A 47,095-nucleotide genomic window follows, 5' to 3' on the forward strand; every position below is an offset into this window, starting at 1 on the left:
TCTGTTGGTTGCACGTGTTTTTGCAGTGGACATGATAGTGTGGTCTGAGACTTTGTCTTTTCCTTTTTCAGAACGGGAGCATAATGCATCTGATTCAACACTACGGCCATTAGGCAGTGTTGCCCTTACGCAGTAGTAGGCTTCACGCACTCTTCCCATTTTTGTTCTTTCAATTTCACGATCCACTATTTCGGTATCGACATTGAATGCACGGGAGAGTTTCTGCCATGCTGACTTTTTCTTGAAGTGTCTTTTCACTTTAACGTAGTTTCCGTTTTCATCTTTTTCTTTAACAATTATTTCCTGATAGTCATTGTCATTCAATAATCCTTTGCAGAGTCTCTGATAGGCGTCCCATTGCTCAATTGCAACATCGACATCTGGGACGGTATCGACTTTGACTATTTCTGTTTCCTGTGGATTTTCTATTAGTTCGGCTTTTACCATTCTTTCACCTTTTATAATGTTCCAAAGCTTGAGATTGTTATTCCAAACCATCCGATAGCTATGGCGAATATAATGCTTCCAATCCAAATCACTTTTGGATTCAACTTCATTTCCTTTTTCGGATATAATCTTGCTGGTTTGCTCATCTGTATGACTTCCTTATGATGCGAATTTCACTGATGAAATTCAGGTTGATTATTTGGATTGTTCCGTTTTTCCTGTGGATTGCTATTGTGTTTTCGTTCAGCAAATGGAATTCATCTGATTTTGAAAGCAAAAAATGAATACCTTCATTTGCATAGTGAAAACCGATGCAGTATCCATCTGTAAGCTTTTTCTGCATTTCATGAATTGTACTTTCCATATCAGTCACTCCTTTTTTTCCTGAATCCGACAATGAAAGCCTCTCCTCTTATGAACTTGATGAGTCCGATATCTCCAGCTTTTGCATATTGGATTAATGCCAATAGCTTGGTATGGATTAGTGTCTGGTATGCCTTTTTGCCGCCGTCCACCAATACGATACCGTCATCATCAATGTAGAGGATTTCCTGTTCAACATCACCTTTGGCAACTTTGATTTCACCGTTGTGGGTAAGGATGCCGTGGTAGTTGTCTTCGAACTGATTATGTTCGATTCCGCAATCTGGCAAATAGCTGTCCATTCTATTCACCTTTATTCAAATGTTCATTGAACATTGCCATTATATCGTCCCATATGTCTTTTGGGACTAAGACATGTGTTTTCCCATTTACTTCTTGTTCTAACATGATTTTAGACTCCTGTTATAATTTTTAGTTCATCGTCTGGTGTTAATCCAGTTTCATTATCTTGATTCTGTATGACTGGAAGAATTCCCTTTCATTGCGTATGTTTTCAGTTTCCTGAATTTCTGCAATGCATTCTTCAAGTGCCCTGAAATTATTGAAAATTATTATTTCATTGGGCAGGGGTTTTATTACTTCACACATTTTTTGTATCTCCTATTTTCCCATCTCGTGAATGGATGTAAATGATCAACGGTCTAAAATTCAATAGGAGTCAGAAGTCTTTGAAAAATAAAAAATAGTATGTTGTTAAAATTAGTTTTCAATTCTTTACCGAATATTTAGTACAAGATAAACACTGCTTTTTTTAATTTACAAATGTTTATATATTCCTTAAAATAAACTAGAAACTGGGTTAAGTTTTGAAAAGTATTAATTTTTAACATTGTTTCGCGACGTGTCTAATTATTTTTATTTTTCTTACCTGACCCCTTAGGATTATAATGAAAAATAATATTTATTAGCTCGTTATTCAAATAAAATTATTTTTTTATAATCCTTTTTTAATGATCTTTTTTTCCTGTTATTTTCTTGATATTTTACCTCCAGATATTGATTTTCAGCCCTCACAAAAGAAAAGTTGTACGAGTGTGAAAAATTGTCCTCACTCATAAAAATTGTCCTCACTTCGTAATGGCTAATCATAGTCTGTTATTTTGTGTATATAAACATTTTGCTTTCTATTTTTGGCTTAATCGTTCATTTATTACAATGTTATACTTGAAGATAAGGCATGTATTTTTCCAAAATTCTCTAAACATTGAATCAAAATTTGAAGTCAGAAAATATCAAATGTATAATATCATAGGTGCAATTTATCTTGAAAATTTGATGATGGTTTCATCCAAATGCACAGATTTAAAATTATTTCTCACAATCCCTTTTATATCATAAGCTATTGATAATGTGCTTTATATAATCAAAAATAGTTTTTCACTCTTCAGTTAATAATAAAAATAGCATAATAATGTTTTAATGCTATTTAGAAAAAAATAAGAAAAGATAGTGGAAAGTATAATTTCCACCAAATTCAACAAAGCTATTTTGCTTCCTCCTGGCCCAGACGTTCCATGATGTTAGCTATATTAGCTTCCATTCTTTCAACTTTTTGTTTATATTCATTATTTTCCTTTTCCATCTGCATATATTCCGGAGATTTGATGGACAGTTTTTCGACATCAGTATTTATTGTAATGGCTGGCAGATGCTTGATATATTCATATTTCAAATCTTCAGGATTGATCATGAAGTAAGCCTGGTCGGTCTTGTTTTTGGCCTTGCCCTGCAAATCGTTCACGTTATCCAAACTCATGCCGTCATTGTACAATGCTGAAGCATGGAATTTCCTGAGCATGTGGCTTCTGAATCTGCTGTAATGTCCGACTCTGCCGAGACCAAGTTCATCATTGATTCTCTGGAAATATCCAATAAAGTATGTTTCATACATCCTGAACAGTTGGCTTTCCGGAGTTACATTGTCTGTCCTTGTCAGAATATATGCATTGATGGCTTTAACCGCTTCAGGACTGCAGTAGGTAGTGTAATACTTGTTTGTTTTAATTCTCCTGAGGTTAAAGGTAGGTATCACATTGTCATTGTCATTCAGATAATCAATTATCTGATAGATGTTCATTCTTTTGTTCGGCAGATATTCAGATAAGGCATCGATATAGTCCTGAATTGTCAGGCTCAATGTTTCGGCTCTGGCACAACCGCTTGAGCAGGAAAACAATATTATAGCTTTCATTACGGGTGGGGAAATTGCTAAAGCTTCCCTTATGATTTCCTTATCAGGCAAATCTTTATAATAGATTGGTGTTGGTTTTTTCACAGCTTTCATGTTCAATCTTGGTAGAGGATTGATTTCGATGTCATAAAATCTGTAAAATTTTGAGACGACAGACATGTGTATTCTAACTGTGTTTATAGAATATTTGTCTAAAAGGAATTGTCTGTATTTAAGCAGTTTATGTTTAACACGGCGGTGTTTCCATTTGACATTGTCTGCTTCATCTTTTTCCGCTTCATCAAGCAGTTCCTGAAGGTTCATACCATAGAATTCACAATACTTCTTCATTACTGACCTATTCACTTTTCGTGTTTCGTGCGAATAGTTGTTTGTTATAAATATATTTTCAAGTAGCTCGTTATCCATACTTAACACTTTTATAATTTGATATTATAAAAGGTAGAGTTAGAGAGCATTTGAAAAGTAATTGATATTTCAGATGGTATCATCATAATTATCACTATTTAAAAATTTGTCCTTGGAATTTATACACGTCACAGCTTTCGTCCATCCAGCTGTCTGCGCTGATTCCGGCTTTCATGCATGTGTGGTCTAAAAAGTCTTCTTTTGTAAATGCATTTTCAACTGCAACCTGTGGTAACAGCAATCCTCTTGCATATCCTTTCTGAATTATTAATCCGTCACGACCGATTTCAATTTCATCAAAGTACTGGTCTGGATGTGCCACAACAATCATTTCAGGCTTTGTCAAGACGGTCACTTCAAATTCCAGTTCCTCAAATTCCTTTTCACTGATCTGATTGAATCTTGGGTCGTTAAATGCAGCAGATATTGCAACCTCTATTGTTGCATCAATTACGGGTTTGACCGGTTCTGCATATCCAATGCATCCTCTTAAATTATTATTTTTATTAATTGTTACGAATACTCCTAACGGTTCATCCAATTCAATTGGATAGTCGTCAGGTTTAACTATTGTTTTTCCGGTGTCCAGGAAATATTTGACTGATGCCATGGCGATATCTACCAAATAGTCTCCTGCTCTATCACTTATCATTTATCCCATTCCTCCAACAAGTGCATTTAAAATTCTTGTATGTGGTCCGCCATCCCCTACTGGAGCTGTTTGACCACCTTTTCCACAAAATCCAACACTTAACTTAAAGTCGTTGCCTATTGCGTCAATGTTTTTCAGGGTTTCAAGAATGTTTCCAGACAGTGACACATCTCTTAGTGGTGTTGTGATTTCGCCGTTTTCAATCATATAACCTTCAGCGGCATTAAATTGGAAGATTCCCTTACCGGTATCAACTTGTCCTCCTCTTGAACCTTTAAGATAAATTCCATTGTCTATGCCTTCGAATAGTTCGCTTACTTCCATATCTCCCGGTTGCAGGAATGTGTTGCTCATTCTGACAATTGGCTGGTCTGCAATTATTGATCTTGCATTTCCGGATGATTTCATTCCTAGTTTTGATGAAGTTGACCTTGAATTCAAAAGGGAAATTAGCTTTCCATCCTTGACCAGCTGATTTGGTTTTGTCTTTACTCCTTCAACATCATATGGATAATATCCGAAACCGTCCCTGAGACTTGCATCATCAAAGATATTTACAATGTCTGATGCTATTTGGGTGCCTATTCTGTCTTTTAGGATGGAATCATTTTGTAAAATTAAATCACCTTCAACTGCATGACCTAATGCTTCATGAATCAATACTCCAGTTAGTTCAGGGTCTGCTATTACTGGAAATTGGCCGGAAGGTGCCGGTTTTGCATCAAGTAATCTGACTGCCTTTTCACTGATTTTTCTTCCGAATTCTTCAATGTCTGCATCGGCAATGACTTCAAATCCCTTGACTCCTCCAAGACTTCCATGTCCGAATTGAATTATTTCACCATTGGTTGCAGAGGCATTCAATGCCATTCTGACTCTTGAGGTTTTTACTTGAATTTCACTGCCTTCACTGTTCATGAACAGTTCGTTGACTTCGCTGTCACCGTAGCTTACTGTGGTACTGTTTACCTTATCAATTGTGGCCGCATTATTGGCTTGCTTCATTATGTCGCTTTTTTCTTCAATTGATATGTCTTTAAACGGTATTTTAACATCCACTTCCACTTTATCTTTTATAATATCGCTTTCACTTAATTCAACGTCTCCTTTAAGTGAGTTTGATAATTTTATAGCGGTTTCAGTTATTTCATTGATTTTTGATAAGTCTGTTGTATATGCAAAACCCCATGCTCCATTATTTAACACTCTTATTCTTGCTCCTAAGCTCATTCCAGTGTTAATTTCATCGACGTTTCCGTCTTTCATTAATATGGAAGTATTGTCGCCCATTCCAAATCTGATATCCATGTAATCCACTTTTGGGCTAGTTTTTGCAATAACATTTTCGAATAGATTTATATATTCTTCCATTTTATCACTCAAAAAGATTTATACAATACTAATTTTATATTATCTATTAAATAAAAGTTTATTAATTAGGATGTATAATATAACAATTGTTAATAATTTTTGGTGATTGAATGTTTATAATTGTAGGAACTGGTGCGGGAGGAGCAATTCTAGCCAAGGAGTTAGCGGAAGATAATCTGCCCGTAACCATTTTGGAAAAAGGACCGTATATAAAATCAAAGGATGCATTTGAATATTATGACAAATACAATGACTCAGTAGATTTGTTGACTACTACATGCATTGGCGGTGCAACAATCGTTTCAATGTCAAACATGGTAAGGGCACTTGATGAAGAGCTGTTGGACTTTGATGTGGATTTGACTGAAGCATATGAATATGTTGATGACCTTGTTGGCGTTCACGAGCTGGATGACTCCCATATCGGCAAGGGAACACAGGCATTTTTGGATGCAGGCCGTGAGCTTGGTCTTAAAACCATGAAGATGCCGAAGGCAATCAGGGAAGAAGACTGCATTCAGTGTGGAAAATGTGCATTCGGTTGTCCTGCAGATGCCAAATGGTCCGGAAAGGACTTCGTTGACGATGCGGTTGAAGCCGGCGCTACATTGATAACTGAAGCTGAAGTAACTGAGCTAATCATCGAGGACAATTCCATCAAAGGCGTTAAATACATCAAGGATGATAATGAAGAGGAACTTCTCGGCGATTATGTGGTGCTTTCTGCAGGTGCAATTTCCTCAGCACTGATTTTGAGAAGAGCTGGAATTGATGCTGGCCGTGAAATCTTCTTTGATCCGTTTGTCAGCGTCGGAGGATATCTTAAGGATATCAACTTTAACACAGAAGTCCAGATGGCGGGACTTGTAATCGGTGAAAATTTCGTCCTGTCTCCTCATTTTTCATCATTCATTCGTGCAAACATTCCAGATGATTCAGTAGCCGATAAGGATATACTAAGCATTATGGTTAAAACACCTGATGAGTGCAAAGGATATATCGACGATGACGGTGAGGTCTACAAGACAAATACCATTCAGGACATAAGATATCTGGCTGAAGGTGTTGCAACAGCAGGTTTTATTTTAGAAAAAGCAGGTGTCGACCCGAATACAATCGGTTCAACAGTCTACAGGGGAGCACATCCTGGAGGAACTGCAAAAATTGGTGAAATAGTTGACAGCAATCTTGAGACTGAAATTTCCAATCTCTTTGTATGTGATGCAAGCGTATTGCCTATATCTCCCGGAAAACCTCCAATATTGACAATACTTGCATTGTCCAAAAGATTGGCTGATTATCTAAAAAAGAAATAAGAAGATTATTCGAATTGTTTTTCGATATCTTCTGTTTTTATTAATTTTTCACAGTAATGGCATCTGACCACTGGAGGATACTCTCTAACGACATTGAAGAGAGGTGTTATAGGTTCATTTTCAAAATTTGTAATGCACTTTGGATTGGTACATTTAATTATTGAAGTAATCTTTTTTGGAAGAACGATTTTATCTTTCTTGATTGGTTTGAAATCTCTGATAATGTTTATTGTAGCTTTTGGAGCGATTAAAGCAATTTGATTGAGCTCGCTGTGGTCAAGTTCCCTGTTTTCAATTTTTACAATGTCTTTTCTTCCAATTTCGCCTGATGATACGTTCATAGCTACTGTGACATTAGTTGTTTCATCGTCTGGAAGGTCTAAAATCTTTAGGATGTGCAATGCTTTGTTAGCAGTAATATGATCTATTACAGTACCATTTTCAATAGCTCTAATTTTTAGTTCGGATTTTGTCATATTAACACCTAATACATTTTCAAATCTTTCATTTCAATTATTGCTTCAGTATCCCTAACTAATTTTTCAGGACTTTTGTTTTTAGTTGCAAGTGTAAAGCTCTCAATGACTCTAGCTCCACGTAATGTAACTTTCTCTTCAAGTCTGCTGACATTGGAGTCACCACGGTTGGCATCCATTGTGGCAAACAAAACAACATCCTTTGCCCTAAGGTCACATCTGTCAATAATTGTTAATATTGCTGGGGTAGGATTCCCATTCCAAGTTGGGGTTCCAAAATATACTGTGTCATAGCCTCTTAAATCTACTTTTGCAGGGATAATGTCTGTTTTTGTTTCTCTGAATGCATTGATTGATGCAAATAATCTGTTTTTGAGTCCATTACGATTTTTCAAATCATGAATTCTTGCCAAATCTGCATTCAAATTTTTAGCTAGAGTCTTTGCAACCAAATCGGTTGTTCCTCCGTTCGAATAATACACAATTATTCTTTTCATGTTTTTTTCCCTCTTTGTAAGATTTTAAGGATGAAGCCCTAAGTGTGTAAGACCTAAAGTTTCATCAATTCCTAAAATTATGTTCATATTTTGTATTGCCTGGCCTGATGCACCTTTGACAAGGTTATCGATAGCGGATAACATTACAAGTCTTCCGGTTTCATCAATTTCAAATCCTCCAATATGAACAAAGTTGGATCCTCGAACTGAACTTAAATGAGGTATTTCTCCTTCATCCATGAGTTTAATGAAGAATTCTTCGCCATATTCCTTTTCGTATAATTCTCTGATTTCATCTGGTGTAATGTCTGAATTGTCATCAGTCAAAAAGCTGTGGCTTGTAGTTTGGATTCCACGGTTAACCGGCACCAGATGAGGTGTAAATGAAACTTTGACATCTTCAAATCCATGCAGTTCCTGTTGGATTTCAGACATATGCCTGTGTGAAGAAATTTTATACGGATTTACATTGTCTGCGATATTAGGATAGTGTGTAGTCGCTGACGGGTTAACGCCTGCTCCGCTAACTCCTGTTTTTGAATCGATTATGATTCTGTCGACAAGGTCATTTTTAACCAACGGATAGGATGATAGAATTGCTCCGGTTGGGAAGCATCCTGGGTTTGCAACAAGATTTGTCTTTTTGATTTCATCTCTGTATAACTCAGGAAGTCCAAAGACACCTTTGTTTTCCTTGTCAGTATGTTCCATGCCGTACCATTTTTCATAAACTGCTGTGTCGCGATATCTGTAATCTCCACTCAAATCAACTACTTTTGCACCTGTTTCCAGGATTTCAGGCACAATTTTCATTGATGCACCGTGTGGTGTGGCGGTGAATACGACATCTGCATCTAATTCGGATGGACTTTTGTTTTTGAATACAAGTCCTGAATCTCTAACGTGTGGGTGGATTTTATGTGCAGGAGTTCCCTCATACTGTCTGGAAGTAATATCTGTAATTTCCACTTCAGGATGGTTTGAAAGCATTCTTAAAAGCTCTCCTCCAGTGTATCCACTTGCTCCAATTATTGCTACTTTAAACATTTTATAATCTCCTTAATCTTCACAATGGTCTAAAATTTTTCCTTCGAAATCAGTATTTTCAATTTTTCTAATGATTTTGCAGCTGCTGTCAAGTTCACAATCACGATATTTTTCAATACGCACAGCTTTCGCTTTAAACCCTCGTTTATCAAGGGCCTGTTGCAGTTTTCCAACATCGTGGTTTTGGTCAGCTCCAACGGTAATGATGTCTGGGTCAATTTCCCTTACAATTTTGAAAACATCACCATTCGCATCACCTAAATAAGCGTCAGTTACGGGTTTTAACATTTTAATTAACTCTAAGCGTTGATCTTCTCCAACGATAGGCACTCTTTTTCTTCTTTCAACTGTTGCATCTCTTGCTACAACAACATAAAGTTCAGCATCTTCTCCACCAAGTTTTCTGGACTCTTCCAAGTAAACTCCGTGTCCAGGGTGGAGTATGTCAAATGTTCCGGTCGCCATTACCTTCATTCAATTACCTCTTTTGATATTTTAAAGCTTCAGTCAAATCAATTTTATCAGTATAAAGTGCAGAACCAATTACAACTCCTTCTACACCACTTTTATTCAGTTTTTTAATGTCATCTATTGTTGTTATTCCTCCGGAATAAACAATAGGCAAATCTACAGATTTTTTAAGTTCTTCTACAGGTTCTGTGTAAAATCCGCCTAAAAGCCCTTCAACATCAACGTTTGTAAACAGAATGCTTCCTGCACCATGCTCCTTAAAGTCATTTGCAATTTCACTTGGGCTTTTATCAATTTTTTCCTGCCATCCCTTGATGACTACCTTGTTGTCTTTGCTGTCAAGTGAAATCATTATTCTGTCTGAACCGTATTCGTCTGACAGTTCAGTGATTGTTTCGGGCTGCTGAATTCCCATTGTTCCAATAATTATCCTTTCAATATCCAGATCCAACAGTTGGCGAGCATATTCTGTGCTTCTTATTCCTCCGCCAAGTTGTATTGGAACACTGACTTCCTTTAGGATTTTTTTAATAATGTCAAAGCTGGCTACTCCATTGATTGTTCCATCCAAATCAATGACATGGATATTCTTAGCTCCCAAATCCTCCCAATGTTTTGCAACAAGTTCAGGATTGTCTATTTCAACCATTTCACTTCCAGGTTCGCCTTGGACAAGTTGGACACATTTTCCATTCTTGATGTCAACCGCAGGCATTATTAACATTTCATCTTCATTAAATGACATTTGGATTTTTCCTGTAATATTTTATTATAATATAAATTTTAGTTTTGAAATGTTTTATAATTATTGTTTTTTCATGTTTGCATTTCAATTTGAATACTTTATTAAACATTAGTAATATAACTAATAGTGATGAGTACAATTATTGAATTCAAAAATGTTGATAAAATTTACAAAACCGGAGATCACATTCTAAAGGCCATGGACAATGTAAACTTTACAATTGAGGAGGGGGAATTTGTTGTGATTCTCGGCCCGTCCGGTGCAGGTAAATCAACCCTTCTAAACCTTTTGGGAGGTCTTGACACCGTTACTTCAGGCCAGATTATCGTCAATGGCCATCATGTCGAGGAATTCAATGATAATGAACTCACCAGTTATAGGGCAGGGAATGTAGGGTTCATATTTCAGTTTTATAACCTGATTCCAAACTTGACAGCTATTGAAAATGTTGAGCTGATGAAGGACATTGTTGATGTGGATATTGATGGATTGAAAGTCCTGGATTCAGTTGGACTTAAAAGTCATGCAAATCAGTTTCCAGCACAATTGTCCGGTGGAGAACAACAAAGAGTATCTATTGCAAGGGCAGTGGCCAAACAACCTACAATGCTTTTATGTGATGAGCCAACCGGGGCATTGGACTCTAAAACTGGTGTTCTAATTCTGAACCTGCTTCAGGATATGAGCAATGACAAAGGAACTACAGTAGTTATAGTAACCCACAATGCAATTTTAGCTGAAGCGGCAGATAAGGTAATCAGGATTAAAAACGGTCAAATCGAGAGTATTGTCATTAATGAATCTCCTAAAAAAGTTGCTGATTTGGAATGGTGATGTTTTAGCTGTACGTGCCTGATATGATGATGTGCAGGATATCCAATTAATTTTACTTGAATTGTTTTAATGTTCAAATTTTTCCATCATCACTAAAATTTAAATCTTATTTTTTTCATATAATGTACCATGTCTTTATTTAAAAAAATGCTAAGGGATATAAAAATTAATAGGACACAATTTATTGCAATATTCCTAATGGCATTTATAGGCATTTTTGCATATACTGGAATTTATTCGGAGTATTATGGATTAGTGCAAACTTCCGATGGATTCTATGCCGATACGAATATGGCTGATGCATGGGTTTACAACACGGATTTTGATGATGCCTCAGTCGATAAGGTCAACGAATTTACAACCCAATCGGACAGGCAGGAAGTGATTGAATCACAGGCAAATCTTGAAAACAAGCCTGATGTCACGCTGCACTTTATAGAAGAGGGAACGATTTCTAAATTTTACACAACTGAAGGTGAAGACTTTAATCCTGATGATTCATCGGGTGTTTGGTTGGATGCTCGTTTTGCAGATGCCCGTGACTTAAAAGTTGGAGATAAGATAAGCTTTGAATTTGACAATCAAACAGTCACAAAAGAAATTAGGGGACTTGGCTATTCGCCTGAATATATCTATGAGGTTTCTCCCAATTCATTGACTCCCGATTTTTATGAAATGGGATTTGCATACCTGTCCTCTAAATCATACCCTCAGGATTTGAAATACAATACTCTGCTTGTTAAATACAACTCCTCTGATGCTGATTTTAAGGATAAACTATCTTCAATTGATTATCTCTCGGTCACTAAAAAAGAGGACCAGTTAAGTGTATCCAAATTCTCGGATGAAATGGCGCAGCATAAGATGATTGGGAACGTTTTTCCGATTGTTTTTATTTTAGTCACTTTCCTAACTCTTCTCACCACAATGACAAGAATCGTGACTCATCAACGTACTCAAATCGGAATCCTGAAGGCGGTAGGATTTAAGGATAAGGTAATCATCATGCATTATCTTGCTTATGCTTTCTTTCCGGTTCTTGCAGGCTCGATTCTAGGATTGATTACAGGCCCTATGATAATTCCCCAAATGTTTTATCCGTCAATGATGAGAAGCTACAGCATGCCTAGCTGGCATCCGGGTTTTGACATGAGTTTCATCTACATTGCAGTGCTGATGGTTGCATTATCAGTATTGGTTACCTATTTTTCATGCAGGAGAATCTCAAGGGAAAATCCTGCAAATACATTACGGCCAAAGGCACCCCATACATCTTCAAAAACTTTCATCGAAAAATCAAGGCTCTGGAACCGTTTAAGTTTTAATATCAGATGGAATTTGAGGGATGCAAGTAGAAACAACTTTAGGGCATTGATGGTAATAATTGGAGTGATGGGCTGTGTGGCACTGCTGATTGCGGCATTTGGAATGAATGACAGTATGGATGAGCTGAAATCATGGGAGTATGATGATATCACTCATTATGAGTCAAAATTACTGCTTTCAAAAGAGGCCAATCCTATGGAGCTCTATTATATTTTAAATGAAACAAACGGCAGCTTTATAATGCAGCAGTCAATTGAAATGAAGGCCAATGATGTTGAAGACACGGTATCGCTTTTGGTATCAAATAACACTGATCTGATATCTTATACTGACAGCAATCGAAATTCAATTGAAATAGATGAAGGGGATGTTTCCATTTCCACTAAACTGGCGAAAAAGTTTAATCTGACAATTGGAGATAAAATCAGATGGCATATTGTCGGTGAGGATAAGTGGGTTGCATCAAATATTGGCCAGGTACATGCAGAGCCAATCTCACAAGGGCTGATAATGTCTCCGGACACTTTAGAGGATCAAGGATTGAATTTCACTCCTACAAACATCATAACCGATGAAAAATTTGGTGAAAATTTCGATTCAATAAAATCAACCACCAGCACGGAAAAGATGGAAAAAAGTTGGGATCAAATGACTTCTGCCGTAATGATGATGGTTTCCGTGGTGACATTTGTAGCAGTGGCATTGGCAATTTTAGTTATATATAATCTTGAAATATTATCATTCACTGAAATGGAGAGGGAAATTGCTACATTGAAGGTTTTAGGATTTAAGACAAAGATATTGCGGAAGTTATTGCTGACTCAAAATGTATTTTTCACTGCAATAGGTTTTATTTTGGGAATTCCGTTGGGATTCTACTTCATGACCCTGATGATGAATGCTGCCGGCGATTCCATTTATTATGTTCCTACGTTGACTTGGGGTAACATATTGCTGTCTGCTGTCATAACATTCACAATTTCAATTGGTGTCAATTTGCTGTTTTCTGATAAAATTAATGATTTGAATATGGTTGAAGCACTTAAAGATGTTGAGTAGTGTTAATTATGGTGTATTAATCAGTTTTTAAGAGAATAAATGATTGACCTTATGATTGATATCAAACAGCAGATGCTGATTGCAAATGGATATCCTAAAAATGCAATTACCAAACCGATAATGAAAAGTATGAATGGAACAACTAATGCACTTTTTACAGCTAAAGCTTCTGATAGATATTCTCGGTCGGGATTAATGTCCAGCAAGGATTTTGCCATCCAAAATAATATGATATTGACTATAATGAAATCTGATCCGTATAATACTTCGGCAAGTAAAGAAAAAGGATTATTTGCAACAAATGTGGTTAAATAAGGAAGTAATGAAATAATCAATAGCAAAAGGATATTTTGCCAAATGATTTTTGCGTTGATCCTTTCAACATGATTGTAAATTATATGATGATACTGCCATAGGTTGGTGCAAACTAAAAAACTTATCAAATATGCAAAATATGAGGTTTTAAGTGCTAAAATTGATTGAATTGATGCAGTGGCGGGTTGCGGCAATTCCAAAACCAAAACTGTTACAATAATTGCGATAATTGCATCATAAAAGGCTTCCAATCTGTTTGTTGACATGTAATTTTCATTCATAGCTATCATTTTCCGCATATAATTCAAAATTAAAATCAATTAAATTCTTTCTTGAAATTCCTATTTATTTTTTTTTTAATTTTCTAGGAGCCTATTCGATAGGTTGTATGGTTTGAGAATTGAATAATCAATGTCAAGTCGAAACCCTTTTATTTATTAATAATGATATAATATTTTAGATGGTTTTATGAATGATTCAGTGAACATGTATGATGATTTTTCAAATGTAATTTCAAATGAGGAAAGCATCTCAACAGAATCCGTTTTAGATATCCTAAAGGAATATGCAGGAACCATTTCAGTATTTGATTTGATGGCAGTCAATGCGGAAATGATTGAGGAAAGCAAATATGTGCAGGATAACTATAAACAAAAAAGTCATGGAGTCTATGTCAAATACTTTTTAGGTCGCATCAAGGATGTTCACAGCGACAATAACATGTATGAACATGATATTGACAAAGAGGAGTTTATTGATGCAGTATCAACTTTAAAGTCATATCATATTAACGAATCAGTCACTTCAAAGACCAAATTTCCATTAATCTATGGAATAATTTCAATTTACACTACTTTTATTCTTGAGGAACCCATCCACCCGGTGGGCACTCCATTTCCAGGTTCTCTATATGTTGAAGAGAAGGACGGCAAATTCTATTGCCCTGTCAAGGACGCCAATCTCGAGTCTCCGAATGCGGTTTGCAAGATGTGCCTTGCTGAGCAACTGGAGTTTTAACTTCCGAACCAACATAATTAATTTGCTATTTTTTGTAAAAAATATTCACATTTTTTATATTTAAGGTAACAAATAAATATGCTTTAAATATAAACCTATCATTAACTAAAAGTTAGTGAGTTGGTACTTTTATGTTGGACAAGAAATGGATGGTGCTTGCAATATTTTTCATATCTCTTGTTGCAATATCTGGCGTTAGTGCAGCTGAAGATACTGGAGATGTTGCCGCCATAGAAAATGATACGCAAACAGATGTAATAACAAATGATATAACGACAGACGAAATGCAGGGTGATGCCTTGAAGGCATCTTCAGATGATGAGAGCGATGACGTACTGGCAGTTTCAAATGATGAAGACATTTTATCTGGAGATAACTGTTATGTAAATTGTAGTTATATTGGTGATGATGAACGTGGAACTCCTGATCGTCCATTTAGAATGATATCTGATGCTATAGCTTATTGTAGTGACGGAGATACAATTCATATTGCTGAAGGAGTGTATGCTAGTGACCAAGTTTATATCGTTGATAAGAAGTTAAATTTTGAGAGATGGGGATTTGGTCAAGTGGTATTGAGTTCATATGGCAACAGTATTTTCTATTGCACTGTCGATGAAATTAACATTATCGATTTAACATTCAAAGATGTATTTGTTGAGGAAGGTGATGGAGGAGCAATTTACTTCGCAAATGGTTTGAAAAACAGTTATATTGGCGGTAGTTTCATAAACAACTTTGCCCCTAGGGGCGGTGCGATATTTGTCAATGGAAATATTGAAAAATCATTGATTTCCGCTTATTTTGCAGATAACTCCGCTTTGATAGGCGGTGCAATTTATGCTGGAAGCATTACCTATACTGAAATAGATGGCGATTTCTTCAACAATACTGCAATATTTGAGATGGAATCTCTAGTTGAGGTGGATTTCGGTCTTGGAGGAGCCATATTTTCTGAAGGCGTCATCGAAAATTCATCGATTGAGGGCGAATTCACGTTTAACCAGGCCACCAATTCCGGTGGAGCGATATTTGTCATGGAAGGCATGGACAGGACCAATGTCACCGGTAGCTTCATGCATAACTTTGCCCTGATCGGAGGCGCAGTCTATGCTCCGGGCATAAGAAATTCCAAAATCAGTGCCGTTTTTGTAAACAACACAGCTTTGATAGGCGGGGCAATAAATGCAAATCTCATCAACAATACTGAAATAGACTCCTATTTCATAAACAACACTGCAGATTTAAACCTTATGGATATTGATGATGATACTAAGAATAGAATTGAAGGATATCTTATAGAGCATATTGGCGATGAAAAGATTGCCGAGTATATTTTGAACTTTACCAAGGCACATAATATAGACCTTGGTTTCGGTGGCGGAATAACCGTTGCCGGAATTGTGCTGAATTCCAATATCACCGGCGAGTTCACAAATAACGGAGGCGCTGATGCAGGCGGTGCCATATCTGTTCTTGGAGTTGTGGAAAACGTTCTCATTTCAGGTCATTTTGAGGGCAACCATGCCGGATTGGGTGGGGCACTGTTCCTTCCTGTTGTAAAGGATTCCACCATTGCTGACGGTTTCGCATCTAACTATGCAGTCCAGGGTGGAGCAATCTTTGCGGCTTTCATAAACCACACTGACATTTATGGTAATTTCGCAGCAAATAATGCTCTGAACAATAAGGACAAAATAGGTGCCGACCTTCTTGCATGGGGAGGTGCAATCTGCATCGATGGAGTTCTGGAAAATTCCAATATCGGCGGTACTTTTTACGAAAACAGGGCTACCGAGCTGGGCGGTGCAATAGGAGGTGTTGACTTTGTAATAAATTCCAACATTACAGGCTATTTCATTAAGAATGCCGCTAAACTCGGTGGTGCAATGGACCTTCCATTTTTACAATATTCCGCCATCGACGGTTACTTCGTCAACAACACTGCCGCTATAGGTGGTGCAATCATTGCATGCTATGCCAATACTTCTCAGATAAATGCTCATTTTATAAATAATACTGTAGTAAATTATCAGATGGGAGATGAGGTAATCCCTGACATGATTGAATATAATGACCATGCTTTGCCGGTCGGTTTGGGCGGTGCAATATGCATTGTTGGTGCGGCTGAAAATTCCATTTTCTCCGGTGATTATATACTTAATTCTGCTTTGGCAGGTGGAGCAATATTCGTATATGGAATAGAGATTCCTAGGCTTGGAATAGTCCTGCCTTTCAAAGGCAATAAAATTTATTCCCATTTCGTATATGATGGTGCTTATGAAGGCGGTGCAATTTTAATTAATGCAACATCAATTGAAAATGATATCAACTCTAATTTCATAAGCAATAATGCTATGGATGAGGGAATTGTTTCTTTCTATCGTGAAAGCATCAATGATACAATATCCTATTGTTTATTTATGAACAATCAGGCTAAATCAATCATCTATGTCGAATCCGCAGATGGTACAAATATAACCCGGAATATTCTCTTGAATGCCGTCAGAACTTATGATATCTATCATAGCAGCGGTTCAAAATTAAATGCTAATGAAAATTGGTTTGGTCATAATGCAACTAATTACAAGGAGTTCCCATTAATCAATGGTACTGCCGAATGCAGCACATGGTTGTTCTTAAATGCCACAGCCAACCCTAATCCTGTTCAATATTTGGGAAGTTCTGATGTTGTCTTTGATTTGTTCCGTTATAATGTTGCAGGTTCTATCGGGAAATATAATACCAATATTTTGGAGCCTGTTGGTTTGGGAATAACCTCAACAAATGGTAATGTTGACAAAAACATATCCACATTCGGAGATGTCATCAAGTTCTCCTCAAACGGCAAAAAAGGAATCATAACCGCATCACTTGCCAATGCCAAATATTCTGTTGAAATCAAATGTGTGTCCAGAATATCCTCCAGTGATTTGGAAATGGATTATCTGGGAGCAAATTACAGAATTCAGGTATTTGACGAGGACGGAAATCCTGCTGTGGGCGAAACCGTTAAAATAACCGTGAACGGCATAACATATGTGGAAAAAATAGACAAGGACGGTTATGCGACATTGCCAATCAGGCTGAAGCCGAAGACTTATGCCATTACTTCAACATTTAAGGGAACCACCGTCACAAAGACACTTAAGGTCAAAAACACCCTAAAGGCCAAAAAATCATTTACAGTCAAAAAGACTGCTAAAAAACTGGTCTTAAAGGCAACTCTCAAATGGAGTAACGGAAAAGCAATTGCCGGCAAAAAGGTTTCCTTCAAGTTTAAAAGTAAAATATTCACCGTAAAAACCAACAAGAAGGGTATAGCAAAAATTACCTTGTCTGTTAAGATGGTCAGTAACAAAATAGTGAAACTTACATTTAAGAAGAAAATCGTCAGGCTCACTGTCGACAAAACATACAAGATGGTGGTCCGCTACAAAAATGAGACCGCTAGCTCAAAATTGGTAGTCAAAAAGTAATTGCTTCGCCAATTACTTTCTCTTTTTATTTTCAAAAGCATTCTTTTTTGGGGGATGTTTGATAATGAATTTGATTAATCATGATTGTTGATAATATGGATTTAAAGGAAGCGATATACAAAAGGCAGTCTATCAGAAAGTATGATAAGACTCCATTGGACTCAAAGACATTGGATGGATTAAGGACATTCATTGACAATACTCGGGTCTTGAATCCCAACATCAAATGGAGCTATGATATTGTCGGATTTGAAAACGTCAGGATGCTTCAGAGATTCAAATCTCCTCATTATTTGCTGATATTTTCAGAAAGTAAGGAAAATTATCTGCAGAATATAGGTTTCATCTTTCAACAGGTTGATTTGTACCTTCAAAGCAGAGGAATCGGGTCCTGTTGGATTGGTGCTGGAAGTCCTAAAAACTATGAAAACCCAAACCCTGAACAGGATTTTGTAATTTTAATGATATTCGGCAAGCCGCAGGGTGAAATCTACCGCCAACTCAGTCAGTTTGAAAGGAAAATCATATGTGAGATTTCAGACGAGCGAGACAGCAAGTTAATGCCTGCCAGATATGCTCCTTCAGCTGCAAACACGCAGACATGGTACTTTACACATGATGAGGACGGCAGCTATAATTTATATAGGAATAGGAAAAAGCTCCGTTTGAATAAGAAAATGGATGCCTGGAACCAGATTGACATGGGCATCGCACTGGCACATATGTATGTCGCAAATCCGGACACTTTTGAGTTTATATTGGATAAACCTCATGAAGAGTTGAAGAATAAAGTTTTTGAAGGAAGTTTCACAATATAATATCAAGCATTATGGTATCATTTTGGAGGTGCTGAAATGAACAGGTCGTTGATTGCAATCGTTATTGTGCTTGTGGCAATCTTGGGAATTTTTTCATTGTATGCAATTGATCATTCATCTGATGATTTGAATAAAACAACATTGAATGTGTCTTCCGAAGGACCTTTGAAACTTTCAAATGTAATCGAAGACATCAAAACCCATGACTATTACAAAGGTTATGATAATGAAACTGTTGAATGGATGGAAACATTGGGGGACAAGTATGTTTGGTTTTCATTGGACGAAATTGTAATCATGGACAAATGGGATTCTGATAAAATTCCATCACAATATGTTTGTGATGCATCATTCTATGAGATATTTTCCTGTAATGTCATGGAAAAACATCCTTTAGGCAATACGCTCTATCCTAGGGATGTAGTGCTGGTAAAAAATGTGGAATATATTGGTGAAGATGTAATATCATATGAGGTTTAGGTGATAATATGGAAGACGTTAATGAATGGAAAGGAATTAATGGACAATTGGTATCCTTTAAAAATGAAGTTGGAGATGCTCAAAAAATCACTTTTGTCGGGTCTCCGGGAGTATGCACTCCATTTGCTGAACTTTTGGCATATACTGTAAGAGACCGGGAAACTTATTTCATCCCCTTATTGGATGCTGATGATTGCCATCAATTTGAAGAAAAGCCATATGCAATGGTTTTAAATGATGAAGTATCTGACCCTAAGGATTCTGATTCTGTTGTATTGTTGGGTGGCCTTTCAATGCCTAAATATGATGTCGATACTGAAGATGTAAACGCTTTGGTTGAAGATATTCTAAAGGAAGATGGCCTTTTGATAGGAGTCTGTTTCATGGACATGTTTGCAAAGGCAGGATGGCTTGAAAAAATAGATTTCGATTGTGTTATTGATGGAACATTGACTGGTGTTGTTAAAAAATAACACCTTTATTTTTTTAAATTAACATATCACGATATCATGATATGACAACATTTAAATACATAAACATATCATAATATGTAAATATATAATATATGTGATGGAAATGAAAAAAAATAATCTTGAAAACGAAAACGATGATATGTGTGAGGTATTCAACTCTCACGAGGATGTTGTTGACCGTGTAAGGGAACGTATACCTGACGAAACTGAATTCGCTGACCTATCCGAATTCTTTAAAATATTTGGAAATCCAACAAGATTAAAAATTATTTCCCTGCTTAGTATTGAGGATTTATGTGTTTGTGATATTTGCGAAGCACTTGATTTAAACCAAACAACAGTTTCAAATCAATTGAGAATACTGCGTGCAAATAATATTGTCAAATACCAAAAGGAAGGTAAGATGGCAAGATATTCACTCACAGACCTTCACATAGAAATGATTTACAAAGTGGGTTTGGAACATATATTAGAATAATTTTTAATTGGTGATAAAATGGTTGAAAATAGATGTTATGATGCGGATTGCGCTGATGAAAACTGTCACAATCCGGAACATTTCAATTACATCTGTTTGGATCCGAACTGTGATGAAATTCACTGTGAAAATCCTGATCATTACGATAAACAGTTATTAAGAGACTATCAAGAAAAAACTGATTTAAGTATCCATGATCATAGTGAAAAAATTGATTATGATGAAGATGTTGATATAAGCCTTTGTGGTTGTCCTGATTGTGCAGATGATGAGCATGAGCATCATCATGACCATGACCATCATGAGCATTCTCATGAGCATGAGCATCATCATGACCATGATGATGTTTGTACTGATGACGATTGCGGTTGTCATGATCACGACCATGACCATGATGATGTTGAATTCAGTTTGTGCGGGTGTCCTGATTGTGCAGATGATGATGACCACGGACATGACCATTCCCATGGGGATGAGGAATTATTGGCTGAAGGAAAACCATTGATTGCGAATAGGCCAATACAAATCATCGTTGCAAGCGGAATACTGTTTGTTTTAGGACATGTTTTTGAATGGTTATCATTTGACCCTACAGTTGTAACCATTACTTATATGATTGGTGCAGTTATTGCAGGTTATGAAATAGCAATTATGGCTTATAAGTCATTAGTCAATAGACATACCATTGGTCCTGCAATGTTAATGTGTATTGCCTGTGTAGCATCATTCATTATAGGGCATCCTGAAGAAGGTGCCGCAGTCACTTTCCTTTATTATATTGCAGAATTCTTAGAAGACTATGCTGAACATAGGGCAAAACGTTCAATCAAATCATTGGTTGAAATTGCTCCGGACACTGCAAGAGTCAAAGTCGGGGACAAGGAAGAAATTAGAAATGTGGATGAGGTAAACATTGGAGACATCGTAATTGTAAAACCTGGAGACAAAGTGCCTTTGGATGGTGAAGTGATTTCAGGTTCTTCTTCAATTAATCAGGCTTCCATTACAGGTGAAAGCGTACCTGTTTTAAAGGAAGTTGGAGATAATGTATTCTCTGGAACTGTTAATGAAGACGGATATCTGGAAATTGAGGTAACTTCTGCCGCTAAGGACTCAGTTATTTCAAAAATCGTAACTTTGGTTAAAAGGTCACAGCTCAACAGGTCCGAAACCGAAACCCTGGTTGAAAGGATAGCTAAATACTACACTCCTGTAATGATGATAGGGGCAATTTGCATTGCATTCATTCCTCCGTTATTGTTTGGCCAGCCATTGGTTGATTGGGTTTATAAAGCGCTTTCCCTATTGGTAATTTCATGTCCTTGTGCATTCTTAATCTCAACACCTGTTGGAATGGTGTCTGCTATCACTTCAGCAACCAGAAATGGTGTTATCATTAAGGGAAGTACCTATGTTGAGGAGATGCGTAATGTAAAAGCAGTAATCTTTGACAAGACAGGTACTCTAACAGAAGGTAAATTGGCATTAAGTGGCGTTAAAGTTTTGGATGAAAGCTATTCCGAAGAGGACATCGTTAGAATTGCAGCCTCTCTGGAGGCAGGATCCTCCCATCCAATCGCTCAGGCTATTGTGAATTATGCAAATGAGAACAATATCATTTATGACACAATTGATGAGTTTAAAAATGTTCCGGGTAAGGGAATTGTTGCAAATATTGGAGAAGAACAGTACTATGCCGCTAACGAATCTTTAATAGAAGGAAGTTCCTTTGACATATCCCGGGATGAAATAAACAGATATTCCTCTGAAGGCAAAACAATCGTTTTTGTGGGTAATGCTAGAAATGTAATTGGTTTAATAACAGTATCTGATATAATCAGGCCAAATGCAAGTGAAGTCATTGCCGATTTAAAAGATAACGGTATCGAAACAATAATGCTTACCGGAGATAACAAGATGGCCGCCCATAAGGTAGCTGATGAAATAGGTATTCAGCATGTTTTCTCAAATCTGCTTCCTGAAGACAAGTTGAACATCTTGGATACTATCAGAAATAAATTTGGTGATGTGGCTATGGTCGGTGACGGTATAAACGATGCGCCGGCTTTGGCACGTGCGAATATCGGTATTGCGATGGGTGCGGCAGGTTCTGATGTTGCTATTGAAACAGCGGATGTTGCCCTCATGCAGGATGATATCTCAAAGCTTCCTTATTTATTCAGCTTAAGCCATAAGACAATGGGCATTATCAAACAGAACATCACTTTGGCTATTGCGGTCAAATTGTTATGTGTAGTCCTGGCGGTTTTAGGTATTATCACATTGATGATGTCTGTCGGATTTGGGGATTTAGGTTTGACCTTGTTTGTTATCCTGAACTCATTTAGAATTGGAATGGTGAAAGATCCACTATTCTAATCACTTTTTTTTAATACATTTTATTTTTTTTTCAGCGATATTTCAAATGTAATACTTTTTTCTATTTATTTTCAATTAAGTAATACTAATTTAGGCTCATTTTTGGTTTTATAGAAATTTTTAAATAGTTCTATTCTGAAATTATTAATTGTAATATCTTTTTTTAAATAAGTATTACTAATTAATTAATAATTCAGTAAAAAGTAATACTATGGATATTACTTTGGATTTAATTTTTTTAATGAGGAAAAGAAAATGGAAACAAAATATATTATAGGCGCAATTGTGGCCGTTATTGCAATAATTGGTATAGGTGCATTTGCTTTGGGAGGCGGAAGCACAGAGCATGCTCCGAATGAATTGGTAGCTTGTGTTGCTGCTCACGGAGAAGAGCCTGAATTTGGTTTTGACCCAATGCATGGTTGGGGATACCATGATTCAGGAACAGAACCACTTATACAAAGTACAATCCTTAAAAGGGATAAGGACAATAATTTTGTAAAAGATTTGGCAACAGATTATACTGTATCTGATGACTTTAAAACATACACAGCAACCATTCGTGATGATGTTAAATTTACTGACGGTTCAAAATTAACCGCAAAAGATGTAGCATTCTCATACAACAAAGCAAAAGAATTAGGTGAAGGGGCAGACTTAAGCTCTATGAAAGAAGCTAAAGCTGAAGGTAATAAAGTAGTATTCACTCTCGATAAACAGGATTCAACATTCATCAACAAATTGACCGATGTAGGAATCGTTCCTGAAGCTAACTATAATGAAGATTCATACGGTCAAAATCCAATCGGATCTGGACCTTATAAATTAGCTCAATGGGATAAAGGACAACAATTTATCCTGGAGAAAAACCCTGATTACTATGGTAAAGAACCATACTTTGAAAAGATAACAAACCTTTTCCTTGACCCTGATGCAGCATTTGCAGCAGTTAAAAACGGTGATGTTGACATTGCTGAAGTGCAACTCGCATATGCAAATGAAACCGTTGAAGGATACCACTTAGAATACTTCGACTCTATTGATGTACGTGGAATTTCATTACCAACTCAAATGGACACCGGAAAAGTAAGTGAAGACAATGTCACTATTGGTAACAATGTAACTGGTGATCCTGCTATCAGAGAAGCATTAAACATCGGTATCAACAGACAATCATTATTGGATGGCGCATTCAACGGATACGGTAATGTGTCCTACAATGGTGTGGCAAGTCAATTGCCTTGGGCATTCGAATCCACTTTCAATGACAGTAATGTTGACCAAGCAAAAGAAGTTCTTGCAAATGCTGGATGGAAAGACACTAACGGTGATGGAATTGTAGAGAAAAATGGAACTCCTGCAGCATTTTCAGTATACTATAACTCAAAAGCTACTGAAAGACAAGCAATTGCAGTTGCAGTTTCAGAACAAGCAAAAGAAATCGGTATTGACATCACTCCAGTCGGTGGAAGCTGGGATGACATCGACCCTAACAAATACTCTCAAGGAGTTGTATGGGGATTCGGTTCAGCTGACCCATATGAGATTGAGCATCAATATGATTCAAGAGTTGCCTGTGTAGGTTATGACAACTCTGAAGGTCTCAATGACTCTGCTGTTGATGGATTAATCGATTCTGCTATGGCTCAAGATTCAAACGCATCATACGGCACCTGGTCTCAAGCTGCTCAACAAGCTACATCCAATTATCCATACCTTTGGGTTGGAACAGTAGACTACACTTACTTTGTAAGTGATGACTTGGACATTTCCAACAGCACTCACCTCATTTATCCACACGGTGGAGACATCTGGGGTAACATCTACGATTGGAAACGTGTCAACGAAACTGAAGCATAATTAATTATTAAAATGGTTTATTTATATAAATCATTTTTTTAATTCTTTTTTTTTAAGAAACAAATTATATGAGATGGTTAAAATTAACAATAAAAAATTAGCTAAATTTTTAGGATATAAGGCTATTAGATTACTAATTTTATTAATTGTTATTGCAGCAATCAGTTTTATAATGGTACAATTGTCTCCTATAGACCCGGTTAAAGCTTATTTGGGTCAAAGAATTATCAGTCAGGAACAACTGACTATCATAGGCGAATACTGGGGAACAAATCTGTCTTTAGGTGAACGGGTATTTGGATGGCTTTCAACTTTAGCTTCTGGAAGTATGGGCTTTTCATTAATTTATAGGGTGCCTGTAACTGAAGTGATTGTACAGAAGTTCACAGCATCATTTACTCTTATGGCAGTTTCCTGGATTATATCTGCAATTGTCGGTTTTGGTTTAGGAGTTCTTGCAGGTGCAAAAGAAGGTACCTGGGTAGACAAGGCAATTAAAACTTATTGTTACATATTACAATCCACTCCTACCTTTTGGATAGGATTAGTTCTTTTAATGGTTTTTTCAGTTTATTTGGGATGGTTCCCTATCGGACTTTCAGTTCCTATTGGACAATTATCTGATACTGTAACATTTTGGCAGTGGTTATACAGATTAATTTTGCCTGCTATTACATTAAGTATTGTTGGAATTGCATCTCTGACCATGTATACTAGGGATAAGCTCATTAATGTTAAAAGAAGCGATTATTTCCTGTTTGCACAGGCTAGAGGTGAAAGCTTCTGGGGAATTATTAAAAATCATGGAATAAGAAATATTTTGCTTCCTGCAATCACAATCCAGTTCATGTCATTCAATGAACTGTTTGGCGGAACAATTCTTGTCGAACAGGTATTTGCATATCCGGGCATCGGTCAGGCAACAGTAGCTGCGGGATTGAGGTCTGATGTTCCGTTATTGTTGGGTATTGTTATTGTCAGTACCATTTTTGTATTTGTGGGAAATCTTATTGCGGACATGATTTATGAATACGTGGACCCAAGGTTAAAAGGTGAGGACGATGAGTGATTTACCATGGTATAATAGAGGTTTATTCAGTTCACTGAATTTGAGGCAAAAAACACTTTTGACAATTGCACTTACAGGATTGCTTTTATTGGCAATTTTCATTAGTGGAATGATGATTAATGCTAATTTGCCAACTGATTTCAGCATTAAAATGCAGCCTCCATCCTTTGAACATCTTTTCGGTACTGACTGGATGGGCAGGGACATGTTCATCAGGACAATTAAGGGTCTAAGTTTAAGTATCATGATCGGTATAGGTGCATCCATAATTTCCAGTATCATTGCAACAATACTTGCATTCGTTGCAAGTGTTAACAAGTTCTGTGATTCATTTGTGTCCTGGTTGATTGATTTGTTTGCATCAATACCTCATATCCTATTGATAATGATGATATCCATCGCATTGGGTAAGGGGGCTTTTGGTGTTATAATGGCAGTTGCATTCTCGCATTGGGTTAACCTGACAAGGGTATTGAGAGCGGAAGTATTGCAAATCAACACTTCAGAATATGTTGCATTATCTGCAAGATTTGGTAAAAGCAAATTATGGATAGCAAAAGAGCATATTCTGCCTTTGGTATTGTCTCAAATATTTGTTGGAACCTTGCTTGTTTTCCCGCATGCAATTATGCATGAATCAAGCGTAACTTTCTTGGGATTCGGTTTATCACCACACGAGCCTGCAATTGGTATCATATTGTCTGAATCAATGACTTACCTTGCAATGGGAGCTTGGTGGTTAGCATTCTTCCCAGGTCTGGCATTACTGATAGTTGTACTGTTGTTTGATATTATAGGGGATAATCTGAAACGATTGTTAGACCCTTCACAGGCAAATAACTAGATTGGGTGGTATTATGGAAAAATTATTGGAAGTAAATAATTTATCAATATCTTTTACGCAATACGTTCAGGGATTGAATAGGCACGATACAAAGGTGATATCTGATTTGACAATTGATGTCGGAGAAGGTGAAATCGTTGCGGTTTTAGGTTCCAGTGGTTCAGGTAAAAGTCTTCTGGCTCATTCAATTCTAGGTATTTTGCCATATAACTCTCATGTTACAGGAGAAATCAAATATAAAGGAAATGTTCTCGATCAGGAATTGAAGGAAAAATTAAGGGGTAAGGAAATTTGCCTTATTCCTCAATCTGTGAATTTCCTGGACCCTCTTATGAAGGTGTCAGAACAGGCAATCGGTGAATGCAAGGATGAAAAGGAACATGCCGAGAAAAAAATAAGGCAAAGAGAAATCTTTAGCAAATACGGTTTGGATGAAAGTGTTGATGACTTATATCCTTTTGAATTGTCAGGAGGAATGGCCAGAAAGGTATTGTTGTCTACCGCTTTAGTCGGAGACCCGAATTTGTTAATTGCCGATGAACCAACACCTGGGCTTGATGCAAAAAGCGTGAAAGAGACTATTGAGGATATAAGAAATCTGAAAGAGCAGGGAAAAGGTGTTTTGCTGATTACTCACGAAATTGATGTTGCATTAAAAACTGCTGATAGGATTGCAATATTCTATTCCGGTTATGTTATTGAAATAAACAATGTAGAGAACTTCAAAAATGTGGATAATGTTTTGCATCCTTACACCAAAGCTTTAATCAATTCTTTACCTAGAAACGGATTTAACTTGACGGAGGGCGTTCAACCGTTAGAGGATCTTCCTGGATGTCCTTATTGGGAAAACTGTCCTGTCCGTTTGGATAAATGTAAGGATAATAAGCCGGAACTTGTTGACCATGATGGAATAATGATTAGATGTTTCAATTTTGAGGGGGCTAACGATGGAGCTTAAGGCAAGTAACATTTCTTTTTCATATAATAATAAAAGAGAGATACTGAAGGATTTTTCACTATCAATCAATAGTAATCAGATTATCGGTTTGATGGGGGATAGCGGTAGCGGCAAATCAACATTATGTAAAATATTGGCAGGTTATATCACTCATTATTCTGGAAAAGTGACTTTGGATGGCAATGAAATTCCAGATAAGGGTTTTTATCCTGTGCAGTTGATTTTCCAGCATCCGGAAAAAACCATGAATCCTAAATGGAAAATGGAAAAGGTATTGAATGAGTCATGGACTCCTCCTAAGGAGTTGAAGGACACTTTTGGCCTTAAAGATCAATGGTTGACTCGTTGGCCTAACGAACTTTCTGGTGGAGAACTGCAGCGTTTCAGCATATTGAGGGCAATCAATCCCGAAACAAAATTCATCATTGCAGACGAGATTTCCACAATGCTTGATGCGGTAACGCAAGTGCAGATATGGAAAAAGCTCATAAATCATGCCAAAGTGAATAATATTGGAATATTGGCGGTCAGTCATGACCCTGAATTGCTTGAAGTGATATGTGATGACATTTTGTTTTTTGATGAGATAAATAATCTTTAGAATAGCTCTTATTTGAGCCATTATTTATTTCATTTTTTAAAATCATCTTCTTACTCCCTTTTTTTAGGTTGTTGCAATTTTTGCAGCAACTTTTTTTATTTTTGTTTGTTCGATGAATTCTAACGGATGAAAATTTGTTAAAAAATTAAAAGTATATATTGAATAAATTTTAATATTAACTTATGTTAAGTAATGATTCATCAAACAGTGTTGATTTAATGCTTTATAATCCTAAAAGGGCATTAATCAAAATGTCCATTCCATTGATTATTTCATTGCTTATCACTAGTTTTTATAATCTGATTGATGCCGCATGGGTTTCAGGCCTTGGTGCCGATGCGCTTGCGGGTGTAGGATTTTTCACACCGGTTTTCATGATTTTGGTAGGTTTTGGTAATGGTTTGGGATCAGGTGCTGCCTTTGCAATATCAAAATATCTGGGTGAGGACAATAAGCCAAAAGCGGACAATGCTTCAGTTCATTCAATAATTTTGGATATTGCTGTTTCATTGATTCTAACAATATTTTTATTGATTCTGTTAAATCCAATATTGAATGCAATGGGTGCGGGTCAAACTATAGGTTATGCAACCGATTATGGAGTGATAATCCTTTTTGGATCAGTTTTCATAATCTTTTCAAACGCATTATACGGAATTTTCAGGGGAGAGGGGGATACCACCCGTCCAATGTATGCCATGATTGCATCAGCAATTTTAAACATGATTTTGGACCCTATTTTCATTTATAATTTAAATTTGGGGGTAAAAGGCGCAGCTATTGCAACTATAATCTCATCAATATTCGTGATCTTAATTTTACTTTATTGGTTTTATGTTAAGAAGGATACTTTCTTAAGGCCAAATCCTGACAATTTTAATTTTAAAAGGGACATTTCAATTGACATTGTCAAGGTTGGGATTCCGGCAAGCATTCAGCTTTTAAACAATGCATTCTTTGCGGCAGTCTTTTCAGCACTTTTGGCTTATGTGGGTTCAACAGATTCAGTTGCAGTTTACTCGACAGGCTGGAGAATAGTCACAATCGGAACAACTCCACTTTTAGCTATTGGAACTGCCTTAATTAGTGTCATTGCTGCCAATTATGGTGCAAAAAAATATAAGAACATTCAGATTACCCATAGATATGCCATGAAAGTATCAATAATCATTGCTGTAATTGTAATGATTTTAACCAATGTTTTTGCAGGAGATATCGCTTCGGTATTCGCTTCAACAGGAAGCAGTGTCAGAATTGCCCCTGAACTGACTGCGTTTCTTTCTTGGATTGTTATTTATTATCCTACAATGGCAGTTGGTGTTGCATCAACCTATGTTTTCCAGGGAATTGGAAAAGGTTTGACTGCAATGTTTCAAACAATTATGAGGGAAACCGGCTTTACAATATTTTTTGCGGTTTTATTGGGTGTCATTCTAGGTTATGGTGTTTGGGGAGCCTGGATGGGCATTGTTCTAGGTGAAGTCGTATCCAATAATATTACTATGGTCTGGGCAGATTGGCAGATAAAAAAATTAATGAATATTAATGGTTAAGCGCCATTAATATCTTTAAGGTATATCTTTTCGTCACATATGGTTTCCACTAATGGCATATCGTGACTTACAAGCAAAAAGCCCATGTTTCTTTTTTTAACGATTTTCAATACAGAATCGATAATCTGGGCTTGTGTAATTGCATCGAGCATTGTTGTCATTTCATCCGCAATAAGGAATTTTGTATTTGGATTTAGGGACCTCAATACTGAAAACCTTTGAAGTTCTCCTCCGGACAATTCCTGTGGAAATCTGGTAAGCCAGGACTTTTGAATTCCAAATTCTGATAATGCTTCATCCGTAACATTCCAAGATTCTTCTAATACTTGTTTCATTTTCCATTTTGGGTTCATTACTTTTTCGGGATGTTGATAAATTAACTGCACTGGTTTGAATCCTTTATTAGGGAGGGGTTGACCGTCGAGTGTTACGCTGCCTTCGAATTTGGTCACATATCCGGATAAAATTTTGCATAATGTTGATTTTCCACTACCGCTGTCTCCGATCAATCCAATGATTTTCTTGTTATCCAATTCAAGATTAATGTCCTTTAATAGATAATCCTTAGCGGAGGGATATTTAAATGAAATATTTGTTGCTTTAAGTTTCATTTCCTACACCTTTTTCATATTTAAAGCATCTAACTTTTTTCTTTCCTAAATCAATCAATTCAGGCCTTTCTTCCTTACATCTGTCAAATCTCATTTCACATCTGTCATAGTACGGGCATCCTTCTTGTATTTCACCATGCAACGGTTGATGGCCTTTTATTATTTCAAATCCGTTTGCAGGCAACGCCTTGTATAATGATTTTGTATATGGATGGAGTAGGTTTTCCCCATCGCCTGAAAAGTCTTCTTTTAAGGCAATTTCAATTACATAACCTGAATAAAATATTCCAATTCTGTCTGCCACTTCTAGTGCAGCGTGAATGTCATGTGTGATTAAGAGCACTCCAATTCCATCGTCTTTCATGTGTCTGAAGTGATTTAATGTTTCTTCTACTGTTTTTTCATCAAGTCCAGGTGTCGGTTCGTCTGCTACAACGAGTTTTGGGTCTGATAGTAATGCTGTTGATACGAGTACTCTTCTAGCCATTCCTCCGGATAACTGGAACGGATACATGTCATCCACTTCAGGGCCGAGATTATAATGTTTAAATATTTCCCTTTGTTTTATTTTTTTGCTTTTCTTTTCATCTTCACTTTTTACATTACCGATTGCTTGGTCTGAAATCTTCATTAGGGGATCTAAGAAATTCACGGATTGAGGGACTAGAACTATGTCTTTTCCTCTGATTTCTTCTTTATCTTCTTGGGATAATTCTTTTCCTTTAAATTTTATTGTCCCATTCAAATCTGCATTTTCAGGCAGGATTCCAAATATCGCATGTGCTAGTAAACTTTTTCCGGAACCACTTGAACCCAATACGGCCAATATTTCTCCTTCAGATATATCAAGGGTTAAATCAGTAATTACTTTCAGATTTCTTTGATTCAATCCTTTTGTATATTGTATAAAGGAGATTGAGACATTTTCAACATCTAATAATTTTTCCATTTAATCACCTTATTAAATTAAAATGATAAATTTTATATACTAATTTGTACTTTATCAATATTAAAGTTATTCAAAATTTAATAAAAAGTATTACATATTGCATAAAATTAGGGTAAAATGTAATACTTTTTTTGAAAAGTGGTTAATATGAATGTTGTAATTAAGGAATTAAGTGATGATTCAAAACAAATTGAAGAGGTTCAGGAATTTTTATTTAAAATGATTAAGCTTGAGTTCGGTTATGATTATGTTCCTGAATGGCATCAAGATATCGTGAATATGAAAGAGTATTATATTGATCCTGAAATGAATAACTTTTTTGTAGCTTATGCTGAAGAAACTGGCGAAATAATTGCTACAATTGGTTTAAGGGCTTATGATAAAGATTTCCCTGAGTTTAGGCATTTGTATTCTAATGACACCACTTCAAGTATATGGAGATTATTCGTAGATAGGCGATGCAGGCGTTGTGGTTTGGCTTCAAAGATGTTCAGCATTGCCGAAAATTTTGCAAATGAAGTGGGGTATCGTGACATTTATTTGCATACCCATAAAAATTTGGAGGGTGCCCTTCATTTTTGGACAAAGATGGGGTTTGTTGTTGTTTTGGATAGCAATGATGAACTCTTGACAGTTCATATGGACAAACAAATTCAATATTTGGACATTAATCCTCAATCCATTGATTTTAGATATGCAGTAAAACTATAATCGTTTAATGTATCGTTGTGTATGTGGGCATGCGAAAATACATTTTCCACATACTGTATCTGCTTTTCCCAGGTTTTCTTCTGAAACTTTCAGCGCATATTTTTCACATTTTCGGTCATCATAGAAATCATTTCTTTTGAGTTTATAATTCCATTCCTTGCCGCTTATTGCTCCTCCAAGACATGCATCCTTGCATGATTCGCATTTTCCGCATTTTGATTTGAGGATAGGGGTTCCATAATCTAAGGGGGCATTTGTTAAAACTGATGACATTCTTAATGCTGATCCAAATTTCAATGTTGTAAACAATGCGGACTTTCCAATCCATCCAAGCCCCGCACGGGTGGCTATTGTTTTGTGGGGCAATTCAAAGGAATTGAACTCACCAAAATCGGTTCCCAATCTCTTTTTTGTTTGGGCATATGCATTATATCCCTCATCTATTAGGAATTCTTCGCATGTCATCCCAAGTGCGTCCAATCGTGTATTTAAACTAATCAATTCCTCAAGATATTCCTGTGTTGGTGCATTCTGCATATTTCTGATAATTTCTTTAGGATAAGCGATATAAAAAATAACGCCTGAAGTTAATCCTGGCTTTGGCGTAAAGTTGGTGATGTCTGCAAAGCCCACTTCGCTTGCACCTTTTTTCTTTAAATATCCTTTAAGTTTTGAGGACAAATCCATGGACAAATATCTTTTCATAATCATATTTAAATGTATTTAAGTATTACTTTTATGATGATTTTTTACATTCATTTATTTATTTTCAGCATTCTTAATTTTTTTATTTAGGCAATTTAGTAATGTTATTTTGCCCTACTCGTTCATTTTATATTGCGTTTTTTATTTTTCTTATAATTTTTCAAATAAAACTTAAAAGTAATAAATATCTTTTTATATAAATATGTCCTAAATATTACTTAATATTAAAATAATTTATATAAGTATTACTTATTGAGCATTTATTGATTAAAAAGTATTACTATTGTTTTAATATAGAATTGTTATATGGTGAAATTATGGAAAAAAAGACAATGATGATTATTGGTGCTGTTGTAGCAATCATTGTTATTGCTGTCGCTGCATTTGCATTGATGGGTGGATCAACTGATGATGATCCGACACATTTGACAGTTGCAGCACACAGTAACATTAAAGAACCGGAATCCGGTTTTGATCCGCTTACCGGTTGGGGATGTGGGCACCAAAACTATAATCCTTTAGTACAAAGTTGTTTATTTAAGACAGATAAGAAGGGAGAAATCGTTCCAGATTTAGCTACTGATTACTCTATCAGTGGAGATGGAAAAACATGGACTGTAAATTTAAGAAATGATGTTAAATTCTCAGACAATTCAACTTTTGATGCAAAAGATGTAGAAACTACATTCAATACTGCAAAAGAAACTGAAACTGATTTGGATTTAACAAATCTTGAGAAAGTAACTGCTAAAAATGATACTTGTGTTGAATTTACTTTGGTTGAACCTAGATCAACATTTATCTATGATTTAAGATATGTTGGTATTGTTCCTGAAGAGTATGACAACAACACTTATGGTGAAAACCCTGTTGGTACTGGACCTTACGTATTAGACCACTGGGATAAAGGTCAACAAGCTATTTTCAAAGTTAATGATAACTACTACGGTGACAAACCATTCTTTACTCAAATTACCTTATTATTCCCTGAAGAATCAACCTGGTTGGAACTCGCTAAATCCGGTCAAGTAGATGTAGTGCCAGTTGCAACTTCTGCATTAAACCAGACAGTTGATGGATATCAATTTGTTGAAAAATCCGCAGGTAGAGCACAAGGTGTATCCTTCCCTTATCTTGAAGATACTGGTAACGTAACTAATGAAAGCGGTTGGAAAATTGGTAACAATGTAACTGCTGATAAAGCGATTAGACAAGCCTTAAACGTTGGTGTTGACCGTCAAAAAATGTGTGATGAAGTATTCGCAGGACACGCAACTCCTGAATACACAAGCGTCGATACAAGAGATTACGCAAATAATGCTTCAAAAGTTCAAGACGGAAACATTGATGAGGCAAAACGTATCTTGAAAGAAGGCGGATGGGAAGATACTAATGGAGATGGAATCGTTGAAAAAGATGGTGTAAAAGCATCATTCGATTTATACTATCCACCGGATTATCTTGACAGACAATCTCTATCCACAGTATTTGCTGAACAAGCAAAAGAAATTGGAATTGAAGTAAATCTTAAAGGTGCTGATTGGGATACCATCTATGCAAACATGTACAGTTCAGCTGCATTAATGCAACAAACTTCTCCAGATCCATATAAATCAATCTATCAACAATACCACAGTAAAGATGCCGATGAATTCTATATGAACCCTGGTTTATATAACAACACTGAATCCGACAAATTGATGGAAGACGCAATGCATTCAACTGACTTCAATACTGCTGACACATTATGGGCTGAATCAGCTCTTGTAAATGGTGGAGGTTGGGGTCCTGCTGGTGACGCTCCATTCGCATGGCTCGTAAACTACGACTACAACTATTTCATTAAAGATGGAATCGACATTGGTGAACAACCTGATGGTTTAGGAAACGATGTTTTAATTAATATCTGTGATTGGACTAGAACCAATTCCACAGCTTAAACATTTTTTCCTTTTTTTATTTTTTTTTAAAATTTAATGGGGGTTAGTTTCATTGAATAAACAAAAATTAATTAAATTTTTTAGTTACAAATTAATACGTTTCGTAATTTTGATGATTGCTGTTGCAATATTTAGTTTCGTATTATTAGATTTATCCCCTATTGATCCGGTTAATGCTTATTTGAAAGGAGCTGCAGTATCAGAAGCACAAAGACAAATTTTACAACAATATTTTGGCACTAATGTTCCATTAACTACAAAAATTTATCATTGGCTGCTTGATTTAGCTCAAGGAAATCTTGGAAATTCTTTAATTTATCGTGCGCCGGTGATAGATGTTATTATTGATAAATTTTTAGCTTCAATTGTGTTAATGGCGATTTCATGGCTGTTAAGTGGAATATTGGGTTTCGCTTTAGGAGTTGTAGCCGGTAAAAACAAAGGGTCATGGATTGACAAAGCAGTTAAGGTTTACTGTTATGCAATTCAATCTGCACCTTCCTTCTGGGTGGGTATGCTTATTTTAATGGTTTTTGCGGTTTATTTAGGATGGTTCCCGATTGGATTCGGTGTTCCTATTGGAGTTAAAAGTACTGATGCAACATTTATGGAATGGGCATCAAGACTTGTTCTTCCCACTTTAACCTTGAGTTTGGTCGGTTTGGCGCCGATTGCCATGTATACCCGTAATGAACTGATTCAAGTTTTATCCTCCGATTATGTATTATTCGCTAAATCAAGAGGTGAAAAAGGTTGGGATTTAGTAAAGAATCATGGAATAAGAAATATATTGTTGCCTGCCATAACATTGCAGTTTTTATCATTCAGTGAATTATTTGGAGGAGCAGTTTTAGTGGAACAGGTATTTTCATATCCTGGAATCGGTCAAACGGCTGTAGCCGCAGGTCTTCAAAATGATGTTCCTCTGTTTTTAGGAATTGTAATATTCAGTGCAGTATTTGTATTTGTTGGAAATCTACTTGCCGATATCTCTTATTACCTAATTGATCCAAGAATTAAGGAGAGTGAATTTAATGATTAGAAAAAGGGAAACTGACGATAAGAAGCAATGGTTTTTATACCCTGCTAATCTCAGGACAAAGACTCTTGTCATTATCATACTTTCAGCTATAGTTATTGTATCAATATTCATTTCAGGTTATTTTATAAGAGACATTCCAACAAGTTTTGTCAATGCTAATCAAATGCCTTCTTTAGAACATCTTTTCGGAACAGATTGGATGGGGAGGGACATGTTTCAGCGTACAATTGCCGGGCTTGGATTAAGTATTATGGTGGGTTTCATTGCATCTGCTGTAAGTACAATTATTTCTATAATTTTAGGATTGTTTTCAAGTTTCAATAAGATTGCAGACGAATGTGTTGCAGGAATTATTGATCTGTTCGGTTCAATACCTCATATTCTTTTAATTATCCTCGTTTCCATCATGTTTGGTGGGGGAGTATTTGGGGTAATTATGGGTGTTGGTCTAACTCATTGGACTCCTCTTGCAAGGGTTTTAAGATCTGAAGTTAAGGAAATTAAAACCAAGGAATACATTCATTTAGCTGAAAACCTAGGTAAATCAAAGATATGGGTTGCTACAAAACATATCTTACCTTTGATTATATCTCAAATCATTGTTGGAGTTATTTTAATGTTTCCGCATGCAATCATGCACGAAGCGGCGATTACCTTTTTAGGATTTGGTTTACCTCCACACGAGCCTGCAATCGGTGTAATATTAGCTGAATCAATGCATTATCTATCTTCAGGTTATTGGTGGTTAGCATTCTACCCGGGTATGTCATTATTGATTGTTGTATTGTTATTTGACTTCATTGGGGAGAATGTTGAAAAATTGCTAAATCCTGAAACCGCACAAGAATAAGATAAATTCTTATTCTTATTTTTATTTTTTTTAGGGGAATATTATGGATATTGAAATTAGGGAAGTTAAAAATAATTCTGTCGAAATTGCTAATGTTAAAGACTTTTTATATGGTCAGATTATGGAAGTCTATGGAATAGGTCCCACTCCAAAATTCCATTATGATATTGATGGGATGGAAGAGTATTATCTTTTGCCGTCCACCAATAATTTTTACATTGCATTGGATGGGGATAAAATTATTGCAACTGCGGCCATCAGAGCTTATGATTTTGATAATGAATTATTTAGAGGCATTTATACAAAAGAGGACACTGCAAGCATTTGGAGATTAATGGTGGATAAAAATTACAGAAGACATGGAATTGCCCGAAAGTTAGTGGATATTATGGAGGAATTTGCCAAGAATGTCGGATATGATAGGATTTATCTTCACACTCACAGATACTTGGATTCCGGAATTCCCTTCTGGACATCTGTAGGTTATGAAATCACAATTGAGGAAGATGATTATGATGAGACAACTCATATGGTGAAATATTTGTGTTGAATGGTAGTATTATTTTTTAAGAAAAGTAATACTTGTTTTTTCTACAGAATTCTTATCTTTTTTTATTTTATCTGATTTACTGGAAATTTTTTTATAAAAACTGATTTTATGCTTTCATTTTTTTAATAAAGAGTCTAACAGTCGATTTTTAATGATTTTATGGAAAATTCAATAATCCTATAATTATTACTCGAATAATTTTAGGATATGTATTTATTTTATTTTTGGATTAAATTTCTAAAAATTGCTAATTATTGGATATATTGGTTTTAGTGCTATTATTTCCTTGGTTTATTGAATTTAATTAGTAATAATTTTTAATAAATTTTAAATAAGTATTACTATAATTATTAAATATATTACTATTGAGTAATTGGATAATTAAAATTATACAATATAACTACTTCAAATAATTTTAATTTTATTCCTTATTATGATTACTTCGCAATAGTATGCCATATAATTTTAGGCAAATAGCTTTTCATCAAGCTATTTGCTTTCCTCCTCATTTTTTCTAAAAACTTATTTTATATTAAACCAAATATTATATTGATGAAGCGAACTGCACTTAAAATCGGATATATCGGAACTAATTTTCATGGCTTTCAAAGACAGCCTAACCTCAGAACAGTCGAAGAAGAATTGATTTACCATTTGCGTAAACTTGACTACATTGACGATTTGAAGAAGTCCAGATTCAGAATTGCTGGAAGAACCGATGCTGGTGTTCATAGTTTGGGAAATGTAATCAGTTTTCAGTCCGAAAAGGAAGTTAGGGTAAACGAAATAAATAATTCTCTTCCGGATGATATTCAAATATTGGCAAGTGCGCCTGTTCGCTATGCTTTTAAGCCGAGGTATGCCCAAATGAGACAATATCGGTATATGCTTTTTCAGGATTTGGATATCGACAAGCTCAATGAGTGTGCTGAGGTCTTTAAGGGAACCCATAACTTCACTAATTTTACAAAAAGGTTTCAGAAAACAACCATCCGTACGATCGATGACATTAAAATCTCAAAAGTTGAATTGGATGATTATCACAAAAGGGAATTTCCTAATCTCCATGATACATTATCTCCAATATTCGTTGATATTTACGGTGAATCATTTTTATGGAACATGGTTAGGAAGATGATGAGGGTTTTCATTGATGTTGCAGTTGGCAAGATGACCTTGGATGAGGTTGAAAGGTTGTTGAATCCTGAAGTTGATGAGCCGAGGGCTTATATTAAAGTCACAGAACCTGATTATTTGATTCTGATGGACATTCAATATGATGGAATTAAATTCACATATGATGATTATGCCTGTGAGAGATTTAGACGTGATTTGGTTGATTCTCTTAGCAATTTGCAGAAAAAATATGCAATTCGTGAATCAATGATAAAAAGTTTAAATGATTTACACAAATATTAATGTGAGGATACTTATGGATAAAGTACAAAAAGTTAATGAAAAAATTATGATTATTGGAATTATCGTGGGTTTTGCCCTGGGAATCTATCTGGGCATTGACCATGATGATTTGAATTTTTGGGTTATATTAATTCAAGTGGTTTTTTTCACTTCATTAATAATGACGTTGATATCAGCATTGGGCGGATATTATGCTAATGCTCGTGATAAAAGCGTTGAATTTAATATAACTTCTGTAATAAGAGTTTTCATTTTAAATTTGGCTGTAGTTGCAGTTTCCGCATCTTTCGGATTTATTTTCTGTTCAATTGCGATTGGCAATTTCAGTACTGCATATTAATTAATTTTATAAAAGGGATATCATGAAAATAGCGACAATTTTAGGAACAAGACCGGAAATTATTAAGATGGCTCCAATCATTGATGAAATTTCAAAAAGGGGCATTGACCAAATAGTTTTGCATACCGGCCAGCATTATGATAAGGAGATGTCTGACAATTTCTTTAGGGACTTGGAAATCCCAACTCCCGATTATAATATTCAAGTCGGTTCAGGATCTCATGGAAAGCAGACCGGTCTGATGATGAAGGGCATTGAAGAGGTGCTCATTGAGGAAAAGCCGGATATTGTGCTTGTTCAGGGAGACACCAATGCCGTGCTTGCAGGAGCACTTGTGGCAGGTAAGCTGCACATTGCCGTAGGTCACGTTGAGGCTGGGCTCAGGTCATTTGACATGACAATGCCTGAAGAGATTAATCGTCGTGTCGCCGATATAGTCTCAGCAATGTATTTTATACCGACTGAAGAGTCCGCAATCAATCTGCTTGCAGAAGGATTTTCACATGAAAACCTGATTATCACAGGAAATACAGTAGTGGATGCCTGCTTCAGACACTTGGAAATAGCTAAAAAAAGAGGATTTGAAGAGGAATCCCTGGCTGATTTGGATATTGAGAATATGGATAATATCCTCACATTAACAATGCACAGGGCTGAAAATGTTGATATAAAAGAAAGAGTGACAAGCATTATCTCCGCCTTAAAGGAATTGAGCGACATGAACATTATCTTCCCGATTCATCCAAGAACCAAAAATACCCTGGAAAACTTCGGATTGTTTGACGAGTTGAACGATTTGGATCATGTTCATATAATAAAGCCATTGGGCTATCTTGATTTTTTACTTTTGACTTCAAAATCAACCCTGATTTTAACCGATTCCGGAGGACTTCAAGAAGAGGCGATAACACTTGATGTGCCTGCATTGACATTGAGGTATAATACTGAACGTCCTGAAACAGTAACTGCCGGTGGAAATATTCTTGTCGGTTCTGATAAGGATGTAATTTTGGAAAATGCAAACAGGATTTTGAATGACAGTGAATTTGCAGACAAAATGAAAAACGCTCTGAACCCATACGGTATTGGAGATTCAGCCAAAGTGACTGTTGACGCAATTGAAGATTATTATGAAAGGGGACTTCTTGACATTAAGGCTCCTGAAGACATTATGGGTTCATTTACAAGGAAAATGGCGGCAATCGATGAAGACATTACTGTTGCTGAATTTGAAGATAAGAATAACTCATTAATACATATGGTATTTGATGGGGATAAGATGCGTTTTCCAGCAGATGACTTAAAATTAAATGGTATGATGATTACTTATGATGAACGAAACTGATTCAATATTGGTATTTGAGTATTTTACGGCTTCCGGCGAAAAGGAAAAGAGCATAATTTCCGAAGCGGAAGAATTGATTTTTGCATTATTGGATGACCTGTCAGACTTTAATGTTGACTTGGTCATTAACAAATCCTATGAGGATAGGGTAAAGGATTTCGATAATGTTAATCCTATCTTGATTGATGAGAACATTGTAGATTGGCTTGAAGGCAATGCCGCAGACTTTGAAAATGCAATATTTATTTCTGCGGAAATGGATAATGCCCTATACAATATCACAAGGATTCTGGAGGAAAACAATGTTAAAACATATACCTCTTCAGCTGAGGCATGTTTCAAGACTTCCAATAAATTTGAAACTTACAATGCCCTTCCGATGGAAATTCCTCAACCAAGGTCATTTAAATTTAAAATTGACCCAAAAGGATATTGGAAAAGGGCAATTGAAAATCTGCATGAAAAATGGCAGTCTGAAGACCCATTGACTCCTCTTAAATTAATTATCAAGCCTTTGATTGGTGTTGACTGTGAAAATATTGTAATAATCAATGACATCGGCGATTTGTCATATGATCTTGAAGAGATTTATCCGCCGGGTTCAAGGATTATTGTTCAGGAATATATTAATGGGACTGATATAAGTGTTAGCCTGATTTCAGATGGGCAAAATGCCATTCCTATTAGCCTGAATGAACAATTTGTCTCTATTGGGGATGCTAATGGAACCTATTTCGGTGGAAAGATACCTTATGAAAGCAAATATAAGGATGAAGCATTTGAAATAGCAACCAAAGCTGTTGAAGCCATTGAAGGCATTAAGGGTTTTGTTGGCGTTGATTTATTGATAAATGCTGATGAAAAGGATGTTTACTCTGTTTATCTTTTGGAAATCAACTCAAGATTTACAACACCTTATGTCGGTTTGAAAAAAATTTGCAATTTTAACATCGGCAAGAGCATTATAGAATTGATTGACGGAAAGGTCAGCACTGATGATTTGGATACTTCCTTAAATGGTAAAGTTGAATTTATAAAATCTGCTGATTCATTAGAGATTAGGAGATTGTAATTTATGAGGATTGCAGGATTTGACATTGGCGGTGCAAACACTGATTTGGCTGTAATCGACTTTGAAGACGGTGAGATTAAAAACATTGAGGTTGATTTTGCATATCTGCCGATGTGGAGCAACAATGATGATTTGTCACGTGTTTTGGTGGAACTGATTGAAAATATCTGTCCGGTTAGTGAAATTGATGCGGTAGGCATTTCCATGACTGCGGAACTTGTCGATGCCTATGATACCAAAAAGGATGGGGTTTTGGATGTTGTCAAAAAATGTGAGGGGACATTTTCCTGTCCGATTGCATATGTCGGCGTTGACGGAATGCTGTCAAAGGCTGAAATTGAAAAAACTCCTCTTAAGGCTGCGGCGGCCAATTGGATTGCAACCGCCCAAATTGCAACATTGATATCTGATAACTGCATATTCATCGATACTGGAAGCACAACAACCGATATCATTCCAATTAAAGACGGCAAAGAATGCGCAATTGGAAAATCTGATTTTGACAGGTCTGCAACTGGCGAATTGGTCTACACAGGTACTTTGAGAACCAATCTTGCAAGTTTCCTTGATAAGGTTGAACTGAATGGAAAGGAGTATCGCGTAGCCAGTGAGCTGTTTGCACAAACTGCAGATGTTTACACCGTTTTGGATTTAATCACAGAAGAAGACTATATCTGCGATACCTTTGACGGTGAAGGCAAATCCAAATTGGAATGTGCAAAAAGAATCGCCCGTGTGGTCTGTGCCGACTTGGAAATGCTTTCAATGGAGGATATCATTGAAATGTGCAAGTTCATTCATAAAAAACAGGTTGAGCAAATTGCCGACGGACTAAGGCAGGTCCATGAAACTCAAGATTTGGATTTGATTGTAACAACCGGCCTTGGAAAAGATATTCTTGATAAAAAAGCGGCAGAGCTTTTAGGTTTAAAAGTCAAATCAATGGGCGATATCTTAACTGATGATGAATGTACTGTTGCGCCGGCTGTCGGAACTGCTGTGATGATGGAGAAATACTTGAATTAGTACCACACATCTTTCAAACCAAGCAGATATGCAAAGCTATTAGTTAATAAATGGATAAACAGTGTCAGCAGTAGAGCCAAAACAACGAAGGTTAAATTAAGCTCAACGACTGGTGAAACAAAAATCAATGCAACTATTATAAAATCCAGCTGATCAAGAATTGGTGCAGGTTTTCCTCTGCCAATTCCAAGTCTTCTTTTTAAAAAACTACCTAAAGCGTCACCTATAAGAGCTCCAAAACCAAGTAAAAATCCAATCAATATTCCGTTAGGGATGCTTGTTATGATAGGGACTATGAATGAATTTCCAATAAATGGGAGAATCATTGGAGACAGGTATCCCTGAATGATTCCGGTAATCATACCGATTATTGTTCCGGCAACCAATCCTCTCCAGGTAACTCCATCTCCAATCCAGCGAATGCCTTTTGAGTCAGTTTTTCCAAAATCAATGGGTGTTCCTCCTCCAAACAGAAGTGCACCTCCGTTTGAGAAGTATGCTGGAAGGATGAAATATAATGTTACTAACAATATCAGGATTATTTGTTGGAAATCGATTATCATTTAAATTTTACTCCATATCATATTGGATTTATATAAAGTATATAATTAATAATATTTAAATATTAAATTGTTTTAAATATATTATATTATGTAAGTTTATACTAATATTGCTTAGTATTATAAAAGGTGATTTTTTGAAATTAAAAAGTACAAAAAGTTTATGTCCAGAGTGTGGAAAGACTCTTGAGGCTGAAGTTTATGATGAAGACGGCAAAGTCTTTATCAAAAAAACTTGTGATGAGCATGGGGAGTTTATAAACACTTATTGGAGTGATAAAGAGTTATACGACCGCGCAAGTAATTATCTTCCTACAATTTCTGGTGTAGATAATCCTTGTGTGGATGATAGTGCTCCTTGTCCTGATAATTGTGGATTATGTTCAAAACACGAAACATCTACCGTTTTAGGATTGATTGATGTAACAAATAGGTGTAATTTAAGATGCCCTGTTTGTTTTGCCAATGCTGCAGCTGCAGGATATCTGTATGAGCCTACAAAAGACGAAATCAGAGAAATGCTTAGGAACTTAAGGAATCTGAAACCTCACCCATGTCCAGCTATTCAATATGCCGGAGGAGAGCCTACCGTCAGAAAAGACATAGTTGAACTTATTGAAATGGCAAAGGAAGAGGGTTTCACTCACGTTCAAATAGCTACCAATGGTATTAGAATAGCAAAAAGGGAGAATTTAGCAAAACAATTGAAAGATGCTGGATTAAACACTGTTTATCTTTCTTTTGAAGGTATAACTCCAGAACCTTATATTGAGAATAAAGGAAGAAATCTGCTTCCGGATAAACTTCAAGCTATTGAAAACTGTAGAAAAGCGGGTCTTGGAGTAGTTTTAGTGCCTACATTGGTCAAAGGTGTTAACGACCATCAAGTTGGCGAAATCATCAAATTCGCTTTTGACAATAATGACATTATTTACGGCGTAAACTTCCAGCCAGTTTCATTTTCCGGAAGGACTCCTTCTGAACATGTAGAGGAGCAAAGGATTACTATTCCTGACTTTGTTGACATCATTGAAAGGGAAACTGATGGTCAAGTTCCAACTTCTGCATTTTATCCGCCATCTTTTGTAGAACCTATTGCAGAGTTCATATCATTGCTTGATGGTGAGGAATCCGCAAAAGTGACTTTGAACTGTCATGAGCATTGTGGAATTGCTACTTATGTATTCAGACAGAAAACTGAAGGTGACGGAAAAGACAAACTGATTCCAATCACTGATTTCATTGATGTTGATGATTTGGCTGATAAACTTAAAGAATATAATGAAAAACTCAAAAACGGTAAATTCGGTTCTCGTAAGAGAGTTTTGGCCGGTTTAACCGGAAACCTTGCTAAAATAATTCACACTAGCAGAGCTCCTAAAGGTTTGGATATCAAAAGGATATTATTGAATGTTTTTGTTAAAGGGGATTATGATGCATTAGGAGACTTTTCCAAAGATTCAATGCTCATCTCATGCATGCACTTCATGGATCCGTTTAACTTTGATGAACAAAGGGTTAAAAAATGTGTTATTCATTATGCAACACCGGATGGAAGAATCATTCCATTCTGTACCTTCAATTCAATGTATCGTGAAGGTGTGGAGCAAGAGTTTTCAAAACCATTTAAAGCAGAGAAAAATTAAACTTACAAAAAAATCACCTACTTTTTGTATTCAGGATTTCCTGAATACTTCATTTTTTTATTAATTAAGATTTATTAGTGATATTTATGGATATTATCAAAGGAAAAACATGGACTTTCGGAGAAAATATTGACACTGATGTAATTATTCCCGGAAGGTATTTAAGAACATTTAATCCCCAGGATTTGGCAGACCATGTGCTTGAAGGCGAAAGGCCGGACTTTACAAAAAATGTCAAATCAGGCGACATCATTGTTGCCGATGAAAACTTTGGTTGCGGTTCATCAAGGGAACAGGCTCCAGTGGCTATCAAAACAGCGGGAGTGAGCGCTATTGTCGCTAAATCATTTGCAAGGATTTTTTACAGAAATGCAATCAATATAGGTTTGCCAGTAATTGTTTCTGATATCGAAGCCAAGGACGGAGATATAATTAACATTGATTTATCAAAGGGAACATTGGTCAATGAAACCACTGGTGAGTCAAAGACTTTTGAACCTTTTAAAGAGTTCATGTTATCTATTTTGGAAGATGGTGGGTTAGTTAACCATTATCTGAATGATTCTGATTAAGGAGGCATAAAAATGGATTGTCCAATTTGTGGTTCTGATGATATTGAAATTTTGAATTCAAAACAAAAAACAACAAAGAAAAAGTTCACTGAGGAATATTTGCTCAAATGCGAAAATTGCGGTCATGTTTATAAGAATATAATCTCTCTTAAAAAGCCTAGGCCTTACAGGATTATCATTTCCGAGCAGGACAAATCTCACAAGACAACTATTGATTTGTCTCCAAGCGATGAGCTTAGAACTGGAGATGTTCTATTGACCGAGTTTGGCCAGGTTGAGGTCACCAGCATTGAAGTGGGTGACAAGAGAGTTGAAAGGTCCAAACTTGAAGAGGTAACTACCATTTGGGCATCTTCTGTTGAGATTCCTGCGCGTATCGGTTTTTCAGTTGATCTGCATGGGGATGTCGATTCCTATAAGCTTGACCTTGAAAGGGATTTTGAAATAGCTCCAGGGGATGTTGTCAAAATTGAAAATCATATTGTCAAGGTACATGTCATCAAAACTCAAGAGAGAAAATTGACTTCCGGATTTGCAAAAGCAGGAGTCATAAAAAGGGTTTATTCAAAACCGGTCAGATTTAACAATTATGATTATGACTTGACCAAAAACATATTTAAAAAAACAAAAAAGAGTGACTGAATGAAAGTTTTTATCGAATCTTACGGTTGCACATTCAACCAAGCTGACGGACAGATTATTGCAGGAAATCTGCAGGCAAACGACATAGACATTGTAGATGATATTGAAGAAGCGGATGTTGTTATTGTAAACACCTGCTATGTCAAGTTGCCTACCGAAGATAAGATGACCTTCAGAATCCAAAAGCTTCAAAAGGAATTTCCTGACAAAAAAATCATTGTCGGAGGGTGCATGGTTGAAATCGATCCTGAAAAACTGGAAAAGATCGGGCCAGATGTTTCATGGATCGGTCCTCATCAGCTTCATAAGTCTGCAAGTGTGGTTAATGCAACGTATTGCGGAGACATTATCCGTGAAACCGGATTTTCAAAGGAGTCTAAGGTCTGTATTCCTAAAGTTGGGGACGATACTCTGATTCATATTCTGCAGATTTGTGAGGGTTGTCTTGGCGCATGCACATTCTGCTGCACTCGTTTTGCTCGCGGACCTCTGAACAGCTATCCGATTGAGGACATTGTCTGTGAAGCGCAAAAGGCCATTGAAAATGGGGCTTGTGAGATACAGTTGACTGCACAGGATACTGCAGCATTTGGTCGAGACAGTGGTGAAAAACTGTCTGATTTAATTAAAGAAGTGGCTAATTTAAATGGAGATTTTCGTGTTCGTGTTGGAATGATGCATCCTAAAAACATTTTAAACGATGTTGATGAAATAATCGATGCAATGAAACATCCGAAGGTATATGATTTTATTCATTTGCCTGTACAAAGTGGCAGTGATAAGGTATTGTCCGAGATGAGAAGGGGCCATACGATAGAGCAATACAAAAATATTGTTTCAAAATTCAAAAAGGAAATTCCGAATGTGACCTTGGCCACTGACATCATTGTTGGATACCCAACCGAAAGTGATGAAGATTTTGGCGAAACTGTAAAATTGCTTGAGGAGATTAGGCCAAGTCTGATACATCTGTCAAAATACCAGCACAGAAAAGGTGCAATATCATCATCACTAACAGAAATTCCTCGCAAAATAATGAAGGAAAGGTCAAAATACCTGTCTCAAATCAAAGAAAAAATAACTGAACGAGAAAACGGAGAATTAGTTGATTCTATTCAAAAAGTATTGGTTATTGAAAAAGGTTCTAAAGGTGGATATATAGCAAAAACAGATTCTTATATTCCAGTAATTGTTGATAATGTTGAGTTAGGAACTTTTGTTGATGTAAAAATAACTGAAGCGACCTCAACTTATCTAAAAAGTGAATTATTGTAAGATAAATTTTTTAATTTTATTACTTTTCTTATTTTGAGATTACTGTTAATATGTATCCTTTAATTTTTTATTTTATCTATATTTTTATTTAATTTTCAAAAGCATATTGTATAAATTATTATGGTATAATATAGGCGATTATTATTCAGTTTTACCGATACCTTTATATACTATTGTATACTATCATTTAATTGGAGGTGTAATTATGAGTGAATTACCAATCGCACCAGTCGGTCGTATCTTAAAAAATGCTGGCGCACAAAGAATTAGTGATGATGCAAAAATTGCA

General features: G+C 36.1%; 49 protein-coding genes. 31 read left to right on the top strand and 18 right to left on the bottom strand.

The genetic code is table 11. The features are described from left to right. From ACJMML_RS11090 to ACJMML_RS11125, 8 genes are all read right to left on the bottom strand, one after another. The coding region (locus ACJMML_RS11090; RefSeq protein ID WP_405307377.1) for a hypothetical protein at window positions 1–447 on the bottom strand (447 nt) is incomplete at its 3' end. A gap of 11 nt (window positions 448–458) precedes the next feature. Continuing rightward, the gene (locus ACJMML_RS11095) at window positions 459–593 is read right to left on the bottom strand and encodes a hypothetical protein (RefSeq protein ID WP_255360563.1); all 135 of its coding nucleotides are present in this window, start codon (window positions 591–593) and stop codon (window positions 459–461) included. Continuing rightward, window positions 590–811: a hypothetical protein gene (locus ACJMML_RS11100; protein WP_295614804.1), complete on the bottom strand. Its 222-nt coding sequence runs from the start codon at window positions 809–811 to the stop codon at window positions 590–592. The genes ACJMML_RS11095 and ACJMML_RS11100 overlap by 4 nt, the downstream gene beginning before the upstream one ends. Window position 812: 1 nt before the next feature. Beyond that, complete coding sequence (locus ACJMML_RS11105; RefSeq protein WP_405307378.1) at window positions 813–1,112, bottom strand: hypothetical protein; 300 nt, start codon at window positions 1,110–1,112, stop codon at window positions 813–815. A 148-nt stretch (window positions 1,113–1,260) separates the two neighbouring features. Then, window positions 1,261–1,419 carry a hypothetical protein gene (locus tag ACJMML_RS11110; RefSeq protein WP_405307379.1) on the bottom strand — a complete coding sequence of 53 codons (159 nt, stop codon included), beginning with the start codon at window positions 1,417–1,419 and terminating at the stop codon, window positions 1,261–1,263. Between the two features lie 895 nt (window positions 1,420–2,314). Next, window positions 2,315–3,430: a site-specific integrase gene (locus tag ACJMML_RS11115; RefSeq protein WP_273476475.1), complete on the bottom strand. Its 1,116-nt coding sequence runs from the start codon at window positions 3,428–3,430 to the stop codon at window positions 2,315–2,317. A 94-nt stretch (window positions 3,431–3,524) separates the two neighbouring features. Continuing rightward, window positions 3,525–4,082, bottom strand: a complete 558-nt coding sequence (locus ACJMML_RS11120; RefSeq protein WP_296783864.1) for a TIGR00296 family protein — start codon at window positions 4,080–4,082, stop codon at window positions 3,525–3,527. Beyond that, window positions 4,083–5,453 carry a TldD/PmbA family protein gene (locus ACJMML_RS11125; RefSeq protein WP_405307380.1) on the bottom strand — a complete coding sequence of 457 codons (1,371 nt, stop codon included), beginning with the start codon at window positions 5,451–5,453 and terminating at the stop codon, window positions 4,083–4,085. It abuts the gene before it with no gap. A gap of 110 nt (window positions 5,454–5,563) precedes the next feature. Between ACJMML_RS11125 and ACJMML_RS11130 the strand changes: the two genes are divergently transcribed. Next, window positions 5,564–6,769 carry a GMC family oxidoreductase N-terminal domain-containing protein gene (locus tag ACJMML_RS11130; RefSeq protein WP_405307381.1) on the top strand — a complete coding sequence of 402 codons (1,206 nt, stop codon included), beginning with the start codon at window positions 5,564–5,566 and terminating at the stop codon, window positions 6,767–6,769. A gap of 5 nt (window positions 6,770–6,774) precedes the next feature. Here the strand turns inward: ACJMML_RS11130 and pyrI are convergent, their stop codons facing one another. The 5 genes from pyrI to hisA are packed head-to-tail and all read right to left on the bottom strand — an operon-like array spanning window position 6,775 to window position 10,005. Next, the gene (gene pyrI, locus ACJMML_RS11135) at window positions 6,775–7,245 is read right to left on the bottom strand and encodes an aspartate carbamoyltransferase regulatory subunit (RefSeq protein WP_296783845.1); all 471 of its coding nucleotides are present in this window, start codon (window positions 7,243–7,245) and stop codon (window positions 6,775–6,777) included. Window positions 7,246–7,253: 8 nt separating this feature from the next. After that, on the bottom strand, window positions 7,254–7,742 hold the full coding sequence (locus ACJMML_RS11140) for a flavodoxin (protein WP_296783843.1): 489 nt from the start codon (window positions 7,740–7,742) through the stop codon (window positions 7,254–7,256). A gap of 24 nt (window positions 7,743–7,766) precedes the next feature. Beyond that, window positions 7,767–8,789, bottom strand: coding sequence for an N-acetyl-gamma-glutamyl-phosphate reductase (gene argC / locus ACJMML_RS11145; protein WP_405307382.1), 1,023 nt, complete (start codon window positions 8,787–8,789; stop codon window positions 7,767–7,769). A 12-nt stretch (window positions 8,790–8,801) separates the two neighbouring features. After that, window positions 8,802–9,263, bottom strand: coding sequence for an FAD synthase (locus ACJMML_RS11150; protein ID WP_296783837.1), 462 nt, complete (start codon window positions 9,261–9,263; stop codon window positions 8,802–8,804). 4 nt (window positions 9,264–9,267) lie between these two features. Then, window positions 9,268–10,005 (bottom strand): 1-(5-phosphoribosyl)-5-[(5-phosphoribosylamino)methylideneamino]imidazole-4-carboxamide isomerase, encoded by a 738-nt coding sequence (gene hisA, locus ACJMML_RS11155; protein ID WP_405297972.1) that lies wholly within the window; start codon window positions 10,003–10,005, stop codon window positions 9,268–9,270. 129 nt (window positions 10,006–10,134) lie between these two features. On the opposite strand from hisA, the gene ACJMML_RS11160 reads away from it, so the two are divergent. Both ACJMML_RS11160 and ACJMML_RS11165 read left to right on the top strand, forming a co-directional pair. Continuing rightward, on the top strand, window positions 10,135–10,839 hold the full coding sequence (locus ACJMML_RS11160; RefSeq protein WP_405266120.1) for an ABC transporter ATP-binding protein: 705 nt from the start codon (window positions 10,135–10,137) through the stop codon (window positions 10,837–10,839). Window positions 10,840–10,968: 129 nt separating this feature from the next. After that, window positions 10,969–13,224, top strand: coding sequence for an ABC transporter permease (locus tag ACJMML_RS11165; RefSeq protein ID WP_405307383.1), 2,256 nt, complete (start codon window positions 10,969–10,971; stop codon window positions 13,222–13,224). 20 nt (window positions 13,225–13,244) lie between these two features. On the opposite strand, the gene ACJMML_RS11170 is transcribed toward ACJMML_RS11165, so the two are convergent. Continuing rightward, window positions 13,245–13,820, bottom strand: a complete 576-nt coding sequence (locus ACJMML_RS11170) for a TMEM175 family protein (protein ID WP_405307384.1) — start codon at window positions 13,818–13,820, stop codon at window positions 13,245–13,247. Window positions 13,821–14,007: 187 nt separating this feature from the next. Here ACJMML_RS11170 and ACJMML_RS11175 point away from each other — a divergent pair, with 187 nt between their 5' ends. The 13 genes from ACJMML_RS11175 to ACJMML_RS11235 all read left to right on the top strand — a co-directional run bounded on the left by ACJMML_RS11175 (window position 14,008) and on the right by ACJMML_RS11235 (window position 29,551). Beyond that, entirely contained in the window at window positions 14,008–14,556 is a 549-nt protein-coding gene (locus ACJMML_RS11175) for a DUF2115 domain-containing protein (RefSeq protein WP_405307385.1), read from the top strand. A 131-nt stretch (window positions 14,557–14,687) separates the two neighbouring features. Then, the gene (locus ACJMML_RS11180; RefSeq protein WP_405307386.1) at window positions 14,688–18,035 is read left to right on the top strand and encodes a hypothetical protein; all 3,348 of its coding nucleotides are present in this window, start codon (window positions 14,688–14,690) and stop codon (window positions 18,033–18,035) included. A gap of 80 nt (window positions 18,036–18,115) precedes the next feature. Beyond that, complete coding sequence (locus ACJMML_RS11185; protein WP_405307387.1) at window positions 18,116–18,853, top strand: nitroreductase family protein; 738 nt, start codon at window positions 18,116–18,118, stop codon at window positions 18,851–18,853. A gap of 36 nt (window positions 18,854–18,889) precedes the next feature. Continuing rightward, complete coding sequence (locus ACJMML_RS11190; RefSeq protein ID WP_405307388.1) at window positions 18,890–19,333, top strand: hypothetical protein; 444 nt, start codon at window positions 18,890–18,892, stop codon at window positions 19,331–19,333. Window positions 19,334–19,341: 8 nt separating this feature from the next. Next, window positions 19,342–19,806, top strand: a complete 465-nt coding sequence (locus tag ACJMML_RS11195) for a DUF2124 family protein (RefSeq protein ID WP_405307389.1) — start codon at window positions 19,342–19,344, stop codon at window positions 19,804–19,806. Between the two features lie 103 nt (window positions 19,807–19,909). After that, the gene (locus tag ACJMML_RS11200; RefSeq protein ID WP_405307390.1) at window positions 19,910–20,284 is read left to right on the top strand and encodes an ArsR/SmtB family transcription factor; all 375 of its coding nucleotides are present in this window, start codon (window positions 19,910–19,912) and stop codon (window positions 20,282–20,284) included. Window positions 20,285–20,302: 18 nt separating this feature from the next. Beyond that, window positions 20,303–22,663, top strand: coding sequence for a heavy metal translocating P-type ATPase (locus ACJMML_RS11205; RefSeq protein WP_405307391.1), 2,361 nt, complete (start codon window positions 20,303–20,305; stop codon window positions 22,661–22,663). Between the two features lie 255 nt (window positions 22,664–22,918). Further along, window positions 22,919–24,523 (top strand): ABC transporter substrate-binding protein, encoded by a 1,605-nt coding sequence (locus ACJMML_RS11210; protein WP_405307392.1) that lies wholly within the window; start codon window positions 22,919–22,921, stop codon window positions 24,521–24,523. A 73-nt stretch (window positions 24,524–24,596) separates the two neighbouring features. Beyond that, complete coding sequence (locus ACJMML_RS11215; protein ID WP_405307393.1) at window positions 24,597–25,592, top strand: ABC transporter permease; 996 nt, start codon at window positions 24,597–24,599, stop codon at window positions 25,590–25,592. Beyond that, window positions 25,585–26,436, top strand: coding sequence for an ABC transporter permease (locus ACJMML_RS11220; protein ID WP_303738666.1), 852 nt, complete (start codon window positions 25,585–25,587; stop codon window positions 26,434–26,436). Before ACJMML_RS11215 ends, ACJMML_RS11220 begins: the two co-directional genes overlap by 8 nt. A 13-nt stretch (window positions 26,437–26,449) precedes the next feature. After that, entirely contained in the window at window positions 26,450–27,397 is a 948-nt protein-coding gene (locus ACJMML_RS11225; RefSeq protein WP_405307394.1) for an oligopeptide/dipeptide ABC transporter ATP-binding protein, read from the top strand. Then, window positions 27,387–27,998 carry an ABC transporter ATP-binding protein gene (locus ACJMML_RS11230; RefSeq protein ID WP_405307395.1) on the top strand — a complete coding sequence of 204 codons (612 nt, stop codon included), beginning with the start codon at window positions 27,387–27,389 and terminating at the stop codon, window positions 27,996–27,998. The genes ACJMML_RS11225 and ACJMML_RS11230 overlap by 11 nt, the downstream gene beginning before the upstream one ends. Before the next feature lie 182 nt (window positions 27,999–28,180). Next, window positions 28,181–29,551, top strand: a complete 1,371-nt coding sequence (locus tag ACJMML_RS11235; RefSeq protein ID WP_405307396.1) for an MATE family efflux transporter — start codon at window positions 28,181–28,183, stop codon at window positions 29,549–29,551. Here the strand turns inward: ACJMML_RS11235 and ACJMML_RS11240 are convergent. Both ACJMML_RS11240 and ACJMML_RS11245 read right to left on the bottom strand, forming a co-directional pair. Next, complete coding sequence (locus ACJMML_RS11240; RefSeq protein ID WP_303738662.1) at window positions 29,548–30,162, bottom strand: ABC transporter ATP-binding protein; 615 nt, start codon at window positions 30,160–30,162, stop codon at window positions 29,548–29,550. The genes ACJMML_RS11235 and ACJMML_RS11240 overlap by 4 nt on opposite strands. After that, complete coding sequence (locus tag ACJMML_RS11245; RefSeq protein ID WP_405307398.1) at window positions 30,152–31,111, bottom strand: oligopeptide/dipeptide ABC transporter ATP-binding protein; 960 nt, start codon at window positions 31,109–31,111, stop codon at window positions 30,152–30,154. The genes ACJMML_RS11240 and ACJMML_RS11245 overlap by 11 nt, the downstream gene beginning before the upstream one ends. A 147-nt stretch (window positions 31,112–31,258) precedes the next feature. Between ACJMML_RS11245 and ACJMML_RS11250 the strand changes: the two genes are divergently transcribed. Beyond that, window positions 31,259–31,822: a GNAT family N-acetyltransferase gene (locus ACJMML_RS11250; protein WP_405307399.1), complete on the top strand. Its 564-nt coding sequence runs from the start codon at window positions 31,259–31,261 to the stop codon at window positions 31,820–31,822. On the opposite strand, the gene ACJMML_RS11255 is transcribed toward ACJMML_RS11250, so the two are convergent. Then, window positions 31,817–32,527: a 4Fe-4S double cluster binding domain-containing protein gene (locus ACJMML_RS11255; RefSeq protein WP_405307400.1), complete on the bottom strand. Its 711-nt coding sequence runs from the start codon at window positions 32,525–32,527 to the stop codon at window positions 31,817–31,819. The two genes, ACJMML_RS11250 and ACJMML_RS11255, sit on opposite strands and share 6 nt — an antisense overlap. A 317-nt stretch (window positions 32,528–32,844) precedes the next feature. Between ACJMML_RS11255 and ACJMML_RS11260 the strand changes: the two genes are divergently transcribed. The 9 genes from ACJMML_RS11260 to ACJMML_RS11300 all read left to right on the top strand — a co-directional run bounded on the left by ACJMML_RS11260 (window position 32,845) and on the right by ACJMML_RS11300 (window position 42,111). Then, window positions 32,845–34,467 (top strand): ABC transporter substrate-binding protein, encoded by a 1,623-nt coding sequence (locus ACJMML_RS11260; protein WP_405307401.1) that lies wholly within the window; start codon window positions 32,845–32,847, stop codon window positions 34,465–34,467. 112 nt (window positions 34,468–34,579) lie between these two features. Continuing rightward, window positions 34,580–35,509 (top strand): ABC transporter permease, encoded by a 930-nt coding sequence (locus ACJMML_RS11265; RefSeq protein ID WP_405307413.1) that lies wholly within the window; start codon window positions 34,580–34,582, stop codon window positions 35,507–35,509. Then, window positions 35,502–36,359 carry an ABC transporter permease gene (locus ACJMML_RS11270; RefSeq protein WP_405307402.1) on the top strand — a complete coding sequence of 286 codons (858 nt, stop codon included), beginning with the start codon at window positions 35,502–35,504 and terminating at the stop codon, window positions 36,357–36,359. The genes ACJMML_RS11265 and ACJMML_RS11270 overlap by 8 nt, the downstream gene beginning before the upstream one ends. Before the next feature lie 43 nt (window positions 36,360–36,402). After that, window positions 36,403–36,909, top strand: a complete 507-nt coding sequence (locus tag ACJMML_RS11275; protein ID WP_405307403.1) for a GNAT family N-acetyltransferase — start codon at window positions 36,403–36,405, stop codon at window positions 36,907–36,909. Window positions 36,910–37,461: 552 nt separating this feature from the next. Next, window positions 37,462–38,328 (top strand): tRNA pseudouridine(38-40) synthase TruA, encoded by an 867-nt coding sequence (truA, locus tag ACJMML_RS11280; RefSeq protein ID WP_405307404.1) that lies wholly within the window; start codon window positions 37,462–37,464, stop codon window positions 38,326–38,328. 13 nt (window positions 38,329–38,341) lie between these two features. Beyond that, window positions 38,342–38,668, top strand: a complete 327-nt coding sequence (locus ACJMML_RS11285) for a hypothetical protein (protein WP_405307405.1) — start codon at window positions 38,342–38,344, stop codon at window positions 38,666–38,668. 22 nt (window positions 38,669–38,690) lie between these two features. Next, complete coding sequence (wecB, locus tag ACJMML_RS11290; protein WP_405307406.1) at window positions 38,691–40,013, top strand: non-hydrolyzing UDP-N-acetylglucosamine 2-epimerase; 1,323 nt, start codon at window positions 38,691–38,693, stop codon at window positions 40,011–40,013. Further along, a complete protein-coding gene (locus ACJMML_RS11295) occupies window positions 39,997–41,085 on the top strand; it encodes an ATP-grasp domain-containing protein (RefSeq protein WP_405307407.1) in 1,089 nt (362 codons plus the stop codon). Before wecB ends, ACJMML_RS11295 begins: the two co-directional genes overlap by 17 nt. 3 nt (window positions 41,086–41,088) lie before the next feature. Continuing rightward, the gene (locus ACJMML_RS11300) at window positions 41,089–42,111 is read left to right on the top strand and encodes a hydantoinase/oxoprolinase family protein (RefSeq protein ID WP_405307408.1); all 1,023 of its coding nucleotides are present in this window, start codon (window positions 41,089–41,091) and stop codon (window positions 42,109–42,111) included. Here ACJMML_RS11300 and ACJMML_RS11305 read toward each other — a convergent pair. Further along, a complete protein-coding gene (locus tag ACJMML_RS11305) occupies window positions 42,108–42,671 on the bottom strand; it encodes a CDP-2,3-bis-(O-geranylgeranyl)-sn-glycerol synthase (RefSeq protein WP_405307414.1) in 564 nt (187 codons plus the stop codon). The two genes, ACJMML_RS11300 and ACJMML_RS11305, sit on opposite strands and share 4 nt — an antisense overlap. A 137-nt stretch (window positions 42,672–42,808) precedes the next feature. On the opposite strand from ACJMML_RS11305, the gene tes reads away from it, so the two are divergent. The 5 genes from tes to ACJMML_RS11330 form a co-directional block, all read left to right on the top strand. Then, the gene (gene tes, locus ACJMML_RS11310; RefSeq protein ID WP_405307409.1) at window positions 42,809–44,317 is read left to right on the top strand and encodes a tetraether lipid synthase Tes; all 1,509 of its coding nucleotides are present in this window, start codon (window positions 42,809–42,811) and stop codon (window positions 44,315–44,317) included. Between the two features lie 86 nt (window positions 44,318–44,403). Next, window positions 44,404–44,889, top strand: a complete 486-nt coding sequence (gene hacB, locus ACJMML_RS11315; RefSeq protein ID WP_405307410.1) for a homoaconitase small subunit — start codon at window positions 44,404–44,406, stop codon at window positions 44,887–44,889. Between the two features lie 12 nt (window positions 44,890–44,901). After that, complete coding sequence (locus tag ACJMML_RS11320) at window positions 44,902–45,531, top strand: HVO_0476 family zinc finger protein (RefSeq protein WP_405307411.1); 630 nt, start codon at window positions 44,902–44,904, stop codon at window positions 45,529–45,531. Then, window positions 45,532–46,806 (top strand): tRNA (N(6)-L-threonylcarbamoyladenosine(37)-C(2))-methylthiotransferase, encoded by a 1,275-nt coding sequence (locus ACJMML_RS11325; protein WP_405307412.1) that lies wholly within the window; start codon window positions 45,532–45,534, stop codon window positions 46,804–46,806. A gap of 205 nt (window positions 46,807–47,011) precedes the next feature. Continuing rightward, the coding region (locus tag ACJMML_RS11330) for a histone-like protein (RefSeq protein ID WP_303738685.1) at window positions 47,012–47,095 on the top strand (84 nt) is incomplete at its 3' end.

Source organism: Methanobrevibacter sp., assembly GCF_045130115.1.
In the GTDB taxonomy this organism is placed as follows: domain Archaea; phylum Methanobacteriota; class Methanobacteria; order Methanobacteriales; family Methanobacteriaceae; genus Methanocatella.

Coding starts and splice junctions, on each gene's coding strand:
- ACJMML_RS11095 (WP_255360563.1), bottom strand. CDS start 593: ATGAGCAAACCAGCAAGATTATATCCGAAAAAGGAAATGAAGTTGAAT.
- ACJMML_RS11100 (WP_295614804.1), bottom strand. CDS start 811: ATGGAAAGTACAATTCATGAAATGCAGAAAAAGCTTACAGATGGATAC.
- ACJMML_RS11105 (WP_405307378.1), bottom strand. CDS start 1,112: ATGGACAGCTATTTGCCAGATTGCGGAATCGAACATAATCAGTTCGAA.
- ACJMML_RS11110 (WP_405307379.1), bottom strand. CDS start 1,419: ATGTGTGAAGTAATAAAACCCCTGCCCAATGAAATAATAATTTTCAAT.
- ACJMML_RS11115 (WP_273476475.1), bottom strand. CDS start 3,430: ATGGATAACGAGCTACTTGAAAATATATTTATAACAAACAACTATTCG.
- ACJMML_RS11120 (WP_296783864.1), bottom strand. CDS start 4,082: ATGATAAGTGATAGAGCAGGAGACTATTTGGTAGATATCGCCATGGCA.
- ACJMML_RS11125 (WP_405307380.1), bottom strand. CDS start 5,453: ATGGAAGAATATATAAATCTATTCGAAAATGTTATTGCAAAAACTAGC.
- ACJMML_RS11130 (WP_405307381.1), top strand. CDS start 5,564: ATGTTTATAATTGTAGGAACTGGTGCGGGAGGAGCAATTCTAGCCAAG.
- pyrI (WP_296783845.1), bottom strand. CDS start 7,245: ATGACAAAATCCGAACTAAAAATTAGAGCTATTGAAAATGGTACTGTA.
- ACJMML_RS11140 (WP_296783843.1), bottom strand. CDS start 7,742: ATGAAAAGAATAATTGTGTATTATTCGAACGGAGGAACAACCGATTTG.
- argC (WP_405307382.1), bottom strand. CDS start 8,789: ATGTTTAAAGTAGCAATAATTGGAGCAAGTGGATACACTGGAGGAGAG.
- ACJMML_RS11150 (WP_296783837.1), bottom strand. CDS start 9,263: ATGAAGGTAATGGCGACCGGAACATTTGACATACTCCACCCTGGACAC.
- hisA (WP_405297972.1), bottom strand. CDS start 10,005: ATGTCATTTAATGAAGATGAAATGTTAATAATGCCTGCGGTTGACATC.
- ACJMML_RS11160 (WP_405266120.1), top strand. CDS start 10,135: ATGAGTACAATTATTGAATTCAAAAATGTTGATAAAATTTACAAAACC.
- ACJMML_RS11165 (WP_405307383.1), top strand. CDS start 10,969: ATGTCTTTATTTAAAAAAATGCTAAGGGATATAAAAATTAATAGGACA.
- ACJMML_RS11170 (WP_405307384.1), bottom strand. CDS start 13,820: ATGAATGAAAATTACATGTCAACAAACAGATTGGAAGCCTTTTATGAT.
- ACJMML_RS11175 (WP_405307385.1), top strand. CDS start 14,008: ATGAATGATTCAGTGAACATGTATGATGATTTTTCAAATGTAATTTCA.
- ACJMML_RS11180 (WP_405307386.1), top strand. CDS start 14,688: ATGTTGGACAAGAAATGGATGGTGCTTGCAATATTTTTCATATCTCTT.
- ACJMML_RS11185 (WP_405307387.1), top strand. CDS start 18,116: ATGATTGTTGATAATATGGATTTAAAGGAAGCGATATACAAAAGGCAG.
- ACJMML_RS11190 (WP_405307388.1), top strand. CDS start 18,890: ATGAACAGGTCGTTGATTGCAATCGTTATTGTGCTTGTGGCAATCTTG.
- ACJMML_RS11195 (WP_405307389.1), top strand. CDS start 19,342: ATGGAAGACGTTAATGAATGGAAAGGAATTAATGGACAATTGGTATCC.
- ACJMML_RS11200 (WP_405307390.1), top strand. CDS start 19,910: ATGAAAAAAAATAATCTTGAAAACGAAAACGATGATATGTGTGAGGTA.
- ACJMML_RS11205 (WP_405307391.1), top strand. CDS start 20,303: ATGGTTGAAAATAGATGTTATGATGCGGATTGCGCTGATGAAAACTGT.
- ACJMML_RS11210 (WP_405307392.1), top strand. CDS start 22,919: ATGGAAACAAAATATATTATAGGCGCAATTGTGGCCGTTATTGCAATA.
- ACJMML_RS11215 (WP_405307393.1), top strand. CDS start 24,597: ATGGTTAAAATTAACAATAAAAAATTAGCTAAATTTTTAGGATATAAG.
- ACJMML_RS11220 (WP_303738666.1), top strand. CDS start 25,585: ATGAGTGATTTACCATGGTATAATAGAGGTTTATTCAGTTCACTGAAT.
- ACJMML_RS11225 (WP_405307394.1), top strand. CDS start 26,450: ATGGAAAAATTATTGGAAGTAAATAATTTATCAATATCTTTTACGCAA.
- ACJMML_RS11230 (WP_405307395.1), top strand. CDS start 27,387: ATGGAGCTTAAGGCAAGTAACATTTCTTTTTCATATAATAATAAAAGA.
- ACJMML_RS11235 (WP_405307396.1), top strand. CDS start 28,181: ATGTTAAGTAATGATTCATCAAACAGTGTTGATTTAATGCTTTATAAT.
- ACJMML_RS11240 (WP_303738662.1), bottom strand. CDS start 30,162: ATGAAACTTAAAGCAACAAATATTTCATTTAAATATCCCTCCGCTAAG.
- ACJMML_RS11245 (WP_405307398.1), bottom strand. CDS start 31,111: ATGGAAAAATTATTAGATGTTGAAAATGTCTCAATCTCCTTTATACAA.
- ACJMML_RS11250 (WP_405307399.1), top strand. CDS start 31,259: ATGAATGTTGTAATTAAGGAATTAAGTGATGATTCAAAACAAATTGAA.
- ACJMML_RS11255 (WP_405307400.1), bottom strand. CDS start 32,527: ATGAAAAGATATTTGTCCATGGATTTGTCCTCAAAACTTAAAGGATAT.
- ACJMML_RS11260 (WP_405307401.1), top strand. CDS start 32,845: ATGGAAAAAAAGACAATGATGATTATTGGTGCTGTTGTAGCAATCATT.
- ACJMML_RS11265 (WP_405307413.1), top strand. CDS start 34,580: ATGATTGCTGTTGCAATATTTAGTTTCGTATTATTAGATTTATCCCCT.
- ACJMML_RS11270 (WP_405307402.1), top strand. CDS start 35,502: ATGATTAGAAAAAGGGAAACTGACGATAAGAAGCAATGGTTTTTATAC.
- ACJMML_RS11275 (WP_405307403.1), top strand. CDS start 36,403: ATGGATATTGAAATTAGGGAAGTTAAAAATAATTCTGTCGAAATTGCT.
- truA (WP_405307404.1), top strand. CDS start 37,462: ATGAAGCGAACTGCACTTAAAATCGGATATATCGGAACTAATTTTCAT.
- ACJMML_RS11285 (WP_405307405.1), top strand. CDS start 38,342: ATGGATAAAGTACAAAAAGTTAATGAAAAAATTATGATTATTGGAATT.
- wecB (WP_405307406.1), top strand. CDS start 38,691: ATGAAAATAGCGACAATTTTAGGAACAAGACCGGAAATTATTAAGATG.
- ACJMML_RS11295 (WP_405307407.1), top strand. CDS start 39,997: ATGATGAACGAAACTGATTCAATATTGGTATTTGAGTATTTTACGGCT.
- ACJMML_RS11300 (WP_405307408.1), top strand. CDS start 41,089: ATGAGGATTGCAGGATTTGACATTGGCGGTGCAAACACTGATTTGGCT.
- hacB (WP_405307410.1), top strand. CDS start 44,404: ATGGATATTATCAAAGGAAAAACATGGACTTTCGGAGAAAATATTGAC.
- ACJMML_RS11320 (WP_405307411.1), top strand. CDS start 44,902: ATGGATTGTCCAATTTGTGGTTCTGATGATATTGAAATTTTGAATTCA.
- ACJMML_RS11325 (WP_405307412.1), top strand. CDS start 45,532: ATGAAAGTTTTTATCGAATCTTACGGTTGCACATTCAACCAAGCTGAC.